Consider the following 54,629-nt stretch of genomic DNA (forward strand, 5'->3'; position numbering starts at 1 on the left):
CGCTGCTGTCGATCAAAACCGGCGGCTGCGAGGAAGACTGCGGCTACTGCCCGCAGGCTGCGCGCTACGACACCGGCGTCGAAGCCAAGAAGATCCTCGACATCGACACCGTGCTGGATGCGGCCAAGCAGGCCAAGGACAACGGCGCGACCCGCTTCTGCATGGGCGCAGCCTGGCGCAGCCCGAAAGACCGCGACATGGACAAGGTCGAAGAGATGGTGCGCGAAGTGAAGGCGCTGGGTCTGGAGACTTGCGCCACGCTGGGCATGCTGGAAGAAAAACAGGCCGAGCGCCTGAAGGCCGCAGGCCTCGATTACTACAACCACAACCTGGACACCGCGCCTGAGTTCTACGACAACGTGATCTCGACCCGCGAATACCAGGACCGCCTGGACACGCTGGGCCGCATCCGCGAAGCAGGCCTGAAGGTCTGCTGCGGCGGCATCGTCGGCATGGGCGAATCGCGCCTGCAACGCGCGGGCTTGATCGCGCAGCTGGCCAACCTGAATCCGTATCCTGAATCGGTGCCGGTCAACCACCTGGTGCAGGTGGAAGGCACGCCGCTGTACGGCATGGACCCGCTGGACCCGTTCGAATTCGTGCGCACCATCGCCGTTGCGCGCATCACGATGCCTAAGGCGCGTGTGCGTTTGTCGGCGGGCCGTCGTCAGATGGGCGAAGCGGTGCAAGCCATGTGCTTCCTGGCCGGCGCCAATTCGATCTTCTACGGCGACAAGCTGCTGACCACCGATAACCCGGAAGCGGAAGACGACCGCACGCTGCTGGCAAAACTGGGCCTGAAAACCCGCGGCGCCGTGCTGGATTCGGCACCGAAGGAGAAGTGCGGCTGCTGACGCGTCGTTCCCGCGCAGGCGGGAACCCATACTCAGCATGGATTCCCGCTTTCGCGGGAACGACCGAGTTTCACGAGAACGATAAAAAAACTTCCAGCCACAAGCTGCAAAGAGAGAGACCATGTTCACAAAAATACTGATCGCCAACCGTGGTGAAATCGCCTGCCGTGTGGCCGCTACCGCGCGCCGCATGGGCATCAAGACCGTCGCCGTGTACTCGGAGGTGGACGCCAATGCCAAGCACGTCGCAGTGTGCGATGAAGCGGTGCTGATCGGCCCCGCCGCCGCCAAGGAAAGCTATCTTCGCGGCGAGAAGATCATCGCCGTCGCCAAGGCCACCGGCGCGCAAGCCATCCACCCGGGCTATGGCTTCCTGTCCGAGAACGCCGAATTCGCCGACGCCTGCGCCGAAGCGGGCCTTGTGTTCATTGGTCCTCCAGCATCGGCGATGCGCGCGATGGGCTCCAAGTCCGCCGCCAAGCAGCTGATGGAAAAGGCCAACGTGCCACTGGTTCCCGGCTACCACGGCGAACAGCAGGACGCCGACTTCCTGCATGCGCAGGCCGACAAGATCGGCTACCCGGTACTGCTGAAGGCTTCGGCCGGCGGCGGCGGCAAGGGCATGCGCGTGATCGAGAACTCGGCGCAGTTCAAGGACGCGCTGGCATCGTGCAAGCGCGAGGCGATCAGTTCTTTCGGCGACGACAAGGTGCTGGCGGAGAAATACCTCCAGCGTCCGCGCCACATTGAAATCCAGGTGTTTGCCGATACCCTCGGCAACTGCATCTACCTGTTCGAGCGCGATTGCTCGGTACAGCGCCGCCACCAGAAGGTGCTGGAAGAAGCACCCGCACCGAACATGCCGGCCGAACGCCGCGCAGCCATGGGCGAAGCGGCGGTCGCCGCCGCCAAGGCCGTCGGCTACGTGGGCGCCGGCACGGTGGAGTTCATCGCCAACCAGGACGGCTCGTTCTACTTCATGGAGATGAACACCCGCCTGCAAGTCGAACACCCTGTCACCGAAATGATCACCGGCACCGACCTGGTGGAATGGCAACTGCGCGTGGCCGCCGGCGAGCCGCTGCCCAAGCAGCAGCACGAGCTGGCCATCAACGGCCACTCGATCGAAGCCCGTATCTACGCGGAGAATCCGGAGAAGGGCTTCCTGCCATCGATCGGCACGCTGCGCCACATGGAGACGCCGGGCGCGGTCTCCTTCGAATTGGGCGGCGCCGTCAACCTGCCGGCGGGCGTGCGTATCGATTCCGGCGTACGCGCCGGCGATGCTATCTCGCCGTTCTACGATCCGATGATCGCGAAGCTGATCGTCTGGGGCGCGGACCGCAAGCAGGCCTTGGCCCGCATGGCGCAGGCGCTGTCGCAGTACCAGATCGTCGGCCTGGCCACCAACATCGCCTTCCTGAAACGCCTGGTCGAAGGCCAGGCCTTCTCGACGGCCGACCTGGATACGGGCCTGATCGAACGCAATCACGACGCGCTGTTCCCGGCCGCCCACGCGGCGCCGGATGCGGCGCTGGCGCTGGCCGCCGTGTCGCTGATCGAATCCGAGAAGGACCGCTCGGCCGCGCAATCCGGCGCCAACGCCGCCGACCCGTGGGGCCAGGCGCTGGGCTGGCGCATGAACCATCCGTATCTGCGCTCGCTGTCCTTCGGCGACGAGTTCGCGGCGGAGCAGCCGTACCAGGTCAACATCAGCTACCGCGCCGCCGACTGGCTGTTCAGCGTCGGCGCCGCCCAACCGCAGGTATTGAGCCTGATGTCGCAGGACGGTAATGACCTGAGCATCAAGCTGGGCGAGCAGGCCGTGCACGGCACGGTGCGCCGCGACGGCGACGTGCTGCATGTGTTCACCAACGGCGCGCACTATCCGCTGGCCTACAACGATCCGATGGCCCACGCCGGCGAGACCGAAGCCGAAGGCGGACGCCTGACCGCGCCGATGCCGGGCAAGGTGGTGGCCGTGCTGGCCGCCAAAGGCCAGGAAGTGAAGAAGGGCGACGCGCTGGTCATCATGGAAGCGATGAAGATGGAGCACACCATCGCCGCGCCGCACGACGGTGTGATCGACGACATCCTGTACAGCGTGGGCGACCAGGTCGCCGACGGTGCACCGCTGCTGGCGTTCAAGACGGCGTAAGGAGGACACCATGCGTATTCTGCTACATCGGGCGGACGGCAAGACCGAGCCGTGGATCAAGGACTTTGCCAAGTACCTGCCGGAGGCCGAAGTCGAAATCTGGCATGCGGGTGAAAAAAACCGCCCCTGCGACTACGCCGTCGTGTGGTCGCCGCCGGAGGCCATGCTGCCGGAACTGGCGCAGGTAAAGGCGATCTTCGTCACCGGCGCCGGCGTCGACGCGCTGCTCAAGTTTAACGACGCGCTGCCGTCGCACATCCCCATCATCCGCCTGGAAGATGCCGGCATGGCGCTGCAGATGGCGGAATACGTGACGCACTCGGTGCTGCGCTACTTCCGTCGCCTGGACGAATACGAAGTCCAGGCGCGCGCCGGCCAATGGCTGCCGCTGCCGCAGCATCCGAAGGAAGACTTCGCGATCGGCGTACTGGGCATGGGCGTGCTGGGCACCCGCGTGCTGGAGGCGCTGGCGCCGTTCGGCTTCCCGCTGCGCGGCTGGAGCCGCACCGAGAAGAGCATGGCGGGCGTGCAGTGCTTCCACGGCGCCGAAGGCTTGGACACCTTCCTGCGCGGCAGCCGTGTACTGGTCTGCATGCTGCCGCTGACGCAGGACACCAACAACCTGGTCAACCGCACCAATATGAGCAAGCTGCCGCAAGGCTCCTACCTGATTAACGTGGCGCGCGGCGCGCATGTGGCCGAGCCGGACCTGCTGTCGCTGATAAAGTCGGGCCACATCGCCGCCGCCACGCTGGACGTGTTCCGCAACGAGCCCTTGCCGGCGCAGCATCCGTTCTGGCAGGAGCCACGCATCACGATCACGCCGCACATCTCGGCGCTGACGCTGCGCCGCGAGAGCGTGCAGCAGATCGCCGAAAAAATCCGCAAGACCGCGAAGGGCGAAACCGCCGCCGGCGTGGTCGACCGCAACCGAGGATATTGATATGAACAGTTTGCCGAAACAGGTAAAGATCGTCGAAGTCGGCCCGCGTGACGGCCTGCAAAATGAAAAAGAGAGCGTCCCCGTCGAAGTGAAGATCGAGCTGGTGAACCGCCTGACCAGCGCCGGTTTCCAGAACGTCGAAGCGGCGTCCTTTGTGTCGCCGAAGTGGGTGCCGCAGATGGCCACCAGCAAAGAGGTGATGGCCGCAATCCAGCGCAAGCCGGGCGTGATCTACTCGGCGCTGACGCCGAACATGCAGGGCTTCGAAGCGGCGCTGGCCGCGCAAGCCGATGAAGTGGTGATCTTCGGTTCGGCCTCGGAGGCGTTCTCGCAAAAGAACATCAACTGCTCGATCGCCGAATCGATCGCGCGCTTCGAAGGCGTGGCGAAAGCGGCCAAGGATAACGGCCTGCGCCTGCGCGGCAGCATCAGCTGCTCGTTCGGCTGCCCGTACCAGGGCGAAGTGCCGCTGGATGCGGTGGCCGACGTGGTGGGCCGCATGCGCGACCTGGGCTGCGACGAGATCGACATCGCCGACACCATCGGCGTGGCCACGCCGCGCAAGACGCAGGCGGTGATGGAGACGGCGATCCGCGCCTTCCGCCTCGACGGCTTGTCCGGCCACTTCCACGACACGTATGGACAGGCGCTGGCCAACATCTACGCCAGCCTGGAGCTGGGCATCGCGATTTATCACTCGTCGGTCTCGGGCCTGGGCGGCTGCCCGTACGCCAAGGGCGCCACCGGCAACGTGGCCACCGAGGACGTGCTGTACATGATGCAAGGGCTGGGCATCGACACCGGCATCGACCTCGATATCGTGGTCGACGCCGGCCAGTTCATCTCGCAGTTCCTGGGCCGCAAAGGCGCCAGCCGCGCCGGCAACGCCATCGCCGCCAAGCGCGCCGGCTAACCACCGGGGGTCAAGTCTGACAATCGGACACGGGCTCAGCCCTGAGCAGTCGCTAAGGCAGAGCCTGTGTCCGATTGTCAGACTTGACCCCACCGGTTTCGACGAACTCGAATTCGAGCAGGGCGTCGTCCGGCCAGTCCTGGTCGTGGACCGGCGCCTGGTAGACTTTGCCGCCATCTTCCAGCAAGTCGGCCGGCAGCTTGCTGCGGCGGCCGTTCAGGCTGAGGTACATCGCGGCGATCGGACGCGGAGCGATGTTGTCGACCTTGATCCGCGCCGTCACGCAGGGCTGTCCCGCTGCGTTGAGCATTTTGCGGAACAGATAGGGCAGCTCGTATTGTTCAACTGCCCAGCGCACCGCGCACTCCAGCCGCAGGTCGCCCAGGCGGCGGGCGTTCGGCGGCACGCCGGGCGTGTGCACGTCCGGACGCCAGCGGAATGTGCCCGGCCTGCGGTTGAGCATCAGCTCAGCATCCTGCTTGAGCGCGGCCTCGCTGCGCGGCACGGCGAACGTGCCATCGTCCGCGACCGCCAGCGGAATGCTCATGTCATCGCCAGCCACGCGCAGCTTGATGTCCTTGAGCGAGGCGCCGGCCACCTTGGGCAGCAGCACGAAGCGCAGCGACGCGGCGGGCGCCATGCTGTGCTGCTGGTCGAAGACATCCAGTCCCGCATTGAAGGCGCGGTAGGTTTTCCAGTCCGGGTCTTTGCTGGTGCTGACCACCACCGACGCAGGACCATCCTCGGCGCAAACGGGATTCATCAACAACCCTTGCAACAGCAGCCAGCCGGCCAGCGGCACGCAGCGCATCTTCATGCGCGGCGGAAGGCGTTGCGCAGGTAGTACAGGGCGGCGGCGGCGATCAGCAGCAGCGGGATCAGCGAACCTTCGACGCCGAACACGCCGCCGGTCAACAGCGTATTGCCCACCAGTTCGCCGCGCAGCAGGCCGTCCGTGGCGGCGTGGCCGGAGACGGTCGACGAAAACACCGTGCTGACGCAGTAGTTCCAGGCCACGTGCGAGCCGATGCAGATCCACAGGCGGCGCGTCTTCATATAGAGCGCGGCCTGCAGCACGCCGTAGACGGTGATCACGCCGACCGCAAGGAAGGACACGCCTTCGTTCGGCAAGTGGCCCAGGCCGAACACCAGCGACGAGATCACGATGGCGGCCTTGCTGCCCAGCGAACGTTCGGTGACGCCGAAGATCACGCCGCGGAACATCGCCTCCTCGGCCAGGCCGACCAGCGCCAGCTCGGCCAGCGACACCAGCATCATGACGCTGAAGGGATTGACGCCGTCGAAGCGGTAGACGCCCAGCACACCCAGCAGCGCAAAGGTCAGCGCCACCAGTGCGCCGCCAAGCAGCAGGCCGGCGCCCAGTTCGCGCGCCATGCCGGACGTGGCCAGCTCGGTAGGCTGCCGCTTTTCGATGCGGCGCAGGTAGAAGCGGTAGCCGATCCATACAAACACCGCGGCCAGCAGCTGTGGCCAGACGATGCGGTAAGGTTTGGCCACCAACTGCGCGGCGACGATCATCGTCAGCGGCACGGCGGCAAAGGTCAGCACCAGGCCGAGCACGATGCGTATTAGCGGATGGGCCATCAGGCGCGATGCCAGGGAGGGTTTGGTGCTTGCCATGCTCAGCGTGTTTTCCATCGTCTCTGTCCTCAAAGGGTTGGTTTTGTTTTGCTGTGTGCTGCGCGGATGCGGTCGCCGAAGGAGCGCTGCTCCAGCACGGCGATGGCTTGCGCCAGGCATTCCGACAGGGGGAAATCCAGATCGGCATCGAGGCTGTCGGCGGCGCGCTTGGTGGCTTGCCAGCATTCCTGCAGGCGGGGCAGCAGCGCCTCGCCCTGGCTGCTCAGGCGCACCACGCGCTGGCGGCCATCCGCGCCGCTGGCCTCGACCAGCAGCAAGCCTTCCTTTTTCATCAGCGCCACCGTTTGCGTCACCGCCGGTTGCGTGATGCCGGCCAGCTCGGCCAGCTGGCCGATGGTCGCGCTGCGCTGCTGCGCCAGGGCCCGCATCACCGGCGTGTAGCGGGGCCGGTAATCCAGGCCGGCGTCCGTATAGGCCTGTTGAACCGCGCCGTCCAGCAGTTCGATCAGGTGTCGTAGTTGGGTTCCGAGTCCTTGTTTCATGCAGCGATGGTAGCACTATTTATATAAGCGCTTATATATATTTTCAAAAAAAAAAGCGCTCGGGATAAAAAAAAGACCCAAGAGCCTGAGCTCTTGAGTCTTTTCTCTTGAATCTGGTCGGAGTACAAGGATTCGAACCTTGGACCCCCTGGTCCCAAACCAGGTGCGCTACCGGGCTGCGCCACACTCCGAAGAAGCAAGATAATACAAGCTGCTCCAGTATCCGTCAAGTGTCACTATGAAATCAGTATGTACCATGGCGATTTTTTTTCAATGTGAGATTATGGCGGTGTGCAGACCTTATCTAAACAACCATGAGCGCGGTTCTCTCACAATTCCAGCCTGCGCCGCTGCGGCGGCCGGGGATAGTCGCGGGCATCGCCGTCTCGCTGGTGCTACATGCGGCGCTGATCTTCGGCTGGCGGCTGGCGGCGCCGAGCGCGCCCGATGAGACTAAGCCGGCCAAGACCATGACGGTCTGGCTGCAGCCGCCTGCGCCGCCCAAGCCCATCATTGCCAAAGTCGAGCCGCCGCCGCCAAAACCGGAGCCGGTCCAGCCGCGCAAGAAAGAGCGCCCACAGGTGGCCGAACGCGCCAGCCCGCCGAAAGCCGTCGCCGCAGCCGCAGCTGAGTCCGCGCCAGCGCCGGCCGCCGCGCAGGCGATCACACTGCCGCCAGCCAGCACGGCGCCCGATCCGCTGCACCCGGAGCTGCAACCGAAGCAGTTCGACATGAACGCGGCGCTGAAAACGGCCCGCAAGGAAGCCAACGCCAAGGATCCGGCCCGCGCCGGGCTGCCGGTGGCGCAGCTGGAAGACCATCCGCTCTATCCCGAGCAGCGGGATAGCAAGCTGGCGCGCGACATCAAGGGCGCCGCCCGGCCAAGCTGCCTCAAGGAAGGCGGCAACCTGTTGACTCCGCTGATCTGGCTGCTGGACAAGAAGGACAGCGGCTGCAAATTCTGACTAGCCTGTGATTACTCTTCGCCCTTGAGCTGCAGGGCGCGGTCGTACAGCGCATTCTTCTTGCGGCCGGTGATCTGCGCCGCCAGGTTGGCGGCCTGCTTGACCGAGCACTCGGTCAGCAAAATCTTGAGGATGCGTTCCGCTTCCACATCCTGCTCGTCCTCGGCGGCCGGGGTGCCGGCCAGCAGCACCACGAACTCGCCTTTCTCTCGATGGGCATCGGCCCGTATCCACGCTTCCGCCTCGGACAGCGGGCAGCGGTGGATTTCCTCGAACATCTTGGTCAGCTCGCGCGCGAACACCACCTGGCGCTCCGGCTCGAACACCGCCGCCAGCGCGGTGGCGCAATCGAGGATGCGGTGCGGCGCTTCGTAAAACACCATGGTGGCCGTCACCGCGCGCAGCGTGCCGAGGAAGTTTTCGCGCTGCTTGGCCTTGGCCGGCAGGAAGCCGACGAAGAAAAACTGATCGTTGACCAGCCCGCTGGCCGACAAGGCCGTCACCGCCGCCGACGCGCCCGGCAGCGGCAACACGCGCAGGCCGGCCGCCCGCACCGCGTCGACGATGCGCGCGCCGGGATCGGACACGGCCGGCGTACCGGCGTCCGACACCAGCGCGATGCGCTCGCCGGCTTGCAGGCGGGCGATCAGCGTGTCCGCCACTTCGCGCTCGTTGTGCTGGTGGGCGGCGATCAGCGGCTTGTGCAGGCCGAAGCGGGTCATCAGCTGGGCGGTGTTGCGGGTGTCTTCGCAGGCCACGGCATTGACCAGGCTCAAGACGTGCAGCGCCCGCAGGCTAATATCCGTCACATTGCCGATCGGGGTCGCCACGACGTACAAGGTTGCGCTAGGATAGGTCTGGTGCGCCATTTCGCCCATCACGGGCAGGGTGGCGATGGAGCTGGATTCTTGTGCGGTCATTGGGGGTAGGATGAATAGTGTGAGGTTGTCGCTGCTGTGTGCGGTCGCGGCACTGGTCAGTGCGTGCAGCACGCCTTTCTGCAACGCGCCCGGAGGATTGTGCGCGCCCGGCTCATCAAATACAAGTGCGGCGCCGTACCCGCAGCCGCCGGCCCGGCCCGCGCCGCTGCCCAAACCGCCTCCTGAACCGACGCCGCCGCCGGCGGAAACCTTCGCCGTCACGCTGCCGGGCATGGCCGCCGTCGCGCCCACCGCAGCCGGAGCCGGCCTCGCCGATCCGGGCCGGAGCCGCGCAGCCGACGAGGCCGCCCAGCCATCCAACGCGCCGATCCGCATGGCGCTGCTGCTGCCGCTGCGCTCGGAGGCCCTGGGCCAGGCCGCGTCATCGGTGCGGGACGGCTTCCTGGCGGCCTGGGAGCGCGACCGCGACAACATCAGCGTCACCGTGATCGAAACCGGCGACGTGCCGCAGGACGTGCTGGCCAGCTACGCCCGCGCCCAGCAGCAGGACGACATCATCATCGGCCCGCTGGCGCGCTCCGCCGTGGCCGCCATCGCCGCCAGCCCCTTGACGCAAAAACCGACCATCGCATTGAACTATCCCGAAGGCTACGGCCAGCCCGGCGCGGTGCCGCTGCCGCCGTCCATGCTGGCGATGGGCCTGTCCATCGAAGAAGAAGCCCGCCAGGCCGCCCAGTGGGCCGCCGCCGCCCATCCGGGCAGCACGGCCGTGGTATTGAGCACCAGCACGCCATGGCAGCGCCGCGTGGCGGCCGCCTTCGCCGCCCAGTGGCAGCGCCACGGCCTGCCGGTCAAGCAGGTCGAGCTGAGCGCGCCCGACGGCTACCTCAGCGACCCGGAGCTGGTGCAACTGCGCGCCCGCCTGCGCGACGACCTGCCCGGCCTGCTGTTTTCCGCCATGGGCGCGGACCAGACCCGCCAGCTGCGCGGCGCCCTGGGCGACAATTTCAACGGCGAACCGGCCAACCCCATCTTCAGCACCGCCGACGCGCTGCCGCCGCCACCGGCCCCGGCGCCGTCCGCGCCGCTGCGCGCGCTGCCGGTCTACGGCACCTCGGCGCTGAACGCCGGCAGCGGCAACAACAGCCCGACCCAGGAGCTGGACGGCGTGCGCCTGCTGGACCTGCCATGGCAAATCCAGCGCGACCACCCGGCCGTGATGGTCTATCCGCATCCGCCGCAGCCGGGCAGCGCCGACCTCGAACGCCTGTACGCGCTGGGCATCGACGCCTACCGCGTGGCGCGCGAGATCGCCCGCCATCCGGTCGGCCGCTTCCACCTGGACGGCGTGACCGGCCGGCTGACCATCGATTTCGGCCAGGGCGCGGCCAGTTTCGAGCGCGTCGAGCAATCGGCCGTGGTCAAGAACGGCGTGCCGCAGCCGGTCACGCCGCCGTGAGGCCGCCATGCCGCGGACCGAGCAACAGCGCCTGGGCCGGCTCGGCGAAGACCGCGCGCTGGCGCATTTGCTGCAGCAAGGCCTGGTGCTGGTCGAACGCAACTTCCTGTGCAAGGCCGGTGAGATCGACCTCATCATGCAGCACGGCGCCCACCTGGTGTTTGTCGAAGTGCGGCGCCGGGCGGGCAGCCGCTACGGCGGGGCCGCCGCCAGCGTCACGCCGGCCAAGCAGCAGCGGCTGATCCACGCCGCCCAGTTCTATCTGTTACGCTACCCCAGCCTGCCGCCATGCCGCTTCGATCTGGTCGCCATCGACGGCGAGAAGTTGTCATGGATGCAAAACACGCTAGAAATGTAAGCATTTTTAACAGCACTTGTCCGGCTCGTTGAGCGGCTGCACTATAATCAGCACACTATGAATAATCAACGCATACTCTCGCACTTCCACGAAAGTGCCGAACTCAAAATCCAATCCGCCACCGTCCTCGCTCCGCACATCGCGCAAGCGATCGAGCTGATGTTCTCGGCGTTGTCCAACGGAAACAAGATTCTGGTGTGCGGCAATGGCGGTTCCGCCGCCGACGCCCAGCACTTCGCGGCCGAACTGGTCGGGCGCTTCGAGCGCGAGCGTTTCCCGCTGCCGGCCATGGCGCTGACCACCGATACCTCGATCCTGACGGCGGTGGCCAACGACTACAGCTACCGCGAGATCTTCTCCAAGCAGGTGCAAGCGTTCGGCCAGGCCGGCGACATCCTGCTGGCGTTCTCGACCTCGGGTAACTCGGCCAACGTGATGGCGGCGATCGAAGCGGCGCTGGAGCGCGAAATGCGCGTAGTCGCCATGACCGGCAAGGGCGGCGGCGCCATCGGCAAGATGCTGACCGACGCCGATGTGCACATCTGCGTGCCGGCCGACCGTACCGCCCGCATCCAGGAAGTCCATCTGGTAACCATACACTGCATTTGCGACGGCATCGACGTCGCCCTATTCGGAGGAGATGTGAATGACTAATCCCGGCGCTATCTGGAAACAAGTACAACGGCCGCTGGCCATGAGCGTCCTGTGCGGCGCCATGCTGGCGTCGCTGTCGGGCTGCGTCGCGCTGGTCGCGGGTGGCGCCATTTCCGGAACGCTGGCCGCTACCGACCGCCGCACCCTGGGTGCGCAGACGGAAGACCGGGCGATCGAAGTCAAGGGCGGCATCAAGCTCAACAACGTCATCGGCGATGCGGGTCATACCAACATCAACAGTTTCAACCGCCGCGCCCTGCTGACCGGCGAAGTGCGCGACGAGGCCATGAAGGCCGCCGCCGAGCGCGAGCTGCGTTCCATCGAAGGCGTGCTCTCGGTCATCAACGAGCTGGAAATCGCCGGACCGTCGAGCTACACCTCGCGCTCCAACGATGCGCTGATCACCACCAAGGTCAAGGCCAGCCTGGTCGACATGAAGGATATCTCGGCCAACTCCTACCAGGTGGTGACGGAGCGCGGCGTGGTCTACCTGCAGGGCCGCGTGACCCAGCGCGAAGGCCAGATCGGCGCCGACGTGGCGCGCGGCGTCAGCGGCGTGAGCAAGGTGGTCAAGGTGTTCGAGTACATCACCGAAGAAGAGTGGAAGAGCTACCAGCCTAGCAAACCGGCCGGCAACTCGTAATTCCGGGGAGGTCTATAATGGCCTCACCTTCTTCGATGTCTGGGCTTATCATGCAAGAGACCAAATCCTCCCCCGGCTGGGTCAAGCCGGTCGTGGCCGCCGTGTTGATCGGCGCCATCGGCCTGGGCGCCTACCTGACGCTGAACCAGCGCCAGAGCGCGCCGGACGTCACCTTTGTCAGCATCAAGGGCGAAAAGATTTCGCCGGCCAGCTTGCGCGGCAAGGTGGTGATGGTCAATTTCTGGGCCACCTCGTGCACCACCTGCGTGGCCGAGATGCCGAAGATGGTCGACACCTATAACAAGTTCAAGGGGCAGGGTCTGGAGTTCGTCGCCGTGGCGATGAACTACGACCCGCCCAACTACGTGCTGAACTATGCTGAAACGCGCCAGCTGCCGTTCAAGGTGGCGCTGGACGCCGACGGCTCAGCCGCCAAGGCCTACGGCAACGTGGCGATGACGCCGACCACCTTCGTGATCGGCAAGGACGGCAAGATCCTCAAACGCTACCTGGGCGAACCCGATTTCGCCGCCCTGCACCAGCTGCTGGAAGCATCACTGCACGGCTAAAAGCCGGCCTGCAGCGACAGGTACAAACCGTGCTGCTTCTTCGGATTGAAGATGGTGATGTCGCCCAGCTCCGCATACGCGGCCGTCACTGAAAAGTTCTTGCTCGGGAACCAGGCGACGAAGGCATCGTAATACGCCTTCTCGTTGTCCACGCCCAGGTTGTGCGGCTTGCGCCGGTACTCGGCGCCCACCGCCAGCTTGCGGTTGACCAGGTAGGCCGCCGACACTTCCGGCATCAGCCGCTGGCTGTCGCCCTTGTCGCCGCCGAATCCCAATATCCCCATCTGGTTGGCGCGCGTGGCCCGCAGCGTGCCGTTCAGCAGCAAGCTCTGCTCGAATAAAATCTTGGTGGCCGCCACGTAGTAGTCGTAGCCATGATCGTCCTTGGCGCCCAGCTGCGTCACATTGGTCACGCCCAGCGCGCCCAGCCCGCCGATGCCCTTGTTGCGCTTGTACAGCACGCCGATCGCCACCTGCGGCATCCAGTTGTCCTGCTCGTAGACGGCGTCGCCCGCCACCTTCAGTTTCAGGCCCAGGATGTCCTGCTTGATGTTCAGCAGGTTCAGCGGCGCCAGGCTGCCCTTGAATTCCTGCTTGGCCAGCGAAATCTCCAGCCGGTCGGCGATGCCCACCGCCACGCCGTAGCTATTGAGCTTGTAGTCCTGCGTATCGACGTAGGTGTAGTGCGCGTTCGCGCCCCAGCTGTCGCGCGAGCCGTAGCCGCTGATCAGCGCCCACGGCGTGATGCCGCCGCCGCCCGCGCCCTCCACCTGGCTGACGCCGCCGGTGGCGAGGAACTTGCCCATGTCCGGCCTGGCCTGCGCGGCCGCGCCGCCGCAAGCCAACGCGGCTATCAAAGCTGGGATGATGTGTTTCATTGTTCTTCTCCTGGCGGGATTATTTGGTCACGATGGCGCGCTGCATCGGCGCCAGCTTCGCGATCAGCTTGTTCGATACGCTGCTGGGCACATTGTTCTGCTCCATCGCGATCTGCAAGTCTTCCGCCAGCGCGTTGAACATGGCGTTGGTGATCTTCAAATCCTGGTGCACGGTGGTCATGTCGCGCACGGTGCCGACGCCGTCCATCGTCTTGTCGCGGTATTTGCCGGTGTACTTGCACGGGCCACCGGCGAACTCGCAGAACTGTTCCTGCAGCCGCACGTTGAGCTGCGCCATGTCGAAGTCGGCGAAGCTGTCCTTGATGCGCGGATCGGCCAGCAGCATCGGCACGAAGGTATCGACAATTTTCTTGATACCTTCCTTGCCGCCCAGCCCGCGGTAGGTGGAGTCATCGGTGTAGGGAGTTTGCGCCGTGGCCAGCGAGGAGGCCAGCAACAGGCCGAGTGCGGCCGTTCTTGCGAAGTTCATCATCTCTTATCCTTATGAGTGAGGTCCATGCCCGGCTACAATTTAGCAGCTATTTCGGATACAGAACCATCTGTGTGCAACGGAACAACGCTATCGTTTTACCAGTTGCCTTGTTGGTGACGATGGCGTCCCACACCTGCGTGGTGCGGCCCAGGTGCACCGCCTTGGCGGTCGCCACCACGACGCCATCGCGCGCCGTGCCCAGGTGATTCGATTTCAATTCGATCGTGGTAAAACTGTTCGCCCCTTCCGGCAGGTGCGAGAAACAGGCGTAGCCGCAGGCGGTATCGGCCAGCGTCACCACGCTGCCGGCGTGCAGGAAGCCATTCGGCGCCAGGTGGCGCGGCGTCACCGCGAACTCCGCCACGATCTCGCCTTCGGCCACGCCGGTGATGACGATGCCCAGGTGATCGGGCAAAGTGCCCTTGCCGAACTGGTTAAAATATTCGGGGTTGAATTTGCTGGCGTCCATGACTGTCCTTTGCGAGAGGGGGCTTGCGCCCGACGCCAGCGATGATAGCAACTTTCACCCTACATCACACGGACCCAGTTGCCTTTGTAGAGTATCGGTCCGGTCGGCCCGTTGGGATTCGGCGAGCCGCCCTTCGGTTCCAGCGTGACCGCCAGCAGCGCCACGTCGTCGCCGATGGCCTTGCTGGTCATCGCCAGCCTGACCTCGCCATGATCGCCGACCAGGCCCAGCGAACGCGGGTTGCCCGACTTCGGCACCGCCCACAGCTCCAGCGATTTATCGCCCGGCACCGCCGCCGCGCCGACCACGCGCACCGTCATCGCCTGATGACGGCTGTCGCCGGTCAGCACCAGCGCGGTCTGGGCCTTGTCGTCGGCCAGCGTGGCGATGTAGTCGAGCTGCGGCGCTTCCAGCGTGCGCGTGGCCACCACCACCACCAGCACCGCCGCGACGGCGCTCGACGCCACGCCCAGCGAACGCCAGAACGTCACCGACTCGTTGCGCCAGAACTGCCAGGCCGCATAGGCGCTCGGCAGGTTCAGGCGGCGCTCGATGCCGCGCCACACCTGCTTGCGCGGCGTCTGCGCGGTCGAGAACTCGGCCAGCGGCGTCAGCCTGTCCTGCCATTCGACGACGATGCGGCGCAGCGCCGCGTCATTGTGCAGATAGCCTTCGAAGCGGCGGCGCGCGCCGCCCTTCAACGTGCCCAGCACGTATTCGGCGGCCAGTTTTTCGCGCAGCGGGGCGTTGTCGCGGAGGTTCACGCGCGTTCTCCCTTGGCCAGGCAGGTCTTCAGTTTTTCCAGGCTGCGGCGTATCCAGGTCTTGACGGTGCCGATCGGCAGCGCCATCTGCTGCGCCACTTCGCTGTGCGACAAATCATGGAAGAAGGCCAGGCCGAGCACCTGCCGGTGCAGTCCTTCCAGCGCGGACATGCAATAGGCCAGCGCCTTGGCGTCGCGGCTCATTTCGAGTGCCTCGATGGGCGTGGCTCCGGGATCGTGCAGTGCATTGATAACCTCGCTGTCAAACTGTTCCCCGTCGATTTCGGTGGTGGCGTCGCTACGGCGCAGCAGGTCGAAGGCCTTGTTGCGCACGATGGTCGTCATCCAGGTCATCGGTGCGGCTAGATGGCTCTGGTAGCTGCCGGCGTTGTTCCAGATCGCGACGAAACTCTCTTGTATCACCTCTTCGGCAAGTTCGCGCTTGATCAATATACGCAGCGCGAAGCCAAACAGTTTCGCTGAGGTTGCATCATAGAGTGAACGAAATGCGACAGCATCGCGCCTGGCCGCGCCATGCAGCCAGGTACGCAGCTGCTGGGGATCGAGAGTATTCGCGTCGGACACTGCGGGCCTTGGGGGAAGTGGAGGAAATGAGCAAGCGTGAGAAAAATACCATATCCCGCGTACGCGCGAACACAAATATATTTTGAATCCGATCGCCCCATCCTCGCGTACATGCCCCATCGATAACGCACTGCGAGGGCAATACCATGATCGAACGCAGCATCGCCGGGCTGATCGCCGCCGCCATCGCGGGTTGCGCCGCTGCGGCCGAGGTAGAACCAGGCGCCAACGACGCGCCGTCCAGCCGCGTGATCGTGTTGGCTCATTACGACAACGCGCTCGGCACCTCGGACGCCGCCAGCCAGGGCACGGTCACATCGGCGCTGATCGCCAGCCGTCCCGCGCTGCGCACCGGCGAGCTGCTGGAGTTCGTGCCCGGCATGATCGTCACCCAGCACAGCGGCGACGGCAAGGCCAACCAGTACTTCCTGCGCGGCTTCAACCTCGACCACGGCACCGACTTCGCCACCTATGTCGACGCCATGCCGGTCAACCTGCGCAGCAACGCGCACGGCCAGGGCTACTCGGACCTGAACTTCCTGATCCCCGAACTGGTGCAGCGCATCGACTACAAGAAGGGCAGTTACTACGCCGACGAAGGCGATTTCTCGTCGGCCGGTGCGGCCCACATCCGGCTGGCCGACCGCCTGCCGCAGGGCAGCGCCAACCTGACGCTGGGCAGCTACGGCTACCAGCGCGGCGTGCTGGCCGATTCGTTCGCGGCGGCCGGCGGCACGCTGCTGTACGGCCTGGAACTGAGCCGCAACGACGGCCCGTGGCAGACGCCGGAGCAGGTGCGCAAAGCCAGCGCCACGCTGCGCTACACGCGCGGCGATGCGCAGAACGGTTACAGCATCACCGCCATGGCCTACCGCAACCGCTGGAACGCCACCGACCAGCTGCCGCAGCGCGCGGTGGACGACGGCCGCTTCGACCGCTACGGCAGCGCCAACTCCAGCGACGGCGGCGACACCTCGCGCACCAGCCTGGCGTGGGCCATGCACAGCCGCGGCGAGGGCAGCATCACCGAAGCATCGGCCTATCTGGTGCGCTCCAGCCTGGACCTGTACAGCGACTTCACCTACCTGCTCAACGATCCGGTCAACGGCGACCAGTTCCAGCAAAGCGAGCGCCGCACGATGGCCGGCTTCAATGCGAGCCAGACGTGGGTCCGGCAGTTTGCCGGCATCGACATGCGCAACAAGTTCGGCGTGCAGACGCGCTATGACCGCATCGCGCCGCTCGGCCTGTACCACACAGTCGCGCGCCAGCGCATCGCCACCGTCAGCGAAGACCGCGTCAACGAAGCCAGCGCCGGCCTGTATTGGGAGAACACCAGCTACTGGTCGCCATCCTTCCGCAGCATCGCCGGCTTGCGCCATGACGCCTATCGCTTCAACGTCAACGGCGCGAGCACGCAGGCGCACAAGACCTCGCCCAAGCTGTCGCTGATCTTCGGGCCGTGGCGCAGCACCGAGTACTTCGTCAACTACGGCGCCGGCTTCCACAGCAACGACGCGCGCGGCGTGCTCAAGGCCGCCGATCCGGCCACGCCGCTGGTGGGCACACGCGGCGCGGAGCTGGGCGTGCGCGGCGCATGGCTGCCCGGCCTGCAAAGCTCCCTGTCTCTATGGACGCTGGATATCGATTCCGAACTGGTGTTCGCCGGCGACAGCGGCGACACCGAGGCGACTCGCCCCAGCCGCCGCCGTGGCGTCGAATGGAGCAACCACTACATCGCCGCGCCGTGGCTGCTGTTCGATCTGGACCTGTCGGCATCGCACGCGCGCTACCGCCAGGACGACCCGGCCGGCAACCACGTGCCGGAGGCGCTGGACAAGGTGGCCTCGTTCGGCGTGACGATCAAGGATATCGGCCGCTGGTCCGGCGGCTTCGAGCTGCGCTACTTCGGCCCGCGCCCACTCATCGAGGACAACAGCGTGCGCTCGGCCGCCACCACATTGGCTTACGGCCGCATCGCTTATCAGCTGGACCGCAAGACGAAGCTGACGCTGGACGGCTTCAACTTGTTCAACCGCCGCGCCAGCGACATCGATTACTACTACGCCTCGCGCCTGCCGGGCGAGCCGGCGGAGGGCGTCAACGGCGTGCACTTCCATCCGGTCGAACCGCGCACGCTGCGGCTGACGCTGAGCCGGAATTTTTAAAACGAATTTTTAAAACATAAATATTGACGAACCTGAATCCGATTTGAATCGTGCGGCGTATATCACCGTGCAGTACCTGGCAGGTCAACCTATAGGGGAGGATACAAGATGCAAACCATCGTCAAACACGCAATGCGCGCGGCCGTCATCGGCGCCATCGCCAGCGCATTCGCACCGGCGGCCATGGCGTCCAGCCACCGCGAAGCACCGTTCGTCACGCAGAGTCCCAAAGTCGACGGCACCGACTTCTACATGTTCCGCAGCTACGAAAGCGGCCGCGCCAACTTCGTTACGCTGATCGCCAACTACATCCCGCTACAGGATGCCTACGGTGGCCCGAACTACTTCGCCATGGACCCGAACGCGCTGTACGAGATCCACATCGATAACAACGGCGACGCCAAGGAAGACCTGACCTTCCAGTTCCGCTTCACCAACACCAACAAGGACACCAAGCTGACCGTCGGCGGCAAGCAGGTATCGATACCGCTGGTGATTAACGGCGGCGCCATCGCCGGCCCGAACGCGGCCGGCGCGAATGTGCGCGAGACCTACACAGTCAACGTGGTGCGCGGCGACCGCCGCACCGGCGCCAAGGCCGCCGTCACCAACGCGGCCGACGGCACCAGCACCTTCGACAAGCCGCTCGACAATATCGGCAACAAGTCGATTCCGAATTACGCGGCGTATGCGGCGGCGCACGTCTACAGCGTCAACATCCCCGGCTGCAGCACGCCGGCGCGCATGTTCGTCGGCCAGCGCAAGGATCCGTTCGTGGTCAACCTCGGCGAGACTTTCGACCTGGTCAACATCAAGGCGCCCGCCACCGAATTCAGCGCCAACGCCGAGAAGGCCGCCAAGGACGACCTGGCCGACAAGAACGTGACATCCATCGAAATCGAAGTCGCCGCGTCCTGCCTGACCGCCACCGGCAGCAGCGATCCCGTCATCGGCGGCTGGACCACGGCCAGCGTGCGCCAGGCGCGCCTGCTGAACCCGACGCCGAACACCAGTACCGCATCGAAAGAAGGCGGCGCCTGGACGCAGGTATCGCGCCTCGGCATGCCGCTGGTGAACGAGGTCGTCATCGGCCTGAAGGACAAGGACACCTTCAACAGCAGCAAGCCTTCCGGCGATGCGCAGTTCGCGACCTACGTCACCAATCCAACGCTGCCGGCGCTGATTGAAATCCTGTACGGCAGCGCCGGCGCCAAGGCGCCCACCAACTTCCCGCGTAACGACCTGGTGGCGGCCTTCCTCACCGGCGTCAAAGGATTGAACCAGCCCGCCACCGTGGTCGCCTCCGAGATGCTGCGCCTGAACACATCGACGCCAGCCGTCGCGATGGGCGCGCAGAACCGCCTGGGCGTGATCGGCGGCGACAATGCCGGCTTCCCGAACGGCCGCCGTCCCGGCGACGACGTGGTCGACATCGCGCTGCGCGTGGTGATGGGCAAACTGTGCACGCTGAACCTGGGCTGCGCTCCGGCCGACGCACCGGCCGGCGGCCTGCACTTCACCGACGGCGCCTATCTGGACGACAGCTACTTCACCGCCGCCTTCCCTTACCTGAAGACGCCGATCGCCGGTTCGCCGCAAACCTCGGGCGTAACTTCGGCACGGAGCAAGCCATGAAGTACCTCGGCCTGATCGCGCTGCTGGTGCTCAGCGCATGCGGAGGCAGCACCAGTTATGACGACCACACGCCGGTGACACCGACACCGCCACCGCCGGTGGTGACGCTCGATGCCTTCTACACGGCAGTGCTGGCGTTCATCGGCGACGGCAGCGAAAGCTCCGCCGAACCCATGGCGACGGACACCGTAGTCGCCACCGCGCCGGAAGACACGGAACCGGTCGTGTACAAGTAAGCCTTGCAGCACAAGGGCGGATGCGAGTGCATCCGTCCGTTTTTCCGTTTGAGGTCGAGATGAAGAAGCCGATTTTTGCCTTGCTGCTGCTTGCGGCGGCTGCCGCGATCCAGGCTGCGCCCTACGTTCCCGCCAGCGGCGCGCAGGTGATCGAGACGCTGCCGCGTCGCGGCGATCCGGTGCAGCAGGAGCTGCGCCGCATGCGCAGCGAATTGAACGCCCATCCCAACGACGTGGCGCTGGCCACCGCGCTGGCCACGCGCTACATCACGCTGGCGCGCAGTGAAACCGATCCACGCTACCTTGGGTATGCGCAAGCGGCGCTGGCGCCGTGGTGGTGGTTGACATCGCCGCCGGTACCGGTGCGCCTGCTGCGCGCCACGCTACTGCAAAGCACCCACCAGTTCGAACCCGCGATGGCGGACCTGAAGGCCGTGCTGGCAGCCGATCCAACCAACGCACAAGGGTGGCTGACGCAGGCCACCGTGCAAACCGTGCAGGGCGACTACGCCGGCGCCTCCGCCAGCTGCGCGCACCTGTCTTCGATGTCGATAGAACTGATCACCATCACCTGCATCGCCAACGTGGGCACGGTGACGGGACGCTCGCTGAAAAGCGAACAACTGCTGGACCTGACGCTGGAACGCAGCAGCAACGCGCCGGCCGCGCTGCAAGTATGGGCCTTGACGCTGCTGGCGGAAATGGCGCAGCGGCGCGGCGCGGCGGACATCGCCGAGGCGCGCTACAAACGCGGCCTGGCCCTGAGCCCGCGCGACAGTTATCTGCTGGGCGCTTATGCGGATTTCCTGCTGGAGCAGCGGCGCGCCGGCGAAGTCGCCACCCTGTTGAAGGACCAGACCCGCATCGACGCGCTGCTGCTGCGCCGCGCATTGGCCTTGCAGCAGCAGGGCAGCGCAGACAAGGCGCTGGCTGCGGACGTGCAGGAACTGGCGGCCCGCTTCGACGCCGCCGCCCAGCGTGGCGACACCGTGCACCAGCGCGAGCAGGCGCGCTTTGAGCTGCTGCTGCGTCGCGATCCGGCCAGTGCGCTGACGCTGGCCCGCAAGAACTGGGCGGTGCAAAAAGAACCGGCCGACATCCACATCTATCTGGAAGCGGCGGTGCAGGCGCGCGATGCAAGCGCCGCCAAGCCGGTGCTGGACTGGATCGCGCTGCACCACACCGAGGACGTGGCGGCGGCACGCCTGGTCCGCCAACTGCAAACGGGGACATGATGAAACGCCTGCTCTTGTTCTTCGCACTGTTGTGCGGCGCGGTGCTGCCGGCCTGGGCGCACAAACCGAGCGACAGCTACCTGTCGCTGGAAGTGCAGGGCGAACGCATCGCCGGCCAGTGGGACATCGCGCTGCGCGACCTGGACTTCGCCATCGGCCTCGATCAGGATGGCGACGGCAAGCTGACCTGGGACGAAATCCGCACGCGTCACGCGGCGATTGCCGCCTACGCGCTGGAGCGCCTCAGCATCGCCACCGACAAGGGCGCGTGCCTGATCGACACCGACGAACAACTGATCGACGACCACACCGACGGCGCCTACAGCGTGCTGCGTTTTCACGTCACGTGCCCAAGCCCTCTGGCGGCGCTGACCATCAACTACCGGCTGTTCGACGATCTCGATCCGCAGCACAAAGGCTTGCTGCGCCTGACGCATGACGGCGTAACGTCGACGGCGATATTCGATCCTGCGCATGCGCGTCAGAGTTTGTCGCTATCTTCGCCGGACCGCTTGCAGCAGTTCGGCGCTTACGTGAAGGACGGCGTGTGGCATATCTGGATCGGCTACGACCATATCCTGTTCCTGCTGTCGCTGCTGCTGCCGGCCGTGATGCTGGGCGCGCGCGGCACGCCGTCGGCCAGCCTGCGCGAGTCCTTCATCGATGTGCTGAAAGTGGTGACGGCGTTCACGCTGGCGCATTCGTTGACCCTGACGCTGGCCAGCCTGTCTTTGATCGCGCTGCCGTCACGCTGGGTGGAATCGGCGATTGCGGCCTCGGTGGTGCTGGCGGCGTTGAACAATGTCTATCCGCTGTTCCGTGGGCGGCGGCCGTTGGCGGCGTTCGCGTTTGGGCTGATCCACGGCTTCGGCTTCGCCAGCGTATTGATCGATCTGGGCTTGCCGCAGGGGGCTTTGCTGACGAGTTTATTCGGCTTCAATCTGGGCGTGGAGATCGGGCAGTTGTGCATCGTCGCCGCGTTCCTGCCGTTGGCGTTCGCGTTGCGCGGCACGTGGTTCTATCGCAGGCTGTTGACGGGCGGCTCGGTGGCGATTGCGCTGGTGGCGGTGGTGTGGCTGGTCGAACGTGCGTTCGACCTGAAACTGATCAGCGCCTGATCAGGCCCACTGGATCGGTGCTTGTCCGTTGGCGATGAGGTATTCGTTCGCGCGCGAGAATGGTTTGCTGCCGAAGAAGCCCTTGTGAGCAGAGAAGGGCGATGGATGCGGCGAGGTGATGACCAGGTGTTTTCGCCCGTCGATAAAGGCTTTCTTTGAAATCGCGTAGCTGCCCCACAGGATGAACACCAGCCGTTCGCGTTGTTCGGACAAGTGGCGGATGGCGCTGTCGGTGAAGGTCTCCCAGCCTTTGTGGGCGTGCGAGCCGGCCTCGCGGGCGCGCACGGTGAGCACGCTGTTCAGCAGGAATACGCCTTGCTGCGCCCAGTCCGTCAAATCGGTCTGGCGGCGGTCGAGGCCGAGGTCGTTGTACAGTTCCTGGAAGATGTTTTGCAGGCTCGGTTGCGGGCGGTTGCCTTCCGGGACCGAGAAGCAAAAGCCCATCGCCGCGCCGGGCGTGTGGTACGGGTCCTGGCCGAGGATGACGACTTTGACGTCATCGAACGGCGTCAGATCGAAGGCCCTGAAGATGTTCTTGCCGGCCGGGCAGCACTGATGCGCCGCATACTCCGCCCGCACGAAGGAAGTGAGGCTTTCCCAATAAGGCTGTTCAAACTCCTGCTCCAACCGCGCCTTCCAGGAAGCCTCGATACGAACACTCATTTATTTTCCTTTATTTAAATTTTTTAAAAACACAATTATAATATTATATTAATTTTTATAAAAAATATCGTACTCAGACAAAATAAAGACTGTTTCGAGTAATAATTATTCAATATTTCTTACTGCTCAAAGATTAATCATTGCTTCTATTATAAAGCAAACTTTTTAAAACTAATTATCAAAAATGCACCATTAATTATTATCAACATATTAACTTAATGCTTGAAAAGCATCTCCGCGCCGCGTATATTGGTTAGATTTCCAAGAAGAAAAATCTGTAGACTATTTATCAGGATCATGCCATGTGAATAGATTTAGCCAAAAAGGAGAGACGAATTGAATAATAAAAAAGCAATGATGTCATGGGAAAATTTACTTAACTCTGAACGACTAGGACATCGTCCTTCCAAAATCGAAGGAGGACGCTCCCCATTTAATTCAGATCATGACAAAGTCATATTTTCAGGCTCATTTCGACGATTGGCTAGAAAAACTCAGGTCCATCCGCTCGCTACAAACGATCATGTTCATAACCGTCTCACGCATAGCCTAGAAGTGGCAAGTGTTGGAAGAACACTTGGAATTGCTGTAGGCGATGCGTTGAAGAAAAAAGGCAGCTTACCGAGCGCTATCACTCCCGCAGACGTTGGCGACATAGTTCAAACTGCTTGCTTAGCTCATGACATCGGCAATCCACCATTCGGTCATACTGGGGAGGAAGCGATTCGTCATTGGTTCAAGAGTACAGAAGCTGCTCCCTTTATTAACGGGCTAAACCCGGATCAAATTTGTGATCTGCAAAATTTCGAAGGAAATGCGCAGGGATTTCGAGTTTTAACATGCTCAGAGTTTCATCCGTATGAAGGTGGTTTGCGGCTTACATATGCCTCATTAGCAGCATTCATCAAATATCCTTGGACATCCGTTCCAGCCGTTGGAAACCGTCGCCCGAAAACCAATAAATATGGCGTCTTTCAGGCAGATTTAGATTATTTCAGAGAGGTCGCAAATGCAACCGGTCTAATTAGTAAAAGTAGCGATGACTGGTTTTGTCGACACCCTCTAGTTCATCTAATGGAACTTGCCGATGATTTTTGTTATGCCCTTCTAGATCTTGAAGATGGGATGGATATGGGAATACTTTCCTGGGAGGAAGTTTTTGAAGTATTGAAACCCGTGCTTGATCAAACAAAACTTCAAGATCTAGAGAAAGAGCTAGCTCGATTTAAGCCTGGGCGGCGCCCCCCTTTGATTCGCGGAAAAGTGATCTCGGCATTTGTTGATAGTGCCGTTAAGGCTTTTGTTGAAAATGAGGAAGCTATCCTCGCCGGGCAACACGAAGAAATCTTGTCATTGTGTGATGATAAAATTTCCACATGTGTGAGGGCAGCAAAGAACTTAGCTAAGACGAAAATATTCTCACACCCCAGAAAAATTGAATTAGAAATAGGCGCATATACCACGATCTCAACTCTAATGGAAGTTTTGTGCCACGCTGCTGTTGAACATGTAACCGGAAACGATCAAAGCTACAGATCTTCGCGAGTACTTGATTTAGTAGGAAAAAACACCTTCCATCCAGCAGTTGCTAATTCAGGTGCAAATCAAGGAGATCGCAGATATCTTGCATTGATGCGGATTGTGGATTTTGTGAGCGGAATGACTGACAACTATGCTACACACCTAGCAAGGCAATTTAGCGGTATGGGGGAGGTAAGATGAATACAGATATCCACGCTCTCTAATCGGTTGGCGCTAAGTGTTTGGGAATTTCATAGTCGAGAGGCCGCCGGATGCTATATTCATCCGGCTCTTTTAGTTGCTTGTGACTAAAGCTCCTAGACAAGAGAATGCAGTTTTCGACTCCCTCTTATAACGTCGACTTTTTCTTGGGTACTTCCGAACCGCTATCGATACAAATCAGGATGAGGTCACAGTATTGCCACATCGGGTCTTGGGAGCTGCAAAATTTTGTGGAAACCCTGCCGGTTAACTTGGGTGTCTTAGGAGCTAAACTATTTCGACAAGTTCCGAATAGTCCGCCAGAACACGGTCGGCGGTCAACAGTTTCATGGATTCGCACATGGCTTGAGCGACTAGCATGCGGTCGAACGGGTCGCGGTGAATGCCGGGCAAGTGCCGCACGCGAGCGGCGTGTATATGCGAAATTTTCAGTTCCAGCATTCCGGCATATGTAATTTCACTCGCAAGCTGACTCATATCGATCGTTAGCTTGCCGGAACCATTTTTGATCGCGATTTCCCAGATTGACACGCTGCTGACAAAGACTTCCCGCGAGGCGCCAATCCGAGCCCGTGCAGGTTTGGACAATTTTCGACTACCTTGCAAGCACCAGAGCAGGATGTGTGTGTCAAGCAGCAGCCGCACTATTTTCCCTCGAACGCAGCTTGAATATCGTCGGGGAGGGGTGCGTCAAAATCGTCGGCGATCCAGATTTTGCCTTTCATCGTCCCAAACTTCACTCTCGTGGACGGCTTGGCAATAGCGACCAGCTGGGCAACCGGGTGTCCGTCCTTGGCCAGGACGACTTCTTTTCCATTGGCGGCATCATCGATCAATGCCGCAAGTCGAGCTTTGGCATCATTGATATCAATCGTTGGCATATGAATCTCCCGCTCGGAAAGCTTCAGTTTAGGTCTGAAGCAGAAGATGACAAGCCGAACAAGCTACGTCGTTCTGATATGGCTCAACGCTGCTCTGATCAATGCAACGGATGCCATCAATCGAAATAAAAAAAGCAAGCCGTCTTGCGAGGGCTTGCTTCTCTTGGTGCTGCTGAGTTTTTAGCCGGCGGCCAGCACGTTATGCGCCTGCTCGTCCGCGTGGTACGAGCTGCGGACCATGGCGCCGACGGCGGCGTGCTTGAAGCCCATTTTGTAGGCTTCGGCTTCGAACATCTTGAACACGTCCGGGTGCACGTAGCGGCGCACCGGCAGGTGGCTGTTCGACGGCGCCAGATACTGGCCGATGGTCAGCATGTCGATGTTGTGCTCGCGCATATCGCGCATCACTTGCAGGATCTCTTCGTCGGTCTCGCCCAGGCCGACCATGATGCCGGACTTGGTCTTCACCTCTGGATACAGCTCCTTGAATTCCTTCAGCAGCTGCAGCGAGTGCATGTAGTCCGAACCCGGACGCGCTTCCTTGTACAGGCGCGGCACGGTTTCCAGGTTGTGGTTCATCACGTCCGGCAGGCCATCCTTGAAGATGTCCAGCGCCTTTTGCAGGCGGCCGCGGAAGTCCGGCACCAGCACTTCGATCTGGGTCTTCGGCGACAGCGCGCGGGTGTTCTGGATGCACTCGACGAAGTGGCCGGCGCCGCCGTCACGCAAGTCGTCGCGGTCAACTGAGGTGATTACCACGTAGCTCAGGCGCAGCTCGGCGATGGTCTTCGACAGGTTGAACGGCTCTTCCTTGTCCAGCGGATCCGGGCGGCCGTGGCCGACGTCGCAGAACGGGCAGCGGCGGGTGCACTTGTCGCCCATAATCATGAAGGTGGCCGTGCCCTTACCGAAGCATTCGCCGATGTTAGGGCAGCTCGCTTCTTCGCACACGGTCACCAGCTTGTTCTCGCGCAGGATGTCCTTGATCTCGTAGAAGCGGGTCGAGGCCGACGCCGCCTTGACGCGTATCCACTCCGGCTTTTTCAGACGCTCGACCTGTTCGATCGGCACGATCTTGATCGGGATGCGCGCGGTCTTGCTGGCGCCTTTTTGCTTTTCGCTCGGGTTGTAAGCCGGGGCAACGCTGGTAGTGGTTTCAGAAGTCATTTGGCTGCGTGCCCTCGCGGGCAAAGTTTGGTTATTCGTGTACTGCTGGTTCGGCAACATGCGCCAGGACGCGGATCAACTCCTCGGCCAGCTGCTGTTGCACGTCGGACAACTGTGCGGTCGCGCCGACGGTGCGCATGTCGACTGTTTCCAGTCCGGCATAGCCGCAGGGGTTAATCCAGGAAAACGGGGCCAGATCCATCGCCACATTCAGCGACAGCCCATGATAGGTACAACCGTTGCCGCGCACTTTGAGGCCGAGCGCGGCGATCTTGGCGCCTTGCTTGGGCCCGCCGGCCATGTAGATGCCGGGCGCCCCTTCAACGCGCTCACCGGCGAGATTATACGCCCCTAACACGTTGATGATCGCCTGCTCGATTTTATGGACGAATTGCCGGGCATACAGCTTGCCGCCCGGCTTGTTGCGGCGCAGGTCCATCAGCATGTAGATCACCACCTGGCCGGGGCCGTGGTAGGTGACTTCGCCGCCGCGGTCGGTCTGCACCACCGGGATGGCGGACGCGCCGGCCAGCAGGTGGCCGCGGTCGGCGCCCAGGCCCAGCGTGAAGACGGGCGGATGCTCGACGATCCACAGTTCGTCGCGGGTGTCCGGCGTGCGCGCGTCGGTGAAGGCGCGCATCGCGGCGAAGGTGCTGTCGTAGTCGGCGCGGCCCAGGTGGCGTATCAGCGCCGGCTCGCTAAGGGTAGGGAACGTCATGCCGACATTATAAATCAGCCCGCCAATCGGGGCTGCGGCGGGCTTAGCCGGGCTGGTGGCGCGCCAGCCATTGCTGGATCGACGGCCGCTGCCATTGGCCGGCGGCGTAGTCCTTCAGCTTCTGCGGCACCTCGTCGCCGTTGAGGATCAGCCGGTTCAGCATCACGGTCAGGTCGACGTCGGCGAGCGACCACTCGCCGAACAGGTTGGCGCCCCGCACCAGCTTGCCGGCGGCGTGCAGCAGCTTGTCGGCGGCGGCCTGGCCGGCCTCGCTCAGCGGCTGGCAAGCTTTACCAAAAAACACTGTTTCCGTATCCCGTTCGACGCGCAGCTGCACCATATCGCTGCGCAGCCAGGCCTGCACCTGCCGCGCCTGGGCGCGCTGGCGGCGGTCCTTCGGATACAGCGCGATGTATTCCGGCGCCGGAAAGCTCTCTTCCAGATATTCGGTAATCGCCGTCGATTCAGTCAGCACGAACGGGGTGGCGCCGCCATCCTCCACCAAGGCCGGCACGCGGGCGGTCAGCGCGCGGTCGCGGTAGGCGCCCAGTTTTTGCTGGCCGGCCTCCAGATCCACGGTCTGCATGGCAAACGGCAGGCGTTTTTCGGTCAGGGCCACGAAGGCGGACAGGGCGTATGGGCTGGTGAAAAGGCTATCGACGTACAGCGTGAATGGCATGGCGGCTCCCCTTGGTGTAGATTTATTCACATGGTAAGCCTTGCCGTAGCGCCTGTATAACGTTATATTTTCGTGATTCTTGCTAATTTTATTCACATAGTTATCCACAGCATGCCGACCTGATGAGCGCCAGCCGACGCCTGCCCAATTTTTCCGCACTGCGCGCCTTCGAGGCGGCGGCCCGCCACGAGAACTTTTCTCGGGCGGCGGAAGAGTTGCATCTGACGCACGGGGCGATCAGCCATCAGGTGCGCGCTTTGGAGCAGGAATTGGGCCGGGAACTGTTCGTGCGCAATGGCCGGCAGGTGAAAATAACTAGCGATGCGCTGAAATTTGCCCAGTTTTTAGGCAAGTCCTTCGCCGACATCACCGCCGCGGCGGACGCCATGCGGGCCGCCAGCGTCAACCGGCGGCTGACGATTTCATCGATTCCATCGTTCGCCGCGCGCTGGCTGGCGCCCCGGCTGGGCCGGTTTATCGACCGTTATCCCGATATCGAGGTGGTGCTGCAATCGAGCGGCCAGCTGCAAGACCTGGCGCGCGACGGCATCGATGTCGGCATCCGTTTCGGACGCGGCAACTATCCGGGGCTGGTGGTGCAGCGCTTGATGGGGGATGTGTATTATCCGGTAGTGAGTCCCCACTACCGTGGCGGACAGCGACCGGCCACGCCGCAGGACTTGCGCCGGCACACGCTGCTGCGCTCGGTGGAGCCGTGGTCGCCGTGGCTGCACGCGGCCGGGGTCGATATGGCCGAGCCGTCCGGCGGCCTGATGTTCGAGGATTTGTCGATGCTGATACGTTGCGCCGCCGACGGCAACGGCGTGGCGCTGGTGCGCCATGTGGTGGCGATGCAGGAGATCGCCTCCGGGCAGCTGCTGCGGCTGTTCGATACCGCCACGCCGTGCCCGGACGAGTATTTCTTCGTGTCGCCGCCCGGAGCGGCCGGCAAGCCGCAGGTGCAGGCCTTCCGCGACTGGCTGCTGGAGGAGATTGCCGCCTTCCAGCGCCAGCAAGCCTGATCGTCGTCATTCCCGCGCAGGCGGGAATCCATGCCGCGCCACCAGGCATGCGGCGTATGGGTTCCCGCCTGCGCGGGAACGACGGTCCTTTTATTACATGACGATTTTGACCATCGGGTGGGCCGACAGTTCGGCATACAGCGCGTCGAGCTGCTCGCGGCTGATGGCGCGCACGATCACGGTCAGGCCGGTGTAGTTGCCCTTGGCCGAAGGCCGCACTTCCATCTTGCCTTCATGAAAATCCTTGTCGTGCTTCTGCACCACCAGCACGATGGTCGGGGCGAAATCGATATGAGTCGGGCCCATCACCTTGATCGGGAAGTCGCTCGGGTACTCGATGAGGGACTCTGACGGCGGGATCGCTTGCATATTCATTCCAATCAAAAAAGAAAACCGGCGGCGTCAACGCGACGCCACCGGCCTCTATTGTAGCCAATTCAGCGCAGGCTTATGCTTTGCCCAGCGCCAGGGTGGCCGTTTCCGCCGGCGCGGCCAGCTGCGCCGGCTGCTGGCCGGACAGGCGCTGCAAGCGCGCCAGCGCCGATTCGTTGGCGATGGCCGGCTGGCTGACCGACTTGCGGATCGCCTCCAGTTCGGCCGCCTGCTCGTACGGACGCTGGCCGATGTCGGTGACGATCTTCAGGCCGGCCGCCTCGTTGCTGATGGCCTGGGCGCGGCGGGTCAGCGCGTTCAAGGCGCTGGAGTTGCCCCGCATGCCCGACAGGCCGGCCAGCTGGGCCTGGCGTTCGGCGCGCAGGTTCTGCAGGTCTTGCTGGGCGCGGGCCGAGGCCAGCGCCTGCATCGCCTTCTTGGCCGCCGAATCGAAATCGGCCAGCTGCTTGGACAGCGCATCGACGATGGTTTGCAGTTCGTCCATGTACTGGCGGGCGTCGGCTTCCTCCTGCAATTCCTGCGGCATGCGCGCCTTGTTCGCTTCCAGCTCGTCGCAGAACAGGGTGATGGTCGCTTCCGAGATCTTGCCGGCGGCCAGGCGGTCGCCCAGCGTGCCGGCCGCCTGCTCGTCGGTGGCGATCAGCTGGCGCAGCTTGACCACGTCGTCCGCCTCTTTCTGGAAGGAGCTGCGGGCGGCGGCCAGTTTCTGCGCGGTCTGGCGCAGGCTGTCGGCCAGACGGTCGCGGTCGGCCTCGGTGGCCGTTTCCGGATCAAAATTGGCGATCGCTTCGGAAACACGGTCGCCCAGCGCGCCAAAATGTTTGGAAATCAAGCGCGCGGTCAAACCCCAGCCATTCAAGTTGCTCATGTCAGTCTTCCTTTTCAAGTTGCGCATCATTGGATAACGATGCGTTGCTGCTCAACCGGGATGCCAATGACGAAGTCGACATGGATCCCGCGTTTTGATGCATCGCCGTTCACGCTGTTGATGATTTCAGTCGTGATCAGCAGATATTCCTTGCCGCCGCCGCGCAATTCCCGCACATACGGCATGAAGTACATTTCCTGGCGCAGGCCGGTGCGGCCGCTGCTGTCGTCCAGCCGGGTCTCGGTGCCCGAGAACGGCTTGACGAACTCGGCTTGCGGATCGCCGGCGTCGCGCCAGTAGTCGACACCGTCGCGGTCGCCGAACACCAGTGTCAGGTCGGCCTCGTCCAGTCCCACATCGCCCAGCTGCTCACGCCACAGCGTGTAGCTGCGGTCGCCCAGGCCGGCGCCTGCCAGGCCCATGTAGGCTTCCTGGTCTTCCGCCGTTTCCGGGATCACTCGGGCCAGTTGGGTGCAGTACATCAGCTCGGCCACCTGGCCCTGGGCGTTCTGGTACACCTGCAAAAACCGCTCCTTCGTGTCGCGCTCGCCGGTGTCCAGGTAGTAGCGGTACAGGCCGCCGCTCTGCTGCAAGCGGATTTGCGACACCGCCACGATGCACGGGTCGCCCTCGTCCGGCAGCGCGATCAGCGAACCGTCGCCGGCGGCGCGCAGCAGCGGCGACTGCTGCAACTGCATCACGCTGCCGATGCGCGCACCGAGCGGCAAATCGCGGTCCGTGCGCGGCGCCTCGGCTCCGCCCAGCTTGGCAGCGCCATTGCGCAGGTAGTTGTATGCGTCCGACCAGCCCATCTCAATTCCTTTCAAATGAATAATTTGTTGCGTTGCCCGCCCGCAGACGGCGCAGCTTGCGCACCGTGTACACCACCGCCCAGCCCATCGCGCCCAGCACGCCCAGCCAGACCATCCAGCGCGCCACGCTGGCCAGGAAGGATGGCGCCGGTGGGGCGGCCGGGACCGGAGCGCCCAGTCCCGGCATACCGTTAATCATGCCGGCCTGCGCTTCGCCGCTGGTGCTTGCGGTCGTGGTTCCGGTCGCCGGCGCGGTCGTGGTCGGGTAGGACACCGGCTGATGGCTCTGGCTCATCGCTCGTCCCAGCATGAAGCCCAGCACGCCGTGCATCAGGCCATTGCTCGGCTGCTGCACGATGACCGGTGCCTGCTGGTACACCGGCGGCGCTTGATACCCCGGCGCCTGGTATGCCGGGGCCGGCTGCTGCCGCGCCGGCGTATCGTTGAGCGGCGGTGGCGGCGGCACGGCGGCGGCGTTGCGGCGCGCATCCAGCGTCCTCATCGCATTGGCCTGGGCGGCGCTCTGGTCGAGGTCGCGCGAGGCGGCCGAGGTGTTGCGCGGCGTGGCCGAGGCCGGCGAGCCGGGCGCCTTGCCGAAAGCGCCGGGACCGCTCTGGCGGCCGGCCGGCGGCGCCGTCGGCTGGCTCCTGGCGTTGTTCTTTTGTGAAGAAAATCCACTTTTGTACGACGACGATGTGCCAGAATGCGAAGACGTGCGGGCGTCGGCGTAGGCAGTGTTCCCCAGCGCAAGGCACAAACTCAATAACAGGGCAGAATGAAAGAACTTCATGATGTCGTTTCGCAAAGAAGTTGAATGAAAATCAGCATAGCGCCGCGCGTCGGCGACTGCATCGGTAATAAAAGGCTCGCTTCACCATGACACGCAAATACCTGGACATGAATCAACACGACGCCCTCTACAAAGTGGCGCGCAGCTACCCCGGCGGCATCGACGCGCTGGCGCAGGCGATGGGCATCTCGGTCAACGTCCTGCGCAACAAGCTGGCGCCGACCATCGCTTCGCATTACCCGTCGTTCGAGGAAGTCTCGGCGGTGGTCGACCTGTGCCACCGGGCCGGCGTGGCCGACGCCCACCTGCCGCTGCACGCGCTGCTGGTGCGACACGGCATGGCCGCCTTCGTGGTGCCGACGCCGGACAACATCGGCGACGACGACCTGTCGCAAACCGTGTGCAAGGTGATGAGCCAGGTGGGTGCGGTGGCGGAGGCGGTATCGACCGCGCTGCTGGACGGCAAGGTGACGGCGGCCGAGGCCGACCTGATCGAACGCGAGTTCCAGGGCGCGCTGTCGGCGCTGGGCGAATGGCGGGCGCGGCTGCGCCTGAAGGCGGAGCAGGGCTGAGCCGCCGGGCAAAAAAAAACCAGCCCGGAGGCTGGCTAAAACTATTCTCTGATCGGAAATCTGGAAAATAGTTAGGGCAAAAGAGGTGAGCTGCTAATTGCGATTCTGGTTGTGGTTGTCGCCACGGTCGCGGGCTTCTTCCTTGCGGCGCTCCTGTTGCTTGTCGTGGCCGCTGTCGCGGTTCGGTTGCGGTTGCGGTTGCGGCTGAGCCTGCGGCGCGACCACTGCGCGGGGTGGCTGCGGCTGGACCGGCTGCGGACGCGGTTGTTGCACCGGCTGCGGTTGTTGCACCGGCTGCGGTTGCTGCGCCTGCTGCGGTTGCTGCGCCTGCTGCGGTTGCTGAATCTGGCGCCGCTCCTCCTGCTGACGATACTGGCGGCGGCCGTCGTCGCGGTCGCGGCTGTCGCGCTCGTAACGCTCGCGGTCATTGCGGTCGCGCCCCGCCGGGAATGGCGTCGGCACGGCCGGAGCCGCCACCGGCGCCGCCGTGATCGGCGGATTCGGCTGCTGGATGTTCGGCGTCACCGAGATCACCGGATTGGCTTGCTGGATATGCGGCGCCGGCATCACCGGCTGGTTCGGCAGCTGGTTCAGTGGCTGGCCCGGACGGCCATGCGGCCGCAGGTCGATGCGTACATCGCCCGGCTGGATGGTCTGCGGCGGCGCGTCGGGACGGCCGAACTGGCCCGGCGCCAGCGTCGATATCTGCGGACGGCCCGGCTGCTGCGGCGTCGTCACCGGCTGCGGCACCGACGGCGCGGTCAGCACCCGGCCCGGGCGGTCAGTGCGGTCCGGGCGGCCATCATGGTCGCGGTCTTGCCAGCCGCGGCGGTTGGTGTCCAGCGCGCGGGCGATAGCCGGCTGCGGCGGCGCCACCGTCGCGGCGGTCGCCGCCACGCCGGGCGCCGGTATCACTTGCGGACCACGCGGCACCTGCACGCTGCGGTGGCGGCCTTCGAACTGGTCACGCGGCAGCACGGTCAAGCCGTCGCGGCGATGATCGACCTGGCCAGGCGGCAAAGTGCGCGGCTCGAACGGCTTGCCGTTGTGGGTCCAGATCAGGCGCCGTTCCTGCTCGGACGACACCCGGTAAGTCGGCACATAACGCTCGCGCGGCGACAGCGGGAACCAGCCCAGCCCCGGCCGGTGATCGCGCGAGAAACCATCGCCGCCGACCCAGCCCACCAGCGCCGGCGCCCACACCGGACGCCCGGCAGGCCGCCCCGGCGCCCAGCACCAGCGGCGGTTGACCACCACCCAGCGGCCGTAATGCGAAGGCGCATAACCCCACGGCGCATTGTCGACCCAGGTCCAACCCCACGGCGCCAGCCAGATCCAGCGGCCGTCGCGATAGGGCGCCCAGTCGACCGCGACATTGCGCGGCGTCCACAGCGCGCCGTACTCGACGTTGTCGGTCCAGCTGCCGTTGCGGTCCAGTTCTTCATAGCCGGTGATGCCGCTGGAAACAAAACGCGTGCTCACCACCACCTCGGCGGCGCGGTCGCGCTCGTCGGACCAGATATCGAAGCCGTCGCGCCGGGCCACGCTGGTGTTGACATCGGCGCTGCCGACATCGACATGGCGGCCGGGGCCGACCGTCAGCGACGAGCCCGCGCCGTCCACCCGCGCGCTGCCGGCCAGCACGCTGACCTGGCTGGTGTCGGCCACGCGCTCGACATCCACCCGCAGCAGGCCCGGTTCCAGCAAGGTGATGCGCGCCTGCGGCGTGCTCAATTCGAAGTCGCGCAGCAGCTCGGGGCTGCGCACGCGGATGCTGATGCTGCCGTAATTCAGGCGCAGCCGCAGCAGGTCGTCATCCATGTCGGTGATTTCCAGGTCGGAATCGCCGTCGAGCCGTACCGCCGTCGAGCCGACGCGGAATTCGGTGCGGGCGCCGCTGGCCGTGGTCAGGTGGCTGGCGCCGGTGACCGGCCAGTTCAGCGAGGCGGCCACCGGCTCGTCGTCGCCGACCAGCGTGACCTGGCCCTGCACCGCCGAAATGCGGCCCACCATGGCGGGCGGGTCGGCCAGCGCATAGGCGCTGACGCCGACCAGCGCGGCCAACATGATGAAATGAATAAACTTGCGGCCCATGGCGACGTCTCCTTGTTGTATTCCCAATGTAACGCCGTGGCGGCGGATACGCCTACCGGGGTAACGCCCTGTTACAAATCCGCTATCTTTCAGGCACTGGCGCCGCCCCGCTTGACGAAGAACAGCGCCGCGCCGACCGCCATCAGCAGGCCGCCGAACACCCGGTTCTGCTTCTTGACGGCGCTGGCGTCGCGGAAATAGCGCTGCATCGACGACGCCAGGAAGGCGTAGCTGTGCATCACCACCAGGTCGATGCAGCACATGGTGGCGGCCAGGATCAGCAATTGCGGCAGCAGCGGCGAGCCCTGGGTGATGAACTGCGGCAGCACCGCCACCATGAAGATGATGCCCTTGGGATTGGTGGCGTTGGTCAGGAAGCCGGTCAGGAAGCGTTTGCGGGCGGTCGGCACCACCAACTCCGCCCGGTCCTGGCTGGCGCCGACGCTAACCTTGGCGCGCCACTGGCTCAGGCCAAGGTAGATCAGGTACAGCGCGCCCACCGTCTTGACGATGTTGAACGCCACCTCCGACGCCAGCAGCAGCGAGCCGACGCCCGCGCCGGCGATGCAGAAAATCAGCATCAAGCCGGTCTGCAGGCCGAAGATGGTGGCGCTGGTGCGGCGCACGCCGTACGACAGGCCGTGCGACATCGACAGCACCGCGCCCGAGCCGGGCGAAACGGCGATGATGCAGGCGGCGATGAAAAAGGTGATCCAGGTGGCGAAGCTCATAGTTATCCCGTGCGGTCAGCCGCAGCACCGTGCTGCGGGGCAAAGTACATTGTAGCGGTGCTTGCGTCTCGCCGCCCGGCGCGTCATCGGTTAATATTGCCTATCAACTAAGGAACCCTCATGACCCAGCCACACTTCCCCTCGGAGCAGCACTGATGGCCGGCACCAGCCTGCTGGCGCTGATCGATGACATCGCCACCATCCTCGACGACGTCGCCCTGATGAGCAAGATGGCGGCCAAAAAAACCGCCGGCGTGCTGGGCGACGATCTGGCCCTGAACGCCCAGCAAGTGGCCGGCGTGCGCGCCGAGCGCGAGCTGCCGGTGGTGTGGGCGGTGGCGCTCGGCTCGCTGAAGAACAAAGCCATCCTGGTGCCGGCGGCGCTGGCGATCAGCGCCTTCGCACCTTGGGCCATCACGCCGCTGCTGATGGCCGGCGGCCTCTACCTGTGCTTCGAAGGCTTCGAGAAAATCACCCACACCCTGCTGCACCGCGAGGAAGCCGACCAGCACCTGGGCGAGCTGGCCGACGCCGTCAGCGATCCCGACGTCGACCTGGTGGCGCTGGAAAAGGACAAGATCAAGGGCGCCATCCGCACCGACTTCATCCTGTCGGCCGAGATCATCGTCATCGCCCTCGGCACGGTGGCCGGCGCGCCCTTCCTGCAACAGGTGACGGTGGTGGTCGGCATCGCGCTGGTGATGACGGTGGGCGTGTACGGCATCGTGGCCGGCATCGTCAAGATGGACGATGCCGGGCTCTACCTGAGCCAGCGCGGCGGCAGCGCCGTGCGCGCGCTGGGCCGGGTGCTGCTGGCGGCCGCACCCAAGCTGATGAAGCTGCTGTCGGTGGTCGGCACGGCCGCCATGTTCATGGTCGGCGGCGGCATCCTGATGCACGGCCTGCCCGGCACGCACGAGCTGGTCCACCACGCGGTCGAGGCGGTCGCCACGGTGCCGGTGCTGGGCCCGCTGCTGGCCTGGGCCACGCCGGCCGCGCTGGACGCGGTGGCAGGCGTGGTCGCCGGCGCGCTGGCGCTGGCCGTGGTCATGCTGGGAGGAAAACTGTTGCGTCTAGTCAAAAAATAAAGCTGTTATTTTTGCTATCATTCTGCGGGTGGCGCTCCGCCACCTTTTCTGAAAGGAATACCGATGGCCCTTCCTGCCCAACAAGGCCCAACCGGCGCCTTCATCGCCGCCTCCTGGGTCGCCCTGATCGCCGGCGCGCTGACCTACCTGATCGGCCTGTGGAACGCCGGCATGCAGCTGAATGAAAAAGGCTATTACTTCACCCTGCTGATGTACGGCCTGTTCGCCGCCGTCTCGCTGCAGAAATCGGTGCGCGACCGCAGCGAGGCCATCCCGGTCAGCGGCCTGTATTTCAGCCTGTGCTGGGTATCGGTGCTGCTGGCGGTCGGCCTGCTGGGCGTGGGCCTGTTCAACGCCAACCTGGCGCCCAGCGAAAAAGGCTTTTACGCGATGGCTTTCGTGCTCAGCCTGTTTGCCGCCGTGGCAGTGCAGAAAAATGTGCGCGACATCGCCGCCATCAAGGGCAAGGACCACGCCGGTAACGGCGAAGCCGGCTAGCTTTCGCACAAAATTCAGGGAACTCCCGGCCTCCTTCGCGCTCCAATGGCGTGGGAGGTAACAGCATGGAGCACCTGCAGCGACATTTGCGCATGGCGCTGGACGCCGCGCGCATGACGATCTGGGATTCGGAACTGAGAAACGGCCGTGTCGTCGAGAGCACGGTCAAATGGTTTGGCGCCGGGGCTACCTTGCTGGGCCTGCCCTTCGGCGACCTGAAGCAACCGTTTTCCATTTTTCTTCAATACGTTTGCCCGGAAGACCGCGACCAGCTGCTCGACACCATGCAGACCGCGGTCGACAACCGCGGCAGCTATGAAGTCGAGTACCGCGTGGTCTGGCCCGACCACAGCCGGCACTGGCTGGCCGCCAAGGCCCTGGTATTTTGCAATGGCGACGAGCCCGCCCAACCGCTCGGCACGCTGGGCGTGGTCTGGGACATCACCGAACGCAAGACCAGCGAGCAAACCACCGCCCGCCAGCGCGAACTGGCCGCCGTCACGCTGCGTTCGATCGGCGAGGGCGTCATCACCACCAACGCCCGCGGCGAAACCGACTACCTGAACTACATCGCCGAACAGCTCACCGGCTGGACCCACGAGGAAGCGCACGGGCTGCACATCGCCAGCACGCTGAAGCTGGTCGACGACGCCGGCGAGGCGATCCCGGAACACGTGGCGCTGCAATGCCTGCGGCTGCGGCAGGCGATCGGCATGTCGTCGCAAAACCAGATGGTCACGCGCGACGGCCGCCACGTGGCGGTCGAGGAGTCGGCCGCGCCGATCTGGTCCGACGACGGCGAGCTGCTGGGCGCGGTGGTGGTGTTCCGCGATGTCAGCCACGAACGCAAGCTGACCAAGCAGCTGTCGTGGAACGCCAGCCACGACACGCTCACCGGCCTCATCAACCGGCGCGAATTCGAAGTGCAGATCGCCGACGCGCTGCACAGCGCCAAGGAAGACGGCCACGTGCACGCGCTGCTGTACATGGACCTGGACCAGTTCAAGATCGTCAACGACACCTGCGGCCACAGCGCCGGCGACCTGCTGCTGCAACTGCTGTCCAAGATGCTGCAAACGCAGATGCGCGACAGCGACATCCTGGCCCGCCTCGGCGGCGACGAGCTGGGCGTGCTGCTGCCGCACTGCCCGCCGGACCAGGCGCTGCTGATCGCCGACATGCTGCGGCAGTCGGTCAAGAACTTCCGCTTCGTGTGGGACGACCACACCTTCGAGCTGGGCGTGAGCATCGGCCTGGTTGAGGTCAACCACCACAGCAAATCGATGACCGAGCTGCTGATGGCCGCCGACCAGGCCTGCTACCTGGCCAAGGAACGCGGCCGCAACCGCGTGCACCTGTACCAGGAATCGGACCTGCGGCTGGCGCGGCGGCAGGGCGAGATGCAGTGGGTGTCGCGCCTGAACGAAGCCTTCGAGCACCAGTATTTCCGGCTGTACGCCCAGCCCATCGTGCGCCTCGGCCAGCAGGACGAGGAGGCGCACGACGAAGTGCTGATCCGCATCCAGCCGGCCCAGGGCGACCTGATCCTGCCCGGCGCCTTCATCCCCGCCGCCGAGCGCTACGACATGATGACGGCCATCGACCGCTGGGTGATACGCGCCGTCTGCCGCCACGTGCAAAGCCTGGGCGCGCATCCGGCGCAGTACTCGGTCAACCTGTCCGGCACCTCGCTGGGCGACGAGGGCTTGCACGACTACATCGTCCAGCAGTTCTCCGAACACGGCATCGCGCCGTCGCAGATCTGCTTTGAAATCACCGAGACGGCGGTGATCGCCAACCTGGTCAAGGCGCAGGACTTCATGGCCGGGCTGAAGGCGCTGGGCTGCCGCTTTTCGCTGGACGATTTCGGCAGCGGCCTGTCGTCGTTCGCCTACCTGCGGGCGCTGCCGGTGGACTTCCTCAAGATCGACGGCGTGTTCATCCGCGACATCGCCACCAACGCCATCAACCGCGCCATGGTCAAGGCCATCAACGAGGTCGGCCACGTGATGGGGCTCAGCACCGTGGCCGAATACGTCGAGGACGAGCCGACGCTGGCCGTGGTGCGCGAACTGGGCCTGGACTACGCCCAGGGCTACGCGGTCGGCACGCTGCGGCCGCTCAGCGCCGGCGCCTAGTCCGCAGCCAGCTCGACCAGCTCGGCCTGCAGCGGCGTGCCCAGCGCGCGCAGCGCCGTGTTGAAGTCGTCCAGACTCAGTTCGGCGCTGGCGGTGGCCACGCAGCGCGTGCGGCCGCCGCCGGCCGAGGTATGCGGCGCCAGCTCCTGCAACACGCCGTCGGCAGGATCGAGGAACTGCACATCCGGCGCCGCCGTCTCGAAGAAGGGCTTGAGCCACGGCAGGTGGGTGGACGACATCGTCATCACATCGACCTGCGGATGGGCGGCGCGCAGCTCGGCGATGAAGCCGCTGACCGCGTCCTGGGTTTGCTGCGGCCTGTGGACAAAGGCGAAGTTTTCCACAAGGTCCACCAGCGCCGAGGCATTCACCAGCAGCACCTCGCCCTCGCCGCGATGGGCGTCGGCATAGGCCTGCATGGCCGCGCTGCCCACCATCGAGCGCACGCCCAGCACCGCCACCTTGCCGCTGGCCGAACGCCGCACCGCCTCCGCCACCGGCGGGAAGATGCCGATCACCGGCACCGCAGCCGCCGCCCGCAGCGGCTCCAGCACCACCACGCTGGGCGCGTTGGACGCCAGCACCACCGCCACGCAACCCTGCGCCTGCAGGAAGGCGGTAGCACGTTGCACCGACTCCAGCAACTGCTGCGGCGTCTTGGCGCCATAGGGGAAACTGGCGCGGTCGGCGAAATACACGATGTCCTGCGCGGGGAAGGCCGCGCGCACGCGCTCGACGATGGCATAACTGCCGATGCCGGCGTCAAAGATGCCGACAGCTTGTTGAAGTTCCATGATTTTCCTTAGCTACCCCAATCCGGGGAATTTTGATCTACATCAATAAAATTGCGGGTCGGACTCCGTAAACTGGACACATCAATTGCGATAGAGCAATACACGGCCAAGCCGGCCCAACTGTGGAGTCCCGAAATGCGCAACAACCAGCCCGTTACCAACCGTGAAGTCGAAGTCCTGGACGACCAGGCCATCGTTTCCAAGACTGACTTAAATGGCAACATTGTCTACGTAAATCCCTACTTCACGCAAATCAGCGGCTACAGCGAGGCGGAACTGCTGGGCGCACCGCAAAACATCGTGCGCCATCCGGACATGCCGGTCGAAGCCTTTGCCGACCTGTGGAGCTCGATCAAGGGCGGCACGCCGTGGACCGGCATCGTCAAGAACCGCTGCAAGAACGGCGACCACTACTGGGTGCGCGCCAACATCACGCCGATCCGCGACAACGGCAAGACCACCGGCTACATGTCGGTGCGGGTCAAGGCCGACCGCCAGCAGATCGCCAAGGCCGAACAAGCCTACCGCGCGATCCGCGAAGGCGGCCGCCATGGCATCCGCATCAAGAACGGCCAGGTGATCCAGGCCGGCGCCGGTTCGCTGATGTCGCGCCTGAGCCATGTGTCGCTGGCCATGCGCATCTGGCTGGCCACCAGCGTGGTCAACGTGCTGCAGGTGATCGTCTGCGCCGCCGCGCTGATGAGCGGCGGCGCCAACAACTACCCGATCTTCTTCGCCACCTTCTTCGGCCTGCTGATTAACGTCTTCCTGTGGTACACGCTGCGGGTGTCGGTGCTGCAGCCGCTGGGCCGCGCATTGCAAGGCGCGCGCGCCATCGCCGCCGGCGACCTGTCCGGCTCCTTCGACACCGAGGCCACCGATGAAGTAGGCCAGCTGCTGCGCGCGCTGCAGCAAATGAACAGCAACCTGATCGCCACCATCCGCGATGTTCGCATCAATGTCGAGACCATGGCCGTGGCCACGCGCCAGATCGCCGCCGGCAACGCCGACCTGTCCGGCCGCACCGAGGCGCAGGCCGCAAGCCTGGAGGAAACCGCATCCAGCGTCGAACAGTTCTCGTCCACCGTCAAGCAGAACGCCGACAACTCGGCGCAAGCCAACCAGTTGGCGCAGAACGCTTCCAGCGTCGCGGTGCAGGGCGGCGAGATCGTCGCCGACGTCATCGCCACCATGGACGAGATCAACGCCTCGTCGCGCAAGATCGTCGACATCATCGGCCTGATCGAAGGCATCGCCTTCCAGACTAACATCCTGGCGCTGAACGCCGCCGTCGAAGCGGCGCGTGCCGGCGAACAGGGCCGCGGCTTCGCCGTGGTGGCGGGCGAGGTGCGCAACCTGGCCCAGCGCAGCGCCACCGCCGCCAAGGACATCAAGAACCTGATCGATGTCTCGGTCGGCAAGGTCAGCGCCGGCATGGTGCAGGTCGACCGCGCCGGCGCCACGATGAAGGAAGTGGTGGCCTCGGTGCAGCAGGTCACGGCCATCATGCACGAAATCTCGGTCGCCTCGCACGAGCAGAGCATCGGCGTCGACCAGGTCAACGCCGCCATCGCCCACATGGACCAGGTCACGCAGCAGAACGCCGCGCTGGTCGAGGAAGCGGCCGCCGCCACCGCCAGCCTGGCGCTGGAAGCGGGCGGCCTGACGCAGGCGGTCAGCCTGTTCAAGTTCGGCAGCACCAACCCCGGCGCCGGCGCGCGCAAGCCGCGCCCACTGCGTAGCGCCGCCCCCATGAAACGTCTGGCAGCATGAACATGAATACCGCTTTCCCCGCCGTGGAATTCGACGCCGAGATCATCGGAAAACTGAGCCAGTCCGGCCCGCGCTACACGTCCTATCCGACCGCCGACCGCTTCCAGCAGGACTTCGGCTATGGCCAGTTCCTGGAGGCGGTGGCCGGCCTGCGCATGCGCCGCAGCCAGCGGCCCTTGTCGCTGTACGTGCACATTCCGTTCTGCGACACCATCTGCTACTACTGCGGCTGCAACAAGATCGTCACCAAGGACCACAGCAAGGCCGCCACCTACCTCGGCTACCTGAAGCAGGAGATCGACATGCAGGGCCGCCTGTTCGCCGGCATGGGCCAGATCGAACAGCTGCACTTCGGCGGCGGCACGCCGACCTACCTGAGCGACCGCCAGATGGGCGACCTGATGGCGCACCTGCACGAGAACTTCAGCTTCGTGCCGGACGCGCAGGGCGAATATTCGATCGAGATCGATCCGCGCACCGTCAGCGTCGACCGCGTGTACTCGCTGCGCGCGCAAGGCTTCAACCGCATCAGCCTGGGCGTGCAGGACTTCGATCCCGAGGTGCAAAAGGCCGTCAACCGCATCCAGCCGGAAGCGGAAACCCGCGCCGTGATGGACGCCGCGCGCGCCGCCGGCTTCCGCTCGATCAGCATCGACTTGATCTACGGTCTGCCCAAGCAAACCATGGCCAGCATGGAGCAGACGCTGGACAAGGTGATAGACGCCGATCCCGACCGCATCGCGCTGTACAACTACGCCCATCTGCCTCACCTGTTCAAACCGCAGCGCCGCATCGCCGACGCCGACCTGCCGACGGCCGCCGTCAAGCTCGACCTGCTGGCGCTGTGCATACGCCGCCTGTGCGCGGCCGGCTATGTCTACATCGGCATGGACCATTTCGCCAAGCCGGACGACGAGCTGGCGGTGGCGCAGCGCCAGGGCCGCTTGCAGCGCAACTTCCAGGGCTATTCGACGCGCGCCGAGGCGGACTTGATTTCGTGCGGCGTGTCGGCCATCAGCGCGGTCGGCGCCACCTACAGCCAGAACGAGAAAACGCTGGAAGCCTATTACGAAAAACTCGACGACGGCAAGCTGCCGGTCACGCGCGGCATCAAGCTCGATACCGACGACCTGCTGCGGCGCATCGTGATTCAAAAACTGATGTGCAATTTCGAATTGTCGATCTCGTCGATCGAACAGGCGTATCCGATCCGCTTCCCGCTGTACTTCGCGGCCGAGCTGGAAAAGCTCAAGGCCTTCGAGGACGACGGCCTGCTGCAGATCGATCCGCAATGGATCAGCGTGACGCCGAAAGGCCGTCTGCTGATACGCAATATCTGCATGGTGTTCGACCGCTACCTGAGCATGCCGCGCGTCGACGGCCCGCAGCCGCTGCGCTACTCGAAAACGATATGAACGCATCATGAACCTGCTTCAGCTACTGCCGGTGATGGTGGTCGGACTGGCCGGCAGCGTGCACTGCATCGGCATGTGCGGCGGCATCGTCGGCGCGCTGTCGGTCGGCACGGCGGCGCCAGCGCCGATCCGTAGCGTGATACCGATCGCCGCCGCAGCCGTCCCCACCGCCTTGCCGCGCGTGCTGTCGTACAACGCCGGCCGCATCGCCAGCTACATGGTGGCCGGCGCGCTGGCGGGCGGCCTGGCCGGCGGCGCGCAAAGCCTGTCGGCGCTGGCCGGCGTGCAGCTGCTGTTCTACTGGATGGCCAACCTGATGCTGGTGGCGCTGGGCCTGTACCTGATGAACGCCTGGCGCGGCCTGGCGCTGCTGGAGCAGGGCGGCCGCGTGCTGTGGCAGCGCGCGCAGCCGGCCATCGCGCCGATGATGAAAACCCTGATGCCGGCACAGCGCCCGCACCAGGCCTTCGCGCTTGGCGCGCTGTGGGGCTGGCTGCCATGCGGCATGGTCTACAGCGTGCTGCTGACCGCGATGCTGAGCGGATCGGCCGGCGACGGCGCCGCCGTCATGCTGGCCTTCGGCCTGGGCACGCTGCCCATGCTGACCGCGCTGGGCCTGGCCGGCGCCCGCCTGCAACGCGCGCTGCAGCAGCGCCGCGTGCGCATCGCCTGCGGCCTGCTGGTGCTGGCCTTCGGCGTGCTGGGACTGGCGCGCGCGGCCGGCGGCATCGCGCCAGACTGGATGGACACCTTATGCCTGACACCACATCAATAAACCGCCACACGGCGCCGGGCGCGCAAGTGCACGTTTGCTTCCACTGCGGCCAGCCGCTGCCGGCCGTCGCCAAGCCCGAATGGCAGGTGCGCATCGACGGCGTCGACCACGCCATGTGCTGCCCCGGCTGCGCGGCGGTGGCGCAGACCATCGTCGACCTGGGCCAGGCCTCGTACTACCACGAGCGCTCGGCCTTCGCCGCCAGCGCCGAGGGCGCGCAAATGCTGCCGCCGGAACTGCGCCTGTACGACAACGCCGACCCGCGCTTCGCCCTCGATGAAGACAGCCGCGAAACCACGCTGGCGGTCGAAGGCATACGCTGCGCCGCCTGCGTGTGGCTGATCGAACAGCGCCTGGCCAAGCTGCCCGGCGTGCAGAGCGCGCAACTCAACGTCGCCACCGAACGCCTGTACGTGCGCTGGCGCTCGGACGATTGCCAGCCCGGCGACATCCTGGCCGCGCTGCACGCGATCGGCTACGCCGCCTATCCCTACGACGCCCAGCGCCACGGCGAGCAGCAGCGCCAGGCCGCCAAGACCCTGGGCCGCCAGTTGTTCGTCGCCGGCCTGTCGATGATGCAGGTGATGATGTACGTCGCCCCGGCCTACCTGGCGGACGACGGCACGCTGGACGACAGCATGGCCGCGCTGATGCGCTGGGCCAGCCTGCTGCTGACGGCGCCGGCCATCTGCTATTCGGCGTTGCCGTTCTGGCGCGGCGCCTGGGCCAGTCTGCGCGCCTACACGCTGGGCATGGACGTGCCGGTGGCGCTGGGCATCGCGGCCGCTTTCGGCGCCAGCGTGCTGGCCACGGTGCGCGGCCACGGCGAAGTGTATTTCGATTCGGTGACGATGTTCATCTTCCTGCTGCTGTGCAGCCGCCACCTGGAGCTGCGCGCGCGCCGCAAGGCCGGCGCCGCGCTGGAGCGCTTGCAGCACGCGCTGCCGGCATCGGCCACGCTGCTCGACGATTATCCGGCCAGCCACGCCGCCACCCTGGTGCCGGCCGCCGCGCTGGCGGTGGGCCAGGTCATCATGGTCAAGCCCGGCGAAGCGGTGGCGGCCGACTGCGTCATCGTCGACGGCCGCACGCAGCTCGACCTGTCGCTGCTCAGCGGCGAAAGCGCGCCCGTGGCCAAGGACTGCGGCGACGCGCTGCCGGGCGGCGCCATCAACGCCGGCTCGGTGGTGCTGGCGCGCGTGACCCGCATCGCCCAGGACAGCACCTTGTCCAAGCTGGTCAAGCTGGTCGACCGCGCCGGCCGCGACAAGCCGCGCATCGCCCAGTGGGCCGACGACGTGGCCGGCTGGTTCGTGCTGGCGCTGCTGCTGTTCGCGCTGGCCACCTTCGTGTTCTGGTACTGGATGGACGGCGACAGCGCCACCCGCGCCTGGCCGATCGCCATCGCGGTGCTGGTGGTGTCCTGTCCGTGCGCGCTGTCGCTGGCGACGCCGACCGCGCTGGCCGCCGCCTCCGACCGCCTGCTGCGGCAAGGCGTGTTAATCACCGGCCCGCAAACGCTGGAGACGCTGCACCGCGCCACCCACGTGGTATTCGACAAGACCGGCACGCTGACCTTCGGCCGTCCGGCCTTGCAGCAAACCGTGCAACTGGGCCTGATGCAGGCCGACTTTTGCCTGCAAGTGGCGGCCGCGCTGGATGCCGGCAGCGGCCACCCGCTGGCGCGCGCCATCGTCGACGCCGCCGCCGCGGCGCAGGGCGGCACACGCGCCGACTGGCAAGCGACGGCGGTCGATGAAATCGCCGGGCGCGGCATCGAAGGCGTGCTGCACAACCGCCTGTACCGCCTGGGCAGCGCCGGCTTTGTCGCCGAATTGAGCGGCTCGGCGCCGCCGCACGATGCGGGCGACGGCGTCACGCCGGTCTACCTCGGCGTAGCCGGCCGCTGGCTGGCCTGCTTCCACCTGCGCGACGGCTTGCGGCCCGATGCGCAAGCCACGGTCGACTACTTCCGCAAGGCCGGCAAGACCGTGGTGCTGCTCAGCGGCGACAACGCCGACCTGGCGCGCCAGGTTGGCGACCAGCTCGGCATCAGCACCACCGTCGGCGGCTACCTGCCCGATGAGAAACTGGCCTTCGTCAAGCGCCTGCAGCAGACCGGCGCCGTGGTGGCGATGGTCGGCGATGGCATCAACGACGCCGCCGTGCTGAGCGCGGCCGACGTCTCCTTCGCGATGGGGGCCGGCGCAGCACTGGCGCAAGCCCATGCCGACGCGGTGCTGCTGTGCGGCCGCCTCGGCGCCGTCGCCGACAGCGCCCGCATGGCGGCGCGCACCATGGGCGTGATCCGCCAGAACCTGGGCTGGGCCAGTGTCTACAACGCGCTGGCGATCCCGGCGGCGGCGATGGGCTTGCTCAATCCATGGCTGTCCGGCGTGGGCATGGCGCTCAGTTCCGCCGTGGTGGTGGCCAACGCGCTGCGCCTCAGAAGGGGGAAATGATGGAAGCGCTCTACCTGCTCATTCCGCTCAGCGTGGTGCTGGTGTTTGCCGCGCTGTGGGTGTTCTTCAGCGCCTCCGACAGCGGCCAGTTCGACGACCTGGTCGGCCCGGCGCTGCGCGTGCTGCAAGACGACGATAGGCCACCGCCGCCACTAGAATAGTTTGATCTGGGAAATTTTGATCCACATCAAGGTTTTTTCACTCCCACAAAAGTAACCTTTGATACACATCATTAAAGCGTTCTTGGGAGAACTTCAAGTGGACCTTGCACAGAACTACAACTACAAGATTGTGAAGCAATTCGCAATCGCCACCGTGGTCTGGGGCATCATCGGCATGCTGGTAGGCGTCATTATCGCCGCCCAGCTGGCATGGCCGGCGTTGAACCTGGACATACCATGGTTGACCTACGGCCGCCTGCGGCCCCTGCACACCAACGCGGTGATTTTCGCGTTCGGTATCTGCGGACTTTTCGCGACGTCCTATTACGTCGTGCAGCGCACCTGCCAGGTGCGGCTGTTCTCGGACAAGCTGGCCGCCTTCACCTTCTGGGGCTGGCAAGCGGTGATCCTCAGCGCCGTCGTCACGCTGCCGATGGGCCTGACCCGCGGCAAGGAATACGCCGAGCTGGAATGGCCGATCACGCTGCTGATCGCCGTGGTGTGGATCGCCTACGCGGTGGTGTTCTTCGGCACGCTGCTGACGCGTAAGGTCAAGCACGTCTACGTCGCCAACTGGTTCTTCGCCGGCTACATCATCGCCGTGACGATCCTGCACGTGGTCAACGGCGCCAGCATGCCGGCAACCTTGTTCAAATCCTACTCCGCCTACTCCGGCGTGCAGGACGCCATGATCCAGTGGTGGTACGGCCATAACGCGGTGGGCTTCATCCTGACCGCCGGCTACCTGGGCATGGTCTACTACTTCATCCCGAAACAGGCCGAACGTCCGGTGTACTCGTATCGCCTGTCGATCGTGCACTTCTGGGCGCTGATCTTCACCTACATGTGGGCGGGCCCGCACCACCTGCACTACACCGCGCTGCCGGACTGGACGCAATCGATCGGCATGGTGTTCTCGCTGATCCTGCTGGCGCCAAGCTGGGGCGGCATGATTAACGGCATCATGACGCTGTCGGGCGCCTGGCACAAGCTGCGCACCGACCCTATCCTGAAGTTCATGATCGTCTCGCTGTCGTTCTACGGCATGGCCACCTTCGAAGGCCCGATGATGTCGATCAAGACCGTCAACGCACTGTCGCACTACACCGACTGGGGCATCGCCCACGTCCACGGCGGCGCGCTGGGCTGGGTGGGCTTCATCACCATGGGCTCGATCTACTACCTGCTGCCGCGCCTGGCCGGCCAGCAGAAAATGTACAGCACCAAGCTGATCGACCTGCACTTCTGGGTCGCCACCATCGGCATCGTGCTGTACATCGCCGCGATGTGGATTGCCGGCGTGATGCAAGGCCTGATGTGGCGCGCAGTCAATCCGGACGGCACGCTGACCTACACCTTTGTCGAAGGCGTCAAAGCCACCTACCCGTACTACGTGGTGCGCTTCGCCGGCGGCCTGCTGTACCTGAGCGGCATGTGCGTGATGGGCTACAACACCTGGATGACCTTGCGTAACCGCGAGACCGCCGTGGCGCGCATCCCCGCGCTGACCGCCGGCCACGCCTGATATCGGAGCTGAGTATGAAATTTTCACATGACTGGATCGAGAGAAATCCCTGGCTGCTGATCGCGCTGGTGACGCTGGTGGTCAGCGTCGGCGGCGCCGTCGAGATCGTGCCGCTGTTCTTCCAGAAGTCCACCACCGAGCCGGTGGCGGGCCTGAAGCCTTACTCGCCGCTGCGCCTCGCCGGCCGCGACATCTATGTGCGCGAAGGCTGCTACAACTGCCACTCGCAGATGGTGCGTCCGTTCCGCGCCGAGACCGAACGCTACGGCCACTACTCGGTCGCCGGCGAGTTCGTCTACGACCGGCCGTTCCAGTGGGGTTCCAAGCGCACCGGGCCCGACCTGGCGCGCGTGGGCGGCCGCTACAGCGATGAATGGCACCGCACCCACCTGGCCAATCCGCGCGACGTGGTGCCGGAATCGAATATGCCGAACTACCCATGGCTGGCGAAGACCTCGCTGGTGCCGGAATCGATCGTGCCGAAGATGAAGGCGCTCAAGCGCCTGGGCGATCCCTACACCGACGCCGAGATCGCCGCCGCGCCGGAGGAGCTCAAAGACAAGACCGAAGAAGACGCCCTGGTCGCCTACCTGCAAGGCCTGGGCACATTAATCAAGACGAGGAACTAGCATGGCTATCGATACCCTGTTTGATCGCGCCAGCAGCGTGATGACGGTGATTTCCTTCATCACATTCGCCGGCATCCTGTGGTGGGCCTTCATCCACAACAAGGAAGCCGACTTCGCCGCAGCGGCGCAGCTGCCGTTCGACGACGACGAGAAGGAGCACAGCCATGGCTGATTTCACCAACGGTTTCTGGGACATGTACATCGTCGTGCTGACCCTGCTCGGCATCATCGGTTGCGGCGTGCTGCTGTTCTCGCAATCGAAGATCAAGGGCAAGGCCGGCGAAACCACCGGCCACGTGTGGGACGAAGACTTGAGCGAGCTGAACACGCCGATGCCGCGCTGGTGGATGTGGCTGTTCTACATCACCATCGTCTTCAGCCTGGGCTACCTGGTGCTGTATCCCGGCCTGGGCAGCTATGCCGGCAAGCTGGGCTGGAAATCCTCGGGCCAGTACCAGGCCGAGCTGAAGCAGGCCGAGGGCGAGTACGGCCCGCTGTTCGCGCAATACCAGAAGCAGGATTTGAAGAAGGTGGCGGCCGATCCCAAGGCCCACGCCATCGGCGAACGCCTGTTCCTGACCTACTGCGCGCAGTGCCACGGCTCCGATGCGCGCGGCAACAAGGGCTTCCCCAACCTGACCGACAAGGACTGGCTGTTCGGCGGCGCCCCCGAGACCATCAAGGAAACCATCCTGCACGGCCGCACCGGCGTGATGCCGCCTATGGGCGCGGCGCTGGGCTCGGACAAGGATGTGGAAAACGTCGCCCACTACGTGCTGAGCCTGTCCGGCTCGACCGCCGACCCGATCAAGGCGGTGTTCGGCAAGGACAAGTTCGGTGCCTGCATGGCTTGCCATAGCGCGGGCGGCACCGGCAACCAGGCCATCGGCGCGCCCAACCTGACCGACAAGATCTGGCTGTTCGGCGGCAGCGCTGAGACCATCATGGAGACCATCCGCAAGGGCCGTACCACCACCATGCCGGCGTTCGCCGACTTCCTCGGCGACGCCAAGGTGCACGTGCTGGCCGCCTATGTGTGGAGCTTGTCGAACGACGTCAACCATGTTGAACCCTCACCGGTCGCGGCGGCGACAGAAACCGCCACGGCAGAAAAATGAACGATCCTGCACCACAAGTCATCAAGATGTATGCGGCGCGCGAGGAAATCTATCCGCGCGAAACCTCGGGCCGCTATGCCCGCCTGCGCTGGCTGTGCCTGTGGCTGACGCAGCTGGCGTTCTACTGCACGCCGTGGATGCAGTGGAACGGCCGCCAGGCCCTGCTGTTCGATCTGGCGGCGCGCAAGTTCTACATCTTCGGCCTGGTCTTGTGGCCGCAGGACTTCATCTATCTGGCCGCGCTGCTGATCATCTGCGCCTACCTGCTGTTCCTCGCCACCGCGGTGGCGGGGCGGGTGTGGTGCGGCTTCGCCTGTCCGCAAACGGTTTATACCGAAATCTTCCTGTGGATAGAACGCCAGATCGAAGGCAAGCGCAGCGCCCGCATGGCGCTGGACCGGCGGCCGATGTCGCCGGCCAAGTTCGGCAAGAAAAGCGCCAAGCACCTGGCCTGGGGCGCGGTGGCGCTGTGGACCGGCTTTACCTTCGTCGGCTACTTCACGCCGATCAAGCTGCTGGGCAACGAGGTGTTGACGTTGAGCTTCGGCCCGTGGGAATGGTTCTGGGTGCTGTTCTACAGCCTGGCCACCTACGGCAACGCCGGCTGGCTGCGCGAGCAGGTGTGCAAGTACATGTGCCCGTACGCCCGCTTCCAGAGTTCGATGTTCGACCGCGACACGCTCATCATCACCTATGACGGCGAACGCGGCGAGCCGCGCGCGCCGCTCAACAAGCGCGATGAGGTCAACGGCGGTTCGTGCATCGATTGCAGCCTGTGCGTGCAGGTATGCCCGACCGGCATCGACATCCGCAAGGGCTTGCAGTACGAATGCATAGGCTGCGCCGCCTGCGTCGACGCCTGCAACGGCGTGATGGACAAGATCGGCCAGCCGCGCGGCCTGATCCGCTACAGCACCGAGCGCGCGCTGATGATGCACTACACGCCCACCGAGATCCGCCAGCGCACGCTGCGGCCGCGAGTGAAGATCTACGCCGGCATCCTGGCGCTGATCGTGGCCGCGGTCGGCGTCGCGCTATGGCTGCGCACGCCGCTCAAGCTGGACGTGATACGCGACCGTGGCGCCATGGGGCGCGAGGTGGAAGAGGGCATGATCGAAAACGTCTACCGCCTGCAGATCATGAACACCTCCGAGCAGGCGCACACCTACCGCATCCGCGTCGGCGGCCTGGCCACGCTGTCGCAGGTGACGCCGGATCTGGTGCGGGTGGAAGGCACCGAGACCAAGGCTTATCCGATCCGCCTGCGCACTGCGCACGGCGCCGGCCAGCCGGGCTCGAACAAGATCGAAATCGAACTGACCGCAGTCGACCAGCCGTCGCTGCATGTGAAAGAACACGCGGTATTCTTCGTGCCGCGCTAAGGAGAGCAAGATGAGCGTATTGATGATGGCGCAGGCGCCAGCGGCGCCGTGGTGGAAGCAGCGCTGGCCGTGGCTGTTGATGCTGGGTCCGGCCGTGGTGGTGGTGGCCGGCAGCTACACCGGCTATCTGGCTTACTCGCAGCAGGACGCGCTGGTGGTGGGCGACTACTACAAGCAGGGCAAGGCCATCAACCAGGACTTGCGGCGCGACCGCCTGGCCTCGACGCTGGGCCTGTCAATGGCGCTGGGCTACGACGCCACGACGGGCACGCTGAACGGCCAGCTGCGGCGCGCCAGCAGCGACCAGGGCAAGAGCGAACGGCTGTTCGTCCACCTGTCGCACGCGACGCTGCCGGAAAAGGATATTCAGCTGGTGGTGCAGCCGGACGAGTTCGGCGCGTTCCAGATCAATCTGCCGATGCTGGAGCGCAGCCGCTGGGTGGTGCTGGTGGAGGGTGAGAAGCGCGACTGGCGGCTGGCCGGCGCGTGGACCTGGCCGGCGCAGCGCCAGGTGACGCTGCAGGCCGGCGACTAATCAGGCGCAGGTCTGCATGCCGGCGGTGATGGCTTTCAGCGTCGGCAGGTCGAGCAATTCGATCTCGCGGTTACTCACGCGCAGCAGGCTTTCCTTCTTGAACTTCGACAGCAGGCGGCTGATGCTCTCGATCGTCAACCCCAGGTAGTTGCCGATTTCCTCGCGCGACATGCGCAGCTGGAAGGTGTTCGGCGAATAGCCGCGCGCCTCGTAGCGCGACGACAGGTTGACCAGGAAGGCGGCAAAACGCTGGGTCGCCTGCATATTCCCCAACAACAGCATCACGCTTTGCTCGCGCGTGATTTCCTGGCTCATCATGCGGTGGAAATGGCGCAGCAGCGTCGGCATATCGGCCAGCAGCTGTTGCAGGCTGCCGAAAGGAATCTCGCACACTTCGCTGTCTTCCAGCGCCACGGCGGTACAATGGTGCAGGTCGGCGCTGATGGCGTCCATGCCCAGCAGCTCGCCAGCCATCTGGAAGCCGGTGATCTGCTCGGCGCCCTCGCGGTTGACCTGGTAAGTCTTGAAGTGGCCCAGCCGTATCGCAAACAGGCTCTGGAACGGATCGCCGATGCGGAACAGCGTGGCGCCGCGCGCCACCTTGCGCCGGCGGCCGATGATCTGGTCGAGCCGCTCCATGTCGTTGTTGTCCAATCCCATCGGCAAACACAGCTGGTGCATGCTGCAGGTGGCACAACTGGCCTTGAGGATCTCAATCGTGGCGCTGGGCAGAACCAGCTCGGGAAGTTCTCGTATCATGCAGCCAGTGTAGACCATTTGTCGTCATTTGTGGCTGATGCCGCAGTCAGGCGATCAAGTATTCCCGGGCCTCCGGCTAGCGCGATGCAAGTGACCATGCGCGGCGGCGGGCAGCCGCCATTGCAACTTGAAGTATCACAAAATATTTAGAATTTTTATCTTGCATGCGATTAAATTGCGAGCTATAGTTCAACACATCAAGTAGCACACTATTTGATCGTCAACTAACCAACTGAAAGGAAACATCATGAAACGCACCCTGATCGCTACCGCACTGCTGGCTTCCGCATTCGCCGCCCAGGCCGCCGCCCCGGCCACCGACACCACCGTCGTCCTGGTTCACGGCGCGTTCGCCGATGGTTCCAGCTGGGACAAGATCATTCCGCTGCTGCAAGCGAAAGGCTTGAAAGTGGTGGCCGTGCAAAACCCGCTGAGCTCGCTGGCCGACGACGTCGCCGCCACCCAGCGCGTGGTCGATGCGCAAACCGGCAAGGTCGTGCTGGTCGGCCACTCGTGGGGCGGCACCGTCATCACCCAGGCCGGCACCAGCGACAAAATCAAGGCCCTGGTCTATGTGGCCGCGTTCGCGCCGTCCGAAGGCGAGGCCACCGCCAACCTGGGCAAGGACTACGCCGTGCCGCCCGGCATCGCCACCTTGCAGGCCGACGCCGCCGGCTACCTGTGGCTGCCAACCGATTCCGTCGCCAAGAACTTCGCACCGGACGTGCCGCCGGCCACCGCCGCGCTGATCGCCGCCACCCAGGGTCCGATCAACGCCAAGGCCTTTGGCGACGTCACCACCGTGGCCGCGTGGAAAACCAAGCCCAACTACTACATCGCCGCCGCCAACGACCGCATGATCGCGCCGGCGCTGCAGCAGGCCTTCGCCAAAAAGCTCAACGCCACCACCGTCACGCTGAAAACCAGCCACGTGCCCATGGTTTCGCAGCCGGCCAAGGTCGCTGAAGTCATCATCGCCGCCGCCCAGCGTTAATCCTGTTGCCAAGGCCGGGGTTTGATAGGAGAATTTGCTAGCATTTTCATATTTTTTCCAATCTCGCCCGGCCTCGCCTACTAAGGATGAAATGAAGTCACTTGGCATCAAGGCAAAAGTTGCGCTGGCAACCAGTATCACCTCGGTCTTGATGATCGCCCTGGTGACGGTGGTGCAAACCCATCGCATGCAGGACGACTTCACCCGGGTGCTGTTCACGCAGCAGACGGGGCTGGTCAACCGTACGGCGGAAGAGCTGGACGACAAGCTGCTGATGCTGCTCGATATCATCGCCGTGTCGGCCCGCAACACGCCGGCCGCCATGGCCCGCCATCCCGACCAGCTGCGCACCTACTACCAGGACCGCGCCGTGCTGGCGCTGTTCGACGACCTGCTGGTCATCAGTCCCGAGGGCATGGTGATCGCCGACCTGCCGGAAGTGCCGGGCCGCGCCGGCATCGACGCCTCCGACCGCAACTACTTCAAGACCGTGATGCGTACCCGCAAGCCGCTGATTACCGAGCCGCTGATCGGCCGCGCCGGCAAGCAGCCCATCGTGCAGATGGTGGCGCCGGTGCTCAACGCCAACGGCGACGTGGTGTGCCTGCTGGTCGGCGTGCTGCGGCTGTACAAGGACAATCTGCTGGGCCACCTGCGCAACGCCAAGGTCGGCCGCACCGGCTATTATTTCGCGCTGACCCGCGGCCCGCAGCCGGTGTACGTGCTGCATCCCGAGGCGAGCCGCCTGCTCAAGCCGCGCCAGCCCAACGCCAACCCCGCCACCACCAGGGCGCTGGAGCAGGACTTCGAAGGCACGGTCGACAGCGTCAACAGCGCCGGCAAGCGCACCCTCAACAGCTACAAGGCGCTGAAGTCGGTGGACTGGGTGCTGGCCGCCTCGCTGCCGGCCGAGGAAGCGTTCGAACCCTTCAACGGCGTGCTGTACCGGCTGCTGCTGTGGGGCGGCCTGGCCTCGCTGGCGGCCGCCGCGCTGATCGGCTGGCTGACGCTGCGCCTGCTGGCGCCGCTGATACGGCTGCGCGACGCCATCGTCGCCCTGCGCAGCGACCCCGGCCGCTTCACGCCGCTGCCCACCCATGCGCAGGACGAGGTCGGCCAGCTGACCACCGCCTTCAACGAGCTGATGCACGAACGGCTGGCGGCCGACGCCCGCCTGCAAAGCCTGGTCGAGTTCGCGCCGAACGCCATCGTCGTGGTCGGCGTCGACGGCCGCATCGAAACCTTCAACCGCGAGGGCGAGCGCTATTTCGGCTACGCGCGCGACGCCGTGCTGGGCCAGCCGCTGGAAATGCTGGTGCCGGAACGCCT

Annotated in this window: 57 protein-coding genes and 1 tRNA gene (2 of these 58 only partly in view); 34 read left to right on the forward strand and 24 right to left on the reverse strand. The window is 64.6% G+C overall.

Annotated features, from left to right (window positions below; all coding sequences use genetic code 11):
• The 4 genes from bioB to GEV02_RS08800 all read left to right on the forward strand — a co-directional run.
• Positions 1 to 854, forward strand: the 3' portion of a protein-coding gene (bioB, locus tag GEV02_RS08785; protein ID WP_152808082.1) for a biotin synthase BioB. It extends 196 nt beyond the left edge of the window; the window shows 854 of its 1,050 coding nt (coding positions 197-1,050); the start codon falls outside the window, past its left edge; it ends in the stop codon at positions 852 to 854.
• A 121-nt stretch (positions 855 to 975) separates the two neighbouring features.
• The gene (locus GEV02_RS08790) at positions 976 to 3,012 is read left to right on the forward strand and encodes an acetyl/propionyl/methylcrotonyl-CoA carboxylase subunit alpha (RefSeq protein ID WP_152837668.1); all 2,037 of its coding nucleotides are present in this window, start codon (positions 976 to 978) and stop codon (positions 3,010 to 3,012) included.
• Between the two features lie 10 nt (positions 3,013 to 3,022).
• Entirely contained in the window at positions 3,023 to 3,955 is a 933-nt protein-coding gene (locus tag GEV02_RS08795) for a 2-hydroxyacid dehydrogenase (protein WP_152837669.1), read from the forward strand.
• Between the two features lies 1 nt (position 3,956).
• Positions 3,957 to 4,868 (forward strand): hydroxymethylglutaryl-CoA lyase, encoded by a 912-nt coding sequence (locus GEV02_RS08800; RefSeq protein WP_152837670.1) that lies wholly within the window; start codon positions 3,957 to 3,959, stop codon positions 4,866 to 4,868.
• A gap of 52 nt (positions 4,869 to 4,920) precedes the next feature.
• Here GEV02_RS08800 and GEV02_RS08805 read toward each other — a convergent pair whose 3' ends face one another.
• The 4 genes from GEV02_RS08805 to GEV02_RS08820 all read right to left on the reverse strand — a co-directional run bounded on the left by GEV02_RS08805 (position 4,921) and on the right by GEV02_RS08820 (position 7,203).
• Complete coding sequence (locus GEV02_RS08805) at positions 4,921 to 5,685, reverse strand: hypothetical protein (RefSeq protein ID WP_152837671.1); 765 nt, start codon at positions 5,683 to 5,685, stop codon at positions 4,921 to 4,923.
• Positions 5,682 to 6,527, reverse strand: a complete 846-nt coding sequence (locus tag GEV02_RS08810; protein ID WP_152837672.1) for a CPBP family intramembrane glutamic endopeptidase — start codon at positions 6,525 to 6,527, stop codon at positions 5,682 to 5,684. The genes GEV02_RS08805 and GEV02_RS08810 overlap by 4 nt, the downstream gene beginning before the upstream one ends.
• Positions 6,528 to 6,538: 11 nt before the next feature.
• Complete coding sequence (locus GEV02_RS08815) at positions 6,539 to 7,012, reverse strand: MarR family winged helix-turn-helix transcriptional regulator (RefSeq protein WP_152837673.1); 474 nt, start codon at positions 7,010 to 7,012, stop codon at positions 6,539 to 6,541.
• 114 nt (positions 7,013 to 7,126) lie between these two features.
• Positions 7,127 to 7,203: transfer RNA gene (locus GEV02_RS08820), tRNA-Pro, on the reverse strand.
• Positions 7,204 to 7,326: 123 nt separating this feature from the next.
• On the opposite strand from GEV02_RS08820, the gene GEV02_RS08825 reads away from it, so the two are divergent.
• A complete protein-coding gene (locus tag GEV02_RS08825; RefSeq protein ID WP_152837674.1) occupies positions 7,327 to 7,977 on the forward strand; it encodes a hypothetical protein in 651 nt (216 codons plus the stop codon).
• Between the two features lie 11 nt (positions 7,978 to 7,988).
• Here the strand turns inward: GEV02_RS08825 and rsmI are convergent, their stop codons facing one another.
• Positions 7,989 to 8,897 (reverse strand): 16S rRNA (cytidine(1402)-2'-O)-methyltransferase, encoded by a 909-nt coding sequence (rsmI, locus tag GEV02_RS08830; protein ID WP_152837675.1) that lies wholly within the window; start codon positions 8,895 to 8,897, stop codon positions 7,989 to 7,991.
• Positions 8,898 to 8,907: 10 nt separating this feature from the next.
• Between rsmI and GEV02_RS08835 the strand changes: the two genes are divergently transcribed.
• The 5 genes from GEV02_RS08835 to GEV02_RS08855 are packed head-to-tail and all read left to right on the forward strand — an operon-like array spanning position 8,908 to position 12,541.
• Positions 8,908 to 10,317 (forward strand): penicillin-binding protein activator, encoded by a 1,410-nt coding sequence (locus GEV02_RS08835; protein WP_152837676.1) that lies wholly within the window; start codon positions 8,908 to 8,910, stop codon positions 10,315 to 10,317.
• A gap of 7 nt (positions 10,318 to 10,324) precedes the next feature.
• On the forward strand, positions 10,325 to 10,675 hold the full coding sequence (locus GEV02_RS08840; RefSeq protein WP_152837677.1) for a YraN family protein: 351 nt from the start codon (positions 10,325 to 10,327) through the stop codon (positions 10,673 to 10,675).
• Positions 10,676 to 10,732: 57 nt separating this feature from the next.
• Positions 10,733 to 11,329 carry a phosphoheptose isomerase gene (locus tag GEV02_RS08845; RefSeq protein WP_117012266.1) on the forward strand — a complete coding sequence of 199 codons (597 nt, stop codon included), beginning with the start codon at positions 10,733 to 10,735 and terminating at the stop codon, positions 11,327 to 11,329.
• On the forward strand, positions 11,322 to 11,972 hold the full coding sequence (locus GEV02_RS08850) for a BON domain-containing protein (protein WP_152837678.1): 651 nt from the start codon (positions 11,322 to 11,324) through the stop codon (positions 11,970 to 11,972). The genes GEV02_RS08845 and GEV02_RS08850 overlap by 8 nt, the downstream gene beginning before the upstream one ends.
• 50 nt (positions 11,973 to 12,022) lie before the next feature.
• Positions 12,023 to 12,541 carry a peroxiredoxin family protein gene (locus GEV02_RS08855; RefSeq protein ID WP_152837679.1) on the forward strand — a complete coding sequence of 173 codons (519 nt, stop codon included), beginning with the start codon at positions 12,023 to 12,025 and terminating at the stop codon, positions 12,539 to 12,541.
• On the opposite strand, the gene GEV02_RS08860 is transcribed toward GEV02_RS08855, so the two are convergent.
• From GEV02_RS08860 to GEV02_RS08880, 5 genes are read right to left on the reverse strand one after another with little or no spacing between them, the layout of a single operon-like run.
• Positions 12,538 to 13,419 (reverse strand): DUF3034 family protein, encoded by an 882-nt coding sequence (locus GEV02_RS08860; protein WP_152837680.1) that lies wholly within the window; start codon positions 13,417 to 13,419, stop codon positions 12,538 to 12,540. The genes GEV02_RS08855 and GEV02_RS08860 overlap by 4 nt on opposite strands.
• 19 nt (positions 13,420 to 13,438) lie before the next feature.
• Positions 13,439 to 13,912, reverse strand: coding sequence for a group I truncated hemoglobin (locus GEV02_RS08865; protein ID WP_152837681.1), 474 nt, complete (start codon positions 13,910 to 13,912; stop codon positions 13,439 to 13,441).
• A gap of 46 nt (positions 13,913 to 13,958) precedes the next feature.
• The gene (locus GEV02_RS08870) at positions 13,959 to 14,381 is read right to left on the reverse strand and encodes a PaaI family thioesterase (RefSeq protein ID WP_152837682.1); all 423 of its coding nucleotides are present in this window, start codon (positions 14,379 to 14,381) and stop codon (positions 13,959 to 13,961) included.
• Between the two features lie 59 nt (positions 14,382 to 14,440).
• A complete protein-coding gene (locus GEV02_RS08875) occupies positions 14,441 to 15,145 on the reverse strand; it encodes an anti-sigma factor (protein WP_328595760.1) in 705 nt (234 codons plus the stop codon).
• On the reverse strand, positions 15,142 to 15,729 hold the full coding sequence (locus tag GEV02_RS08880; protein ID WP_328595761.1) for a sigma-70 family RNA polymerase sigma factor: 588 nt from the start codon (positions 15,727 to 15,729) through the stop codon (positions 15,142 to 15,144). Before GEV02_RS08880 ends, GEV02_RS08875 begins: the two co-directional genes overlap by 4 nt.
• A gap of 146 nt (positions 15,730 to 15,875) precedes the next feature.
• On the opposite strand from GEV02_RS08880, the gene GEV02_RS08885 reads away from it, so the two are divergent.
• From GEV02_RS08885 to GEV02_RS08905, 5 genes are all read left to right on the forward strand, one after another.
• The gene (locus tag GEV02_RS08885; RefSeq protein WP_152837684.1) at positions 15,876 to 17,897 is read left to right on the forward strand and encodes a TonB-dependent receptor; all 2,022 of its coding nucleotides are present in this window, start codon (positions 15,876 to 15,878) and stop codon (positions 17,895 to 17,897) included.
• Positions 17,898 to 18,005: 108 nt separating this feature from the next.
• Positions 18,006 to 19,532: a DUF4331 domain-containing protein gene (locus GEV02_RS08890; RefSeq protein ID WP_217433119.1), complete on the forward strand. Its 1,527-nt coding sequence runs from the start codon at positions 18,006 to 18,008 to the stop codon at positions 19,530 to 19,532.
• Positions 19,529 to 19,768 carry a hypothetical protein gene (locus GEV02_RS08895; RefSeq protein WP_152837685.1) on the forward strand — a complete coding sequence of 80 codons (240 nt, stop codon included), beginning with the start codon at positions 19,529 to 19,531 and terminating at the stop codon, positions 19,766 to 19,768. The genes GEV02_RS08890 and GEV02_RS08895 overlap by 4 nt, the downstream gene beginning before the upstream one ends.
• Before the next feature lie 59 nt (positions 19,769 to 19,827).
• On the forward strand, positions 19,828 to 21,003 hold the full coding sequence (locus GEV02_RS08900; RefSeq protein ID WP_152837686.1) for a tetratricopeptide repeat protein: 1,176 nt from the start codon (positions 19,828 to 19,830) through the stop codon (positions 21,001 to 21,003).
• Entirely contained in the window at positions 21,000 to 22,121 is a 1,122-nt protein-coding gene (locus GEV02_RS08905) for a HupE/UreJ family protein (protein ID WP_152837687.1), read from the forward strand. Before GEV02_RS08900 ends, GEV02_RS08905 begins: the two co-directional genes overlap by 4 nt.
• On the opposite strand, the gene GEV02_RS08910 is transcribed toward GEV02_RS08905, so the two are convergent.
• Complete coding sequence (locus GEV02_RS08910) at positions 22,122 to 22,784, reverse strand: uracil-DNA glycosylase (protein WP_152837688.1); 663 nt, start codon at positions 22,782 to 22,784, stop codon at positions 22,122 to 22,124.
• Positions 22,785 to 23,120: 336 nt separating this feature from the next.
• Between GEV02_RS08910 and GEV02_RS08915 the strand changes: the two genes are divergently transcribed.
• Positions 23,121 to 24,506: a deoxyguanosinetriphosphate triphosphohydrolase gene (locus GEV02_RS08915; protein ID WP_217433120.1), complete on the forward strand. Its 1,386-nt coding sequence runs from the start codon at positions 23,121 to 23,123 to the stop codon at positions 24,504 to 24,506.
• A gap of 288 nt (positions 24,507 to 24,794) precedes the next feature.
• Here the strand turns inward: GEV02_RS08915 and GEV02_RS08920 are convergent, their stop codons facing one another.
• The 5 genes from GEV02_RS08920 to yfcF form a co-directional block, all read right to left on the reverse strand.
• Positions 24,795 to 25,172: a type II toxin-antitoxin system VapC family toxin gene (locus tag GEV02_RS08920; protein WP_328595762.1), complete on the reverse strand. Its 378-nt coding sequence runs from the start codon at positions 25,170 to 25,172 to the stop codon at positions 24,795 to 24,797.
• Positions 25,172 to 25,408 (reverse strand): type II toxin-antitoxin system Phd/YefM family antitoxin, encoded by a 237-nt coding sequence (locus GEV02_RS08925; RefSeq protein ID WP_152837689.1) that lies wholly within the window; start codon positions 25,406 to 25,408, stop codon positions 25,172 to 25,174. The genes GEV02_RS08920 and GEV02_RS08925 overlap by 1 nt, the downstream gene beginning before the upstream one ends.
• A gap of 180 nt (positions 25,409 to 25,588) precedes the next feature.
• The gene (lipA, locus tag GEV02_RS08930) at positions 25,589 to 26,575 is read right to left on the reverse strand and encodes a lipoyl synthase (protein WP_152808053.1); all 987 of its coding nucleotides are present in this window, start codon (positions 26,573 to 26,575) and stop codon (positions 25,589 to 25,591) included.
• A 31-nt stretch (positions 26,576 to 26,606) separates the two neighbouring features.
• Entirely contained in the window at positions 26,607 to 27,293 is a 687-nt protein-coding gene (lipB, locus tag GEV02_RS08935; protein ID WP_152837690.1) for a lipoyl(octanoyl) transferase LipB, read from the reverse strand.
• A 43-nt stretch (positions 27,294 to 27,336) separates the two neighbouring features.
• The gene (gene yfcF / locus GEV02_RS08940; protein WP_152837691.1) at positions 27,337 to 27,972 is read right to left on the reverse strand and encodes a glutathione transferase; all 636 of its coding nucleotides are present in this window, start codon (positions 27,970 to 27,972) and stop codon (positions 27,337 to 27,339) included.
• Between the two features lie 122 nt (positions 27,973 to 28,094).
• On the opposite strand from yfcF, the gene gcvA reads away from it, so the two are divergent.
• The gene (gene gcvA, locus GEV02_RS08945) at positions 28,095 to 28,994 is read left to right on the forward strand and encodes a transcriptional regulator GcvA (RefSeq protein ID WP_152837692.1); all 900 of its coding nucleotides are present in this window, start codon (positions 28,095 to 28,097) and stop codon (positions 28,992 to 28,994) included.
• A gap of 93 nt (positions 28,995 to 29,087) precedes the next feature.
• On the opposite strand, the gene GEV02_RS08950 is transcribed toward gcvA, so the two are convergent.
• From GEV02_RS08950 to GEV02_RS08965, 4 genes are all read right to left on the reverse strand, one after another.
• Positions 29,088 to 29,363, reverse strand: a complete 276-nt coding sequence (locus GEV02_RS08950) for a DUF493 family protein (protein WP_152808050.1) — start codon at positions 29,361 to 29,363, stop codon at positions 29,088 to 29,090.
• Between the two features lie 79 nt (positions 29,364 to 29,442).
• Entirely contained in the window at positions 29,443 to 30,255 is an 813-nt protein-coding gene (locus GEV02_RS08955; RefSeq protein ID WP_070267979.1) for a coiled-coil domain-containing protein, read from the reverse strand.
• 26 nt (positions 30,256 to 30,281) lie between these two features.
• The gene (locus GEV02_RS08960) at positions 30,282 to 31,067 is read right to left on the reverse strand and encodes a DUF2491 family protein (protein WP_152837693.1); all 786 of its coding nucleotides are present in this window, start codon (positions 31,065 to 31,067) and stop codon (positions 30,282 to 30,284) included.
• Position 31,068: 1 nt separating this feature from the next.
• Complete coding sequence (locus GEV02_RS08965) at positions 31,069 to 31,857, reverse strand: flagellar biosynthesis protein FlhF (protein WP_152837694.1); 789 nt, start codon at positions 31,855 to 31,857, stop codon at positions 31,069 to 31,071.
• A gap of 86 nt (positions 31,858 to 31,943) precedes the next feature.
• Here GEV02_RS08965 and GEV02_RS08970 point away from each other — a divergent pair, with 86 nt between their 5' ends.
• Complete coding sequence (locus GEV02_RS08970; RefSeq protein ID WP_152837695.1) at positions 31,944 to 32,429, forward strand: phage regulatory CII family protein; 486 nt, start codon at positions 31,944 to 31,946, stop codon at positions 32,427 to 32,429.
• Positions 32,430 to 32,522: 93 nt separating this feature from the next.
• On the opposite strand, the gene GEV02_RS08975 is transcribed toward GEV02_RS08970, so the two are convergent.
• Together GEV02_RS08975 and GEV02_RS08980 are read right to left on the reverse strand one after the other, a co-directional pair.
• Positions 32,523 to 34,523: a DUF6600 domain-containing protein gene (locus tag GEV02_RS08975; protein WP_152837696.1), complete on the reverse strand. Its 2,001-nt coding sequence runs from the start codon at positions 34,521 to 34,523 to the stop codon at positions 32,523 to 32,525.
• Positions 34,524 to 34,612: 89 nt separating this feature from the next.
• Positions 34,613 to 35,254, reverse strand: coding sequence for a LysE family transporter (locus GEV02_RS08980; RefSeq protein WP_152837697.1), 642 nt, complete (start codon positions 35,252 to 35,254; stop codon positions 34,613 to 34,615).
• A gap of 155 nt (positions 35,255 to 35,409) precedes the next feature.
• Here GEV02_RS08980 and GEV02_RS08985 point away from each other — a divergent pair, with 155 nt between their 5' ends.
• The 3 genes from GEV02_RS08985 (at position 35,410) to GEV02_RS08995 (ending at position 38,978) form a co-directional block, all read left to right on the forward strand.
• On the forward strand, positions 35,410 to 36,342 hold the full coding sequence (locus tag GEV02_RS08985) for a DUF808 domain-containing protein (protein WP_152837698.1): 933 nt from the start codon (positions 35,410 to 35,412) through the stop codon (positions 36,340 to 36,342).
• Positions 36,343 to 36,405: 63 nt separating this feature from the next.
• Positions 36,406 to 36,840: an inner membrane protein YiaA gene (gene yiaA / locus GEV02_RS08990; protein WP_152837699.1), complete on the forward strand. Its 435-nt coding sequence runs from the start codon at positions 36,406 to 36,408 to the stop codon at positions 36,838 to 36,840.
• 65 nt (positions 36,841 to 36,905) lie between these two features.
• Positions 36,906 to 38,978, forward strand: a complete 2,073-nt coding sequence (locus GEV02_RS08995; RefSeq protein WP_152837700.1) for an EAL domain-containing protein — start codon at positions 36,906 to 36,908, stop codon at positions 38,976 to 38,978.
• On the opposite strand, the gene GEV02_RS09000 is transcribed toward GEV02_RS08995, so the two are convergent.
• On the reverse strand, positions 38,975 to 39,772 hold the full coding sequence (locus GEV02_RS09000) for a glutamate racemase (RefSeq protein ID WP_152837701.1): 798 nt from the start codon (positions 39,770 to 39,772) through the stop codon (positions 38,975 to 38,977). The genes GEV02_RS08995 and GEV02_RS09000 overlap by 4 nt on opposite strands.
• Before the next feature lie 135 nt (positions 39,773 to 39,907).
• Between GEV02_RS09000 and GEV02_RS09005 the strand changes: the two genes are divergently transcribed.
• The 11 genes from GEV02_RS09005 (at position 39,908) to GEV02_RS09055 (ending at position 51,547) form a co-directional block, all read left to right on the forward strand.
• Positions 39,908 to 41,545, forward strand: a complete 1,638-nt coding sequence (locus tag GEV02_RS09005) for a methyl-accepting chemotaxis protein (protein WP_152837702.1) — start codon at positions 39,908 to 39,910, stop codon at positions 41,543 to 41,545.
• Positions 41,542 to 42,960: an oxygen-independent coproporphyrinogen III oxidase gene (gene hemN, locus GEV02_RS09010; RefSeq protein WP_152837703.1), complete on the forward strand. Its 1,419-nt coding sequence runs from the start codon at positions 41,542 to 41,544 to the stop codon at positions 42,958 to 42,960. Before GEV02_RS09005 ends, hemN begins: the two co-directional genes overlap by 4 nt.
• 7 nt (positions 42,961 to 42,967) lie before the next feature.
• Entirely contained in the window at positions 42,968 to 43,735 is a 768-nt protein-coding gene (locus GEV02_RS09015; protein ID WP_152837704.1) for a sulfite exporter TauE/SafE family protein, read from the forward strand.
• Positions 43,714 to 46,197 (forward strand): heavy metal translocating P-type ATPase, encoded by a 2,484-nt coding sequence (locus GEV02_RS09020; RefSeq protein ID WP_152837705.1) that lies wholly within the window; start codon positions 43,714 to 43,716, stop codon positions 46,195 to 46,197. Before GEV02_RS09015 ends, GEV02_RS09020 begins: the two co-directional genes overlap by 22 nt.
• Entirely contained in the window at positions 46,197 to 46,358 is a 162-nt protein-coding gene (gene ccoS, locus GEV02_RS09025; RefSeq protein WP_152838055.1) for a cbb3-type cytochrome oxidase assembly protein CcoS, read from the forward strand. Before GEV02_RS09020 ends, ccoS begins: the two co-directional genes overlap by 1 nt.
• Positions 46,359 to 46,455: 97 nt before the next feature.
• Positions 46,456 to 47,883: a cytochrome-c oxidase, cbb3-type subunit I gene (gene ccoN, locus GEV02_RS09030; RefSeq protein ID WP_328595763.1), complete on the forward strand. Its 1,428-nt coding sequence runs from the start codon at positions 46,456 to 46,458 to the stop codon at positions 47,881 to 47,883.
• 14 nt (positions 47,884 to 47,897) lie between these two features.
• Positions 47,898 to 48,512: a cytochrome-c oxidase, cbb3-type subunit II gene (gene ccoO, locus GEV02_RS09035; RefSeq protein ID WP_152837707.1), complete on the forward strand. Its 615-nt coding sequence runs from the start codon at positions 47,898 to 47,900 to the stop codon at positions 48,510 to 48,512.
• A 1-nt stretch (position 48,513) separates the two neighbouring features.
• Positions 48,514 to 48,684, forward strand: a complete 171-nt coding sequence (locus GEV02_RS09040; RefSeq protein WP_070268002.1) for a cbb3-type cytochrome oxidase subunit 3 — start codon at positions 48,514 to 48,516, stop codon at positions 48,682 to 48,684.
• Positions 48,677 to 49,630: a cytochrome-c oxidase, cbb3-type subunit III gene (ccoP, locus tag GEV02_RS09045; protein WP_152837708.1), complete on the forward strand. Its 954-nt coding sequence runs from the start codon at positions 48,677 to 48,679 to the stop codon at positions 49,628 to 49,630. Before GEV02_RS09040 ends, ccoP begins: the two co-directional genes overlap by 8 nt.
• Positions 49,627 to 51,012 carry a cytochrome c oxidase accessory protein CcoG gene (gene ccoG, locus GEV02_RS09050; RefSeq protein WP_152837709.1) on the forward strand — a complete coding sequence of 462 codons (1,386 nt, stop codon included), beginning with the start codon at positions 49,627 to 49,629 and terminating at the stop codon, positions 51,010 to 51,012. Before ccoP ends, ccoG begins: the two co-directional genes overlap by 4 nt.
• A gap of 10 nt (positions 51,013 to 51,022) precedes the next feature.
• A complete protein-coding gene (locus tag GEV02_RS09055) occupies positions 51,023 to 51,547 on the forward strand; it encodes a FixH family protein (protein ID WP_152837710.1) in 525 nt (174 codons plus the stop codon).
• Here the strand turns inward: GEV02_RS09055 and fnr are convergent, their stop codons facing one another.
• On the reverse strand, positions 51,548 to 52,306 hold the full coding sequence (fnr, locus tag GEV02_RS09060) for a fumarate/nitrate reduction transcriptional regulator Fnr (RefSeq protein WP_152837711.1): 759 nt from the start codon (positions 52,304 to 52,306) through the stop codon (positions 51,548 to 51,550).
• A 247-nt stretch (positions 52,307 to 52,553) separates the two neighbouring features.
• Here fnr and GEV02_RS09065 point away from each other — a divergent pair, with 247 nt between their 5' ends.
• Complete coding sequence (locus tag GEV02_RS09065; RefSeq protein ID WP_152837712.1) at positions 52,554 to 53,300, forward strand: alpha/beta fold hydrolase; 747 nt, start codon at positions 52,554 to 52,556, stop codon at positions 53,298 to 53,300.
• A 91-nt stretch (positions 53,301 to 53,391) separates the two neighbouring features.
• Positions 53,392 to 54,629: the 5' end (the start) of a response regulator gene (locus GEV02_RS09070; RefSeq protein ID WP_152837713.1), read on the forward strand. Its footprint extends 2,311 nt past the window's final position; the window shows 1,238 of its 3,549 coding nt (coding positions 1-1,238); the start codon lies at positions 53,392 to 53,394; the stop codon falls past the right edge of the window.

It is taken from the genome of Rugamonas aquatica, from assembly GCF_009380215.1.
Classification (GTDB): domain Bacteria; phylum Pseudomonadota; class Gammaproteobacteria; order Burkholderiales; family Burkholderiaceae_D; genus Rugamonas; species Rugamonas aquatica_B.

What these genes read in the sequence shown, in the direction of transcription:
- GEV02_RS08790 (WP_152837668.1), top strand. Translation starts at nt 976, where the DNA reads ATGTTCACAAAAATACTGATCGCCAACCGTGGTGAAATCGCCTGCCGT.
- GEV02_RS08795 (WP_152837669.1), top strand. Translation starts at nt 3,023, where the DNA reads ATGCGTATTCTGCTACATCGGGCGGACGGCAAGACCGAGCCGTGGATC.
- GEV02_RS08800 (WP_152837670.1), top strand. Translation starts at nt 3,957, where the DNA reads ATGAACAGTTTGCCGAAACAGGTAAAGATCGTCGAAGTCGGCCCGCGT.
- GEV02_RS08805 (WP_152837671.1), bottom strand. Translation starts at nt 5,685, where the DNA reads ATGAAGATGCGCTGCGTGCCGCTGGCCGGCTGGCTGCTGTTGCAAGGG.
- GEV02_RS08810 (WP_152837672.1), bottom strand. Translation starts at nt 6,527, where the DNA reads ATGGAAAACACGCTGAGCATGGCAAGCACCAAACCCTCCCTGGCATCG.
- GEV02_RS08815 (WP_152837673.1), bottom strand. Translation starts at nt 7,012, where the DNA reads ATGAAACAAGGACTCGGAACCCAACTACGACACCTGATCGAACTGCTG.
- GEV02_RS08825 (WP_152837674.1), top strand. Translation starts at nt 7,327, where the DNA reads ATGAGCGCGGTTCTCTCACAATTCCAGCCTGCGCCGCTGCGGCGGCCG.
- rsmI (WP_152837675.1), bottom strand. Translation starts at nt 8,897, where the DNA reads ATGACCGCACAAGAATCCAGCTCCATCGCCACCCTGCCCGTGATGGGC.
- GEV02_RS08835 (WP_152837676.1), top strand. Translation starts at nt 8,908, where the DNA reads ATGAATAGTGTGAGGTTGTCGCTGCTGTGTGCGGTCGCGGCACTGGTC.
- GEV02_RS08840 (WP_152837677.1), top strand. Translation starts at nt 10,325, where the DNA reads ATGCCGCGGACCGAGCAACAGCGCCTGGGCCGGCTCGGCGAAGACCGC.
- GEV02_RS08845 (WP_117012266.1), top strand. Translation starts at nt 10,733, where the DNA reads ATGAATAATCAACGCATACTCTCGCACTTCCACGAAAGTGCCGAACTC.
- GEV02_RS08850 (WP_152837678.1), top strand. Translation starts at nt 11,322, where the DNA reads ATGACTAATCCCGGCGCTATCTGGAAACAAGTACAACGGCCGCTGGCC.
- GEV02_RS08855 (WP_152837679.1), top strand. Translation starts at nt 12,023, where the DNA reads ATGCAAGAGACCAAATCCTCCCCCGGCTGGGTCAAGCCGGTCGTGGCC.
- GEV02_RS08860 (WP_152837680.1), bottom strand. Translation starts at nt 13,419, where the DNA reads ATGAAACACATCATCCCAGCTTTGATAGCCGCGTTGGCTTGCGGCGGC.
- GEV02_RS08865 (WP_152837681.1), bottom strand. Translation starts at nt 13,912, where the DNA reads ATGATGAACTTCGCAAGAACGGCCGCACTCGGCCTGTTGCTGGCCTCC.
- GEV02_RS08870 (WP_152837682.1), bottom strand. Translation starts at nt 14,381, where the DNA reads ATGGACGCCAGCAAATTCAACCCCGAATATTTTAACCAGTTCGGCAAG.
- GEV02_RS08885 (WP_152837684.1), top strand. Translation starts at nt 15,876, where the DNA reads ATGATCGAACGCAGCATCGCCGGGCTGATCGCCGCCGCCATCGCGGGT.
- GEV02_RS08890 (WP_217433119.1), top strand. Translation starts at nt 18,006, where the DNA reads ATGCAAACCATCGTCAAACACGCAATGCGCGCGGCCGTCATCGGCGCC.
- GEV02_RS08895 (WP_152837685.1), top strand. Translation starts at nt 19,529, where the DNA reads ATGAAGTACCTCGGCCTGATCGCGCTGCTGGTGCTCAGCGCATGCGGA.
- GEV02_RS08900 (WP_152837686.1), top strand. Translation starts at nt 19,828, where the DNA reads ATGAAGAAGCCGATTTTTGCCTTGCTGCTGCTTGCGGCGGCTGCCGCG.
- GEV02_RS08905 (WP_152837687.1), top strand. Translation starts at nt 21,000, where the DNA reads ATGATGAAACGCCTGCTCTTGTTCTTCGCACTGTTGTGCGGCGCGGTG.
- GEV02_RS08910 (WP_152837688.1), bottom strand. Translation starts at nt 22,784, where the DNA reads ATGAGTGTTCGTATCGAGGCTTCCTGGAAGGCGCGGTTGGAGCAGGAG.
- GEV02_RS08925 (WP_152837689.1), bottom strand. Translation starts at nt 25,408, where the DNA reads ATGCCAACGATTGATATCAATGATGCCAAAGCTCGACTTGCGGCATTG.
- lipA (WP_152808053.1), bottom strand. Translation starts at nt 26,575, where the DNA reads ATGACTTCTGAAACCACTACCAGCGTTGCCCCGGCTTACAACCCGAGC.
- lipB (WP_152837690.1), bottom strand. Translation starts at nt 27,293, where the DNA reads ATGACGTTCCCTACCCTTAGCGAGCCGGCGCTGATACGCCACCTGGGC.
- yfcF (WP_152837691.1), bottom strand. Translation starts at nt 27,972, where the DNA reads ATGCCATTCACGCTGTACGTCGATAGCCTTTTCACCAGCCCATACGCC.
- gcvA (WP_152837692.1), top strand. Translation starts at nt 28,095, where the DNA reads ATGAGCGCCAGCCGACGCCTGCCCAATTTTTCCGCACTGCGCGCCTTC.
- GEV02_RS08950 (WP_152808050.1), bottom strand. Translation starts at nt 29,363, where the DNA reads ATGCAAGCGATCCCGCCGTCAGAGTCCCTCATCGAGTACCCGAGCGAC.
- GEV02_RS08955 (WP_070267979.1), bottom strand. Translation starts at nt 30,255, where the DNA reads ATGAGCAACTTGAATGGCTGGGGTTTGACCGCGCGCTTGATTTCCAAA.
- GEV02_RS08960 (WP_152837693.1), bottom strand. Translation starts at nt 31,067, where the DNA reads ATGGGCTGGTCGGACGCATACAACTACCTGCGCAATGGCGCTGCCAAG.
- GEV02_RS08965 (WP_152837694.1), bottom strand. Translation starts at nt 31,857, where the DNA reads ATGAAGTTCTTTCATTCTGCCCTGTTATTGAGTTTGTGCCTTGCGCTG.
- GEV02_RS08970 (WP_152837695.1), top strand. Translation starts at nt 31,944, where the DNA reads ATGACACGCAAATACCTGGACATGAATCAACACGACGCCCTCTACAAA.
- GEV02_RS08975 (WP_152837696.1), bottom strand. Translation starts at nt 34,523, where the DNA reads ATGGGCCGCAAGTTTATTCATTTCATCATGTTGGCCGCGCTGGTCGGC.
- GEV02_RS08980 (WP_152837697.1), bottom strand. Translation starts at nt 35,254, where the DNA reads ATGAGCTTCGCCACCTGGATCACCTTTTTCATCGCCGCCTGCATCATC.
- GEV02_RS08985 (WP_152837698.1), top strand. Translation starts at nt 35,410, where the DNA reads ATGGCCGGCACCAGCCTGCTGGCGCTGATCGATGACATCGCCACCATC.
- yiaA (WP_152837699.1), top strand. Translation starts at nt 36,406, where the DNA reads ATGGCCCTTCCTGCCCAACAAGGCCCAACCGGCGCCTTCATCGCCGCC.
- GEV02_RS08995 (WP_152837700.1), top strand. Translation starts at nt 36,906, where the DNA reads ATGGAGCACCTGCAGCGACATTTGCGCATGGCGCTGGACGCCGCGCGC.
- GEV02_RS09000 (WP_152837701.1), bottom strand. Translation starts at nt 39,772, where the DNA reads ATGGAACTTCAACAAGCTGTCGGCATCTTTGACGCCGGCATCGGCAGT.
- GEV02_RS09005 (WP_152837702.1), top strand. Translation starts at nt 39,908, where the DNA reads ATGCGCAACAACCAGCCCGTTACCAACCGTGAAGTCGAAGTCCTGGAC.
- hemN (WP_152837703.1), top strand. Translation starts at nt 41,542, where the DNA reads ATGAACATGAATACCGCTTTCCCCGCCGTGGAATTCGACGCCGAGATC.
- GEV02_RS09015 (WP_152837704.1), top strand. Translation starts at nt 42,968, where the DNA reads ATGAACCTGCTTCAGCTACTGCCGGTGATGGTGGTCGGACTGGCCGGC.
- GEV02_RS09020 (WP_152837705.1), top strand. Translation starts at nt 43,714, where the DNA reads ATGCCTGACACCACATCAATAAACCGCCACACGGCGCCGGGCGCGCAA.
- ccoS (WP_152838055.1), top strand. Translation starts at nt 46,197, where the DNA reads ATGGAAGCGCTCTACCTGCTCATTCCGCTCAGCGTGGTGCTGGTGTTT.
- ccoO (WP_152837707.1), top strand. Translation starts at nt 47,898, where the DNA reads ATGAAATTTTCACATGACTGGATCGAGAGAAATCCCTGGCTGCTGATC.
- GEV02_RS09040 (WP_070268002.1), top strand. Translation starts at nt 48,514, where the DNA reads ATGGCTATCGATACCCTGTTTGATCGCGCCAGCAGCGTGATGACGGTG.
- ccoP (WP_152837708.1), top strand. Translation starts at nt 48,677, where the DNA reads ATGGCTGATTTCACCAACGGTTTCTGGGACATGTACATCGTCGTGCTG.
- ccoG (WP_152837709.1), top strand. Translation starts at nt 49,627, where the DNA reads ATGAACGATCCTGCACCACAAGTCATCAAGATGTATGCGGCGCGCGAG.
- GEV02_RS09055 (WP_152837710.1), top strand. Translation starts at nt 51,023, where the DNA reads ATGAGCGTATTGATGATGGCGCAGGCGCCAGCGGCGCCGTGGTGGAAG.
- fnr (WP_152837711.1), bottom strand. Translation starts at nt 52,306, where the DNA reads ATGATACGAGAACTTCCCGAGCTGGTTCTGCCCAGCGCCACGATTGAG.
- GEV02_RS09065 (WP_152837712.1), top strand. Translation starts at nt 52,554, where the DNA reads ATGAAACGCACCCTGATCGCTACCGCACTGCTGGCTTCCGCATTCGCC.